55 protein-coding genes and 1 riboswitch (2 of these 56 running past the window's edge) are annotated in these 55,900 nt (G+C 66.8%); of the genes, 32 read left to right on the forward strand and 23 right to left on the reverse strand.

Going from position 1 to position 55,900, the window contains the following annotated elements; translation table 11 throughout:
• Positions 1–471, forward strand: the 3' portion of a protein-coding gene (locus tag C1922_RS00715; protein WP_108748027.1) for a tetratricopeptide repeat protein. It extends 1,608 nt beyond the left edge of the window; 471 of the gene's 2,079 nt are visible here — the last part of the coding sequence; the start codon falls outside the window, past its left edge; the stop codon is at positions 469–471.
• A 10-nt stretch (positions 472–481) separates the two neighbouring features.
• Positions 482–1,090 carry a YbhB/YbcL family Raf kinase inhibitor-like protein gene (locus tag C1922_RS00720; protein ID WP_108748028.1) on the forward strand — a complete coding sequence of 203 codons (609 nt, stop codon included), beginning with the start codon at positions 482–484 and terminating at the stop codon, positions 1,088–1,090.
• Positions 1,091–1,290: 200 nt separating this feature from the next.
• Here C1922_RS00720 and C1922_RS00725 read toward each other — a convergent pair whose 3' ends face one another.
• Together C1922_RS00725 and C1922_RS00730 are read right to left on the reverse strand one after the other, a co-directional pair.
• Positions 1,291–2,124, reverse strand: a complete 834-nt coding sequence (locus C1922_RS00725; RefSeq protein WP_108748029.1) for an META and DUF4377 domain-containing protein — start codon at positions 2,122–2,124, stop codon at positions 1,291–1,293.
• Positions 2,125–2,196: 72 nt separating this feature from the next.
• Complete coding sequence (locus tag C1922_RS00730) at positions 2,197–2,991, reverse strand: undecaprenyl-diphosphate phosphatase (RefSeq protein ID WP_108748030.1); 795 nt, start codon at positions 2,989–2,991, stop codon at positions 2,197–2,199.
• 223 nt (positions 2,992–3,214) lie between these two features.
• Here C1922_RS00730 and glnA point away from each other — a divergent pair, with 223 nt between their 5' ends.
• From glnA to C1922_RS00785, 11 genes are all read left to right on the forward strand, one after another.
• A complete protein-coding gene (gene glnA / locus C1922_RS00735; protein WP_108748031.1) occupies positions 3,215–4,624 on the forward strand; it encodes a type I glutamate--ammonia ligase in 1,410 nt (469 codons plus the stop codon).
• 344 nt (positions 4,625–4,968) lie between these two features.
• Complete coding sequence (locus C1922_RS00740) at positions 4,969–5,307, forward strand: P-II family nitrogen regulator (RefSeq protein ID WP_199912210.1); 339 nt, start codon at positions 4,969–4,971, stop codon at positions 5,305–5,307.
• Positions 5,308–5,329: 22 nt separating this feature from the next.
• On the forward strand, positions 5,330–6,757 hold the full coding sequence (gene amt / locus C1922_RS00745; protein ID WP_108748033.1) for an ammonium transporter: 1,428 nt from the start codon (positions 5,330–5,332) through the stop codon (positions 6,755–6,757).
• Positions 6,758–6,865: 108 nt separating this feature from the next.
• Entirely contained in the window at positions 6,866–7,612 is a 747-nt protein-coding gene (locus C1922_RS00750) for an N-acetylmuramoyl-L-alanine amidase (protein WP_108748034.1), read from the forward strand.
• Between the two features lie 81 nt (positions 7,613–7,693).
• A complete protein-coding gene (locus C1922_RS00755; protein WP_108748035.1) occupies positions 7,694–8,848 on the forward strand; it encodes an MltA domain-containing protein in 1,155 nt (384 codons plus the stop codon).
• 90 nt (positions 8,849–8,938) lie between these two features.
• Positions 8,939–9,232 (forward strand): hypothetical protein, encoded by a 294-nt coding sequence (locus tag C1922_RS00760; RefSeq protein ID WP_108748036.1) that lies wholly within the window; start codon positions 8,939–8,941, stop codon positions 9,230–9,232.
• 224 nt (positions 9,233–9,456) lie between these two features.
• Positions 9,457–11,502, forward strand: a complete 2,046-nt coding sequence (locus tag C1922_RS00765; RefSeq protein ID WP_108748037.1) for a TonB-dependent receptor — start codon at positions 9,457–9,459, stop codon at positions 11,500–11,502.
• 169 nt (positions 11,503–11,671) lie between these two features.
• Entirely contained in the window at positions 11,672–12,733 is a 1,062-nt protein-coding gene (locus C1922_RS00770) for an ATP-binding protein (RefSeq protein WP_108748038.1), read from the forward strand.
• On the forward strand, positions 12,726–14,180 hold the full coding sequence (gene ntrC, locus C1922_RS00775; RefSeq protein ID WP_108748039.1) for a nitrogen regulation protein NR(I): 1,455 nt from the start codon (positions 12,726–12,728) through the stop codon (positions 14,178–14,180). Before C1922_RS00770 ends, ntrC begins: the two co-directional genes overlap by 8 nt.
• A 93-nt stretch (positions 14,181–14,273) precedes the next feature.
• Positions 14,274–14,843 carry a superoxide dismutase family protein gene (locus tag C1922_RS00780; protein WP_108748040.1) on the forward strand — a complete coding sequence of 190 codons (570 nt, stop codon included), beginning with the start codon at positions 14,274–14,276 and terminating at the stop codon, positions 14,841–14,843.
• A 33-nt stretch (positions 14,844–14,876) separates the two neighbouring features.
• Positions 14,877–15,512 carry a superoxide dismutase family protein gene (locus tag C1922_RS00785; RefSeq protein ID WP_108748041.1) on the forward strand — a complete coding sequence of 212 codons (636 nt, stop codon included), beginning with the start codon at positions 14,877–14,879 and terminating at the stop codon, positions 15,510–15,512.
• Between the two features lie 81 nt (positions 15,513–15,593).
• Here C1922_RS00785 and C1922_RS00790 read toward each other — a convergent pair whose 3' ends face one another.
• Both C1922_RS00790 and C1922_RS00795 read right to left on the reverse strand, forming a co-directional pair.
• Entirely contained in the window at positions 15,594–16,034 is a 441-nt protein-coding gene (locus C1922_RS00790) for a hypothetical protein (RefSeq protein ID WP_108748042.1), read from the reverse strand.
• A gap of 84 nt (positions 16,035–16,118) precedes the next feature.
• A complete protein-coding gene (locus tag C1922_RS00795; protein ID WP_108748043.1) occupies positions 16,119–17,006 on the reverse strand; it encodes a hypothetical protein in 888 nt (295 codons plus the stop codon).
• Between the two features lie 93 nt (positions 17,007–17,099).
• On the opposite strand from C1922_RS00795, the gene C1922_RS00800 reads away from it, so the two are divergent.
• Positions 17,100–18,395: an acetyl-CoA C-acetyltransferase gene (locus C1922_RS00800; protein WP_108748044.1), complete on the forward strand. Its 1,296-nt coding sequence runs from the start codon at positions 17,100–17,102 to the stop codon at positions 18,393–18,395.
• A 278-nt stretch (positions 18,396–18,673) separates the two neighbouring features.
• On the opposite strand, the gene C1922_RS00805 is transcribed toward C1922_RS00800, so the two are convergent.
• The 3 genes from C1922_RS00805 to C1922_RS00815 form a co-directional block, all read right to left on the reverse strand.
• On the reverse strand, positions 18,674–19,969 hold the full coding sequence (locus tag C1922_RS00805) for a heme biosynthesis HemY N-terminal domain-containing protein (protein ID WP_108748045.1): 1,296 nt from the start codon (positions 19,967–19,969) through the stop codon (positions 18,674–18,676).
• Between the two features lie 6 nt (positions 19,970–19,975).
• Entirely contained in the window at positions 19,976–20,956 is a 981-nt protein-coding gene (locus C1922_RS00810) for a uroporphyrinogen-III C-methyltransferase (RefSeq protein WP_108748046.1), read from the reverse strand.
• A 103-nt stretch (positions 20,957–21,059) separates the two neighbouring features.
• Entirely contained in the window at positions 21,060–21,848 is a 789-nt protein-coding gene (locus C1922_RS00815; protein ID WP_108748047.1) for a uroporphyrinogen-III synthase, read from the reverse strand.
• Between the two features lie 35 nt (positions 21,849–21,883).
• On the opposite strand from C1922_RS00815, the gene C1922_RS00820 reads away from it, so the two are divergent.
• From C1922_RS00820 to C1922_RS00845, 6 genes are all read left to right on the forward strand, one after another.
• Positions 21,884–22,351 carry a YiiD C-terminal domain-containing protein gene (locus C1922_RS00820; protein WP_108748048.1) on the forward strand — a complete coding sequence of 156 codons (468 nt, stop codon included), beginning with the start codon at positions 21,884–21,886 and terminating at the stop codon, positions 22,349–22,351.
• A gap of 32 nt (positions 22,352–22,383) precedes the next feature.
• Positions 22,384–22,815, forward strand: a complete 432-nt coding sequence (locus C1922_RS00825; protein WP_108748049.1) for a hypothetical protein — start codon at positions 22,384–22,386, stop codon at positions 22,813–22,815.
• 56 nt (positions 22,816–22,871) lie between these two features.
• Positions 22,872–23,309 carry a rhodanese-like domain-containing protein gene (locus C1922_RS00830; protein ID WP_108748050.1) on the forward strand — a complete coding sequence of 146 codons (438 nt, stop codon included), beginning with the start codon at positions 22,872–22,874 and terminating at the stop codon, positions 23,307–23,309.
• Between the two features lie 100 nt (positions 23,310–23,409).
• Complete coding sequence (gene secB, locus C1922_RS00835) at positions 23,410–23,928, forward strand: protein-export chaperone SecB (RefSeq protein WP_004153553.1); 519 nt, start codon at positions 23,410–23,412, stop codon at positions 23,926–23,928.
• A gap of 20 nt (positions 23,929–23,948) precedes the next feature.
• The gene (locus C1922_RS00840) at positions 23,949–24,974 is read left to right on the forward strand and encodes an NAD(P)H-dependent glycerol-3-phosphate dehydrogenase (RefSeq protein WP_108748051.1); all 1,026 of its coding nucleotides are present in this window, start codon (positions 23,949–23,951) and stop codon (positions 24,972–24,974) included.
• Positions 24,975–25,352: 378 nt separating this feature from the next.
• Positions 25,353–26,006, forward strand: coding sequence for a hypothetical protein (locus tag C1922_RS00845; protein ID WP_108748052.1), 654 nt, complete (start codon positions 25,353–25,355; stop codon positions 26,004–26,006).
• A gap of 14 nt (positions 26,007–26,020) precedes the next feature.
• On the opposite strand, the gene C1922_RS00850 is transcribed toward C1922_RS00845, so the two are convergent.
• Positions 26,021–26,395, reverse strand: coding sequence for a hypothetical protein (locus C1922_RS00850; RefSeq protein WP_108748053.1), 375 nt, complete (start codon positions 26,393–26,395; stop codon positions 26,021–26,023).
• Positions 26,396–26,905: 510 nt separating this feature from the next.
• Here C1922_RS00850 and C1922_RS00855 point away from each other — a divergent pair.
• Positions 26,906–27,274, forward strand: a complete 369-nt coding sequence (locus C1922_RS00855; protein ID WP_108748054.1) for a hypothetical protein — start codon at positions 26,906–26,908, stop codon at positions 27,272–27,274.
• Positions 27,275–27,303: 29 nt separating this feature from the next.
• Here the strand turns inward: C1922_RS00855 and C1922_RS00860 are convergent, their stop codons facing one another.
• Positions 27,304–27,618 (reverse strand): hypothetical protein, encoded by a 315-nt coding sequence (locus C1922_RS00860; RefSeq protein WP_108748055.1) that lies wholly within the window; start codon positions 27,616–27,618, stop codon positions 27,304–27,306.
• 88 nt (positions 27,619–27,706) lie between these two features.
• Between C1922_RS00860 and C1922_RS00865 the strand changes: the two genes are divergently transcribed.
• Complete coding sequence (locus tag C1922_RS00865; RefSeq protein WP_159091811.1) at positions 27,707–28,456, forward strand: pentapeptide repeat-containing protein; 750 nt, start codon at positions 27,707–27,709, stop codon at positions 28,454–28,456.
• A 369-nt stretch (positions 28,457–28,825) separates the two neighbouring features.
• Here C1922_RS00865 and C1922_RS00875 read toward each other — a convergent pair whose 3' ends face one another.
• Genes C1922_RS00875 through C1922_RS00885 form a run of 3 tightly spaced genes read right to left on the reverse strand, consistent with a single transcriptional unit; the run spans position 28,826 to position 30,936 of the window.
• Entirely contained in the window at positions 28,826–29,260 is a 435-nt protein-coding gene (locus tag C1922_RS00875; RefSeq protein ID WP_108748057.1) for a hypothetical protein, read from the reverse strand.
• Positions 29,261–29,302: 42 nt separating this feature from the next.
• Positions 29,303–30,676, reverse strand: coding sequence for a HipA domain-containing protein (locus C1922_RS00880; protein ID WP_108748058.1), 1,374 nt, complete (start codon positions 30,674–30,676; stop codon positions 29,303–29,305).
• Positions 30,673–30,936 (reverse strand): helix-turn-helix domain-containing protein, encoded by a 264-nt coding sequence (locus C1922_RS00885; protein WP_108748059.1) that lies wholly within the window; start codon positions 30,934–30,936, stop codon positions 30,673–30,675. The genes C1922_RS00880 and C1922_RS00885 overlap by 4 nt, the downstream gene beginning before the upstream one ends.
• 323 nt (positions 30,937–31,259) lie before the next feature.
• On the opposite strand from C1922_RS00885, the gene C1922_RS00890 reads away from it, so the two are divergent.
• Entirely contained in the window at positions 31,260–31,832 is a 573-nt protein-coding gene (locus C1922_RS00890; protein ID WP_199912246.1) for an Ax21 family protein, read from the forward strand.
• A 134-nt stretch (positions 31,833–31,966) separates the two neighbouring features.
• Here C1922_RS00890 and C1922_RS00895 read toward each other — a convergent pair whose 3' ends face one another.
• Positions 31,967–32,968: a DUF6624 domain-containing protein gene (locus tag C1922_RS00895; protein WP_234413422.1), complete on the reverse strand. Its 1,002-nt coding sequence runs from the start codon at positions 32,966–32,968 to the stop codon at positions 31,967–31,969.
• A 77-nt stretch (positions 32,969–33,045) separates the two neighbouring features.
• Here C1922_RS00895 and C1922_RS00900 point away from each other — a divergent pair, with 77 nt between their 5' ends.
• A complete protein-coding gene (locus C1922_RS00900) occupies positions 33,046–34,020 on the forward strand; it encodes a Dyp-type peroxidase (protein WP_108748061.1) in 975 nt (324 codons plus the stop codon).
• Here the strand turns inward: C1922_RS00900 and C1922_RS00905 are convergent.
• Positions 34,017–35,795, reverse strand: a complete 1,779-nt coding sequence (locus C1922_RS00905; RefSeq protein ID WP_108748062.1) for an ABC transporter transmembrane domain-containing protein — start codon at positions 35,793–35,795, stop codon at positions 34,017–34,019. The genes C1922_RS00900 and C1922_RS00905 overlap by 4 nt on opposite strands.
• 107 nt (positions 35,796–35,902) lie before the next feature.
• On the opposite strand from C1922_RS00905, the gene C1922_RS00910 reads away from it, so the two are divergent.
• From C1922_RS00910 to C1922_RS00925, 5 genes are all read left to right on the forward strand, one after another.
• Complete coding sequence (locus tag C1922_RS00910; protein WP_108748063.1) at positions 35,903–36,997, forward strand: TraB/GumN family protein; 1,095 nt, start codon at positions 35,903–35,905, stop codon at positions 36,995–36,997.
• Between the two features lie 66 nt (positions 36,998–37,063).
• Positions 37,064–37,237, forward strand: coding sequence for a hypothetical protein (locus C1922_RS00915; RefSeq protein ID WP_159091813.1), 174 nt, complete (start codon positions 37,064–37,066; stop codon positions 37,235–37,237).
• 109 nt (positions 37,238–37,346) lie between these two features.
• Positions 37,347–38,015: a hypothetical protein gene (locus tag C1922_RS20295; protein WP_159091815.1), complete on the forward strand. Its 669-nt coding sequence runs from the start codon at positions 37,347–37,349 to the stop codon at positions 38,013–38,015.
• A gap of 1 nt (position 38,016) precedes the next feature.
• The gene (locus tag C1922_RS00920) at positions 38,017–39,036 is read left to right on the forward strand and encodes a hypothetical protein (RefSeq protein ID WP_159091817.1); all 1,020 of its coding nucleotides are present in this window, start codon (positions 38,017–38,019) and stop codon (positions 39,034–39,036) included.
• Between the two features lie 17 nt (positions 39,037–39,053).
• The gene (locus tag C1922_RS00925) at positions 39,054–39,650 is read left to right on the forward strand and encodes a thioredoxin domain-containing protein (RefSeq protein WP_159091819.1); all 597 of its coding nucleotides are present in this window, start codon (positions 39,054–39,056) and stop codon (positions 39,648–39,650) included.
• Between the two features lie 16 nt (positions 39,651–39,666).
• On the opposite strand, the gene pnuC is transcribed toward C1922_RS00925, so the two are convergent.
• The 3 genes from pnuC to C1922_RS00940 all read right to left on the reverse strand — a co-directional run bounded on the left by pnuC (position 39,667) and on the right by C1922_RS00940 (position 43,869).
• The gene (gene pnuC, locus C1922_RS00930; RefSeq protein WP_108751440.1) at positions 39,667–40,251 is read right to left on the reverse strand and encodes a nicotinamide riboside transporter PnuC; all 585 of its coding nucleotides are present in this window, start codon (positions 40,249–40,251) and stop codon (positions 39,667–39,669) included.
• 8 nt (positions 40,252–40,259) lie between these two features.
• On the reverse strand, positions 40,260–42,440 hold the full coding sequence (locus tag C1922_RS00935; protein ID WP_108748067.1) for a TonB-dependent siderophore receptor: 2,181 nt from the start codon (positions 42,438–42,440) through the stop codon (positions 40,260–40,262).
• Between the two features lie 72 nt (positions 42,441–42,512).
• A riboswitch (TPP riboswitch) is annotated at positions 42,513–42,608 on the reverse strand.
• 133 nt (positions 42,609–42,741) lie between these two features.
• Positions 42,742–43,869 (reverse strand): phosphotransferase, encoded by a 1,128-nt coding sequence (locus C1922_RS00940; RefSeq protein ID WP_108748068.1) that lies wholly within the window; start codon positions 43,867–43,869, stop codon positions 42,742–42,744.
• A gap of 157 nt (positions 43,870–44,026) precedes the next feature.
• Between C1922_RS00940 and C1922_RS00945 the strand changes: the two genes are divergently transcribed.
• On the forward strand, positions 44,027–45,127 hold the full coding sequence (locus tag C1922_RS00945) for a hypothetical protein (protein ID WP_234413424.1): 1,101 nt from the start codon (positions 44,027–44,029) through the stop codon (positions 45,125–45,127).
• A 62-nt stretch (positions 45,128–45,189) separates the two neighbouring features.
• Positions 45,190–47,163 carry a choline BCCT transporter BetT gene (gene betT / locus C1922_RS00950; protein ID WP_108748069.1) on the forward strand — a complete coding sequence of 658 codons (1,974 nt, stop codon included), beginning with the start codon at positions 45,190–45,192 and terminating at the stop codon, positions 47,161–47,163.
• 55 nt (positions 47,164–47,218) lie between these two features.
• On the opposite strand, the gene C1922_RS00955 is transcribed toward betT, so the two are convergent.
• From C1922_RS00955 to C1922_RS00970, 4 genes are all read right to left on the reverse strand, one after another.
• Positions 47,219–47,581: a glycine zipper 2TM domain-containing protein gene (locus C1922_RS00955; protein WP_108748070.1), complete on the reverse strand. Its 363-nt coding sequence runs from the start codon at positions 47,579–47,581 to the stop codon at positions 47,219–47,221.
• Between the two features lie 279 nt (positions 47,582–47,860).
• Complete coding sequence (locus C1922_RS00960; protein ID WP_108748071.1) at positions 47,861–49,858, reverse strand: XVIPCD domain-containing protein; 1,998 nt, start codon at positions 49,856–49,858, stop codon at positions 47,861–47,863.
• Positions 49,859–49,962: 104 nt separating this feature from the next.
• On the reverse strand, positions 49,963–50,745 hold the full coding sequence (locus C1922_RS00965; RefSeq protein ID WP_108748072.1) for a hypothetical protein: 783 nt from the start codon (positions 50,743–50,745) through the stop codon (positions 49,963–49,965).
• Positions 50,746–51,104: 359 nt separating this feature from the next.
• Positions 51,105–51,743, reverse strand: a complete 639-nt coding sequence (locus C1922_RS00970; protein WP_108748073.1) for a response regulator transcription factor — start codon at positions 51,741–51,743, stop codon at positions 51,105–51,107.
• Between the two features lie 75 nt (positions 51,744–51,818).
• Between C1922_RS00970 and C1922_RS00975 the strand changes: the two genes are divergently transcribed.
• Positions 51,819–55,430 (forward strand): transporter substrate-binding domain-containing protein, encoded by a 3,612-nt coding sequence (locus tag C1922_RS00975; protein ID WP_108748074.1) that lies wholly within the window; start codon positions 51,819–51,821, stop codon positions 55,428–55,430.
• Here the strand turns inward: C1922_RS00975 and C1922_RS00980 are convergent.
• On the reverse strand, positions 55,424–55,825 hold the full coding sequence (locus C1922_RS00980) for a c-type cytochrome (RefSeq protein ID WP_108748075.1): 402 nt from the start codon (positions 55,823–55,825) through the stop codon (positions 55,424–55,426). The genes C1922_RS00975 and C1922_RS00980 overlap by 7 nt on opposite strands.
• 64 nt (positions 55,826–55,889) lie before the next feature.
• Positions 55,890–55,900 carry the end of an electron transfer flavoprotein-ubiquinone oxidoreductase gene (locus C1922_RS00985; protein ID WP_108748076.1) on the reverse strand. It continues 1,666 nt past the right edge of the window, so 11 of the gene's 1,677 nt are visible here — the last part of the coding sequence; the start codon falls outside the window, past its right edge; its stop codon occupies positions 55,890–55,892.

Raw genomic sequence — 55,900 nt, forward strand, 5'->3', positions numbered from 1 at the left:
CCGGCACGTGGCGTGGAAGATGACACCATCATCGACTGGCTGCTGTGGTGGGACAACGCGCTGCTGTGGTCGCTGCGCCCGCAGTTGCCGCAGGGCCGCCTGCTGGTGGTATTGCGCGACCCGCGCGACATGCTGCTGGACTGGGTGGCCTACGGCTCGGCCGCGCCGCTGGCGATGACCTCGCTGGCCGAGGCCGCCGAGTGGCTGGCACGCGCGCTGGCCCAGGTGGCCAGCCTGCACGAGGACGATCTGTACCCGCACGTGCTGCTGCGCATCGATGCCATCGGCAATGATCCGCGCGCGATGGCGGCGATGCTGGAACAGTTGTTCGAGCGGCCGATGCCGGTGGCCCCGCAGCTGGGTGCACCGCGCTTCCCGCCGGGCCACTGGCGCGCCTACAGCGACGTGATGAGCGCCGCCTTCGCCCAGCTCACCCCGGTCGCGGTGCGCCTGGGTTACCCGGAAGAATAAGGAGAGCCTGATGCAACTGAGCAGCCACAGCCTGGTCAACGGCGCCCCGGTGCCGCGCGAATTCGCCGCCGGCGATGCGAATGGTTTTGCGCCGGACCGTAACCCGCACCTGGCCTGGAGCGAGGTGCCGGCCGGCACCCGTTCGTTCCTGCTGGTGTGCGTGGATCCGGATGTTCCTACCGTGCCGGAAACCGTCGGCCGCAGCGACATGACCGTGCCGCGCGACCAGCCGCGCTGCGATTTCGTGCATTGGGTGATGGCCGATATTCCGGCCGACGTGCACGAGATCGCCGCCGGCAGCTGCAGCGATGGCTTCGTGGTGAAGGGCAAGACCGCGCCCACCGGCCCGGTCGGCAGCCGCCAGGGCGTGAACGATTTCACCGGCTGGTTTGCCGGCAATCCGGACATGGCCGGCGATTACCTGGGGTATGACGGCCCGTACCCGCCGTTCAACGACGAGCGCGTGCATCGCTACTTCTTCCGTGTGTTCGCCCTGGACGTGGCCAGCCTGGACCTGCCGCAGCGCTTCACCGCAGCCGACGCCTACCGCGCCATGCACGGCCACGTGCTGGCCGAAGCCGCGCTGCACGGCACCTACACGCTGAACCCCGCGCTGTAAGCCCGACCGCGCCCTCGTAGAGTCGAGCCATGCTCGACTATGCCCCCTGTAGAGTCGAGCCATGCTCGACTACGCCCCCTGTAGAGTCGAGCCATGCTCGACTACGCCCCCTGTAGAGTCGAGCCATGCTCGACTACGCCCCCTGTAGAGTCGAGCCATGCTCGACTGTATGAGAAGCAGTCGAGCAAGCTCGACGCTACTTACTTCTTCTCGATGGCAGACTCGACCACCATGTCCAGCACGTACGCCTGCGACGGTGCATCGGCCGGCGGGTTCTTCACTGCGTAGCGCTTCACCCGCACCACGTTGCGCACGCCGTCTTCGTGGGTGTAACCCTCGATGTTGCCGTAGAAGTTCTCGAACGCGCCCGGGGTGCCCTGCTTCAGGCCCTTGTCGTCGAACTTCACTTCACGCACCTGCAGGCACTGGTAGTCCGGAATCAGCGGGTGCGAGCACTTGGCGGTCTTCGCTGCCACTTCCAGGAACACCGTTTCGCCCGGCCCGCCGTAGCGCGTCTCCGCGGTGGGTTCGGCCGCGAACACCAGTACCTCGCCCTTGGCGGTGGTCAGGGTCAGGCTGCCGTCGGCACCCTGGGCGGTCTTCAGTTCACCCTGCAGGCGGCTGGATATCGCTTCATCCAGCGCCATCACCGCAGCGTCGGTGCAGGCCATCTGGGTCGATGCCATCGGGCTGATCGTCAGCGTGCCATCGGCCAGGGTGTAGCTGCCGCCCATGCGGTTGCAGGTGTTGCTGATCGACACGCGGCCGTCGGCGAAATCCAGCGTGACCGGCGCGTCGCTGCGGGCGAACAACGCGTCGATGCGTGCGCCGTCGGCGCCGGTGGCCTGCTGCAGGCGCCAGTGCTGGCCCTGCAGGCGCTGCGCGTCCAGATGGGCCACGGCCTTCTGGTCGCCGGCCTTGGCGGCCGCCGGGGCCAGGTCATCGCCGCCGGTGCCGGCCGGTGCGGTGGTCGGGGCCTGGCTGCAGGCGGCCAGCAGGGCCAGCGGCAGGAGCAGGGTAACGGTGCGCTTCATGGTGGATCTCCTTGGGAACCCGGATGCAAACGGATCACGGCCGGGCAGGGGGTTGGCCTGCCCCGGCGTGGTTCAGCTGCCGGACGGCAACCACAGCAGCAGCGCCGCGCCCAGCGCGATGCGATAGAAAGCGAACGCGGTGAAGCGGTGCGACTTGATATAGCCCAGCAGCCACTTCACTACGACGAAGCCGGTGATGACCGCGGCAACGAAGGCCACGCCCACGTCGGTCCAGTTCTCGCTGGCCAGCTTGCCTTCCTTGGCCAGTTCCAGGAACGCGTAGGCGCTGGCGGCGAACATGGTGGGAATGCCCACCAGGAAGACGAATTCAGCGGCGGCCGCGCGTCGGCTCAGGCCCAGCAGCATGGCCAGGAAGATCGCCGATGCCGAACGCGAGGTGCCGGGGAACACGCCGGCCACCACCTGCGCCAGGCCCACCCCGATGGCCACGGTCCAGGTCACCTGGTCGCGGTCGGGCAGGCGCGTGGTGTAGGCCTCCACCAGCAGCATCCAGATGCCACCGATGATCAGCGCCCAGGCCACCGGGCTGACCGTTTCCGGCAGCTCCCAGCCCAGCATGCGCACCGGCAGGCCCACCACGGCGGTCACCAGGAACGCGGCGCCCAGCTTGAACACGTAGTCGCGGTTCTCGCGCTGGCCCAGCCCGGTGGCCAGTTGCCACAGGCGCTGGCGGAACACCAGCACCACCGCCACGATAGCGCCGGCCTGGATGATGATGTTGAAGAAATCCGAACGCGGACCCAGCCAGTGCTGGGCGATCAGCAGGTGGCCGGTGCTGGAGATCGGCAGGAATTCGGTCAGGCCTTCGAGAATGCCCAGCAGCAGGGCGGAGAGCAGGTCGTACATGGGCAGGGCAGGCACGTTCGGTGGCGGGAACAAGCCCGAGAGAATAGACCATCCCTGCCGCACCAAACGGGTGCGCGCGGGTCGCTGTGCACCCCTTTGGTGCACGCGGTCGTGCACCCCGCTGGGGCGTGCCATTGCAAATCAAGCAGTTGCGTACACGAAAAAGTTGGCACGGTCATTGCTCTACCTCAGCAGGCATTCATTCCCACCCGAGGTCGTACCGATGTCCGTGGAAAACGTTGAGAAGCTGATCAAGGACAACCAGATCGAATTCGTCGATCTGCGTTTCGTGGATATGCGTGGCGTCGAACAGCACGTCACCTTCCCGGTCAGCATCGTCGAGCCGTCGCTGTTCGAAGAGGGCAAGATGTTCGACGGCAGCTCCATCGCTGGCTGGAAGGGCATCAACGAATCGGACATGGTCCTGCTGCCGGATCCGGCCAGCGCCTATGTCGATCCGTTCTACGCCGATCCGACCATCGTGATCAGCTGCGACATCCTCGACCCGGCCACCATGCAGCCGTACGGCCGCTGCCCGCGCGGCATCGCCAAGCGCGCCGAGGCCTACCTGAAGTCGTCGGGCATCGCCGAAACCGCGTTCTTCGGCCCGGAGCCGGAATTCTTCATCTTCGACGCCGTGCGTTTTGCCAATGAAATGGGCAACACCTTCTTCAAGGTGGATTCGGAAGAAGCGGCCTGGAACAGCGGCGCCAAGATGGACGGCACCAACAGCGGCTACCGCCCCGGCGTGAAGGGTGGCTACTTCCCCGTGCCGCCGACCGATTCGCTGCACGACCTGCGCGCCGAAATGTGCAAGACGCTGGAACAGGTCGGCATTGAAGTGGAAGTGCAGCACCACGAAGTGGCGACCGCTGGCCAGTGCGAAATCGGCACCAAGTTCAGCACCCTGGTGCAGAAGGCCGACGAACTGCTGCGCATGAAGTACGTCATCAAGAACGTGGCGCACCGTAACGGCAAGACCGTCACCTTCATGCCCAAGCCGATCGTCGGCGACAACGGCAGCGGCATGCACGTGCACCAGTCGCTGTCCAAGGGCGGCACCAACCTGTTCTCCGGCGACGGCTACGGCGGCCTGAGCCAGCTGGCGCTGTGGTACATCGGCGGCATCTTCAAGCACGCCAAGGCCATCAACGCCTTCGCCAACTCGGGCACCAACAGCTACAAGCGCCTGGTGCCGGGCTTCGAAGCCCCGGTCATGCTGGCCTACTCGGCCCGCAACCGTTCGGCCTCGTGCCGCATTCCGTGGGTGTCCAACCCGAAGGCGCGCCGCATTGAAATGCGCTTCCCCGATCCGATCCAGTCGGGCTACCTGACCTTCACCGCGCTGATGATGGCCGGCCTGGACGGCATCAAGAACCAGATCGACCCGGGCGCACCGAGCGACAAGGATCTGTACGACCTGCCGCCGGAAGAAGAGAAGCTGATCCCGCAGGTCTGCTCCTCGCTGGACCAGGCCCTGGAAGCGCTGGACAAGGACCGCGAGTTCCTGAAGGCCGGCGGCGTGATGAGCGATGACTTCATCGACGGCTACATCGCGCTGAAGATGCAGGAAGTGACCAAGTTCCGCGCGGCCACCCACCCGCTGGAATACCAGATGTACTACGCCAACTGATTGGGCGGCGATGGCGGCGGGTACCCCTCCCACCCGTCGCCATCGCCTCCGATCTTTGCGGCTGGGGAGCCGCATGGCGGGCCCTGTGCCCGCCTTGGTAGAGCGGACTGTTGGTCCGTTCTGGTAGAGCGGACTGTCAGTCCGCTGATCCAGGGGCAAGAGAGACCGGACACGCGACATGGGCCGCCCTCCCTCCCGCGTCGGCCGTGCAAGGAGAGAGGCACGGCCGTCCCGGCCCCGTTCGTGTCCGGTGCAACAGCCACGGCCATCGCATCGATGGCCCGTGGTTGCCTGATGCCACCGCGCAACCGCGCCGTGGCCCCATCCACCATCGGGACATGCGCATGAAACTGATCTCCGCCATCATCCGACCGTTCAAGCTCGACGAGGTCCGCGAGGCCCTTTCCGACGCTGGCGTGTCGGGCATCACCGTGACCGAAGTGAAAGGCTTCGGCCGCCAGAAGGGCCATACCGAGCTGTACCGTGGCGCCGAGTACGTCGTCGATTTCCTGCCCAAGATCAAGATCGAAACCGTGGTCACCGACGAGCGTGCCGAAGCGGTGATCGAAGCGATCCAGAATTCGGCAGGCACCGGCAAGATCGGCGACGGCAAGATCTTCGTCACCGCCGTCGAGCAGGTCATCCGTATCCGCACCGGCGAAATCGGCGCCGACGCGCTGTAAGCCCCCTTCCGGAGATTCCCCCATGAAGATGCGCCTTCTCGCCGGGTGGCAAGCCCGGTTCCATCTGGTGTGCCTGTTGATGCTGCTCAGCGCACTGGCCGCTGGCGTCTGGCCGGGCGCTGCCCATGCCCAGGCCCAGGTTACCCCGCTGGCCAATGAAACCGTGGCCGTTGAACCGCTGCAGGCCCCGGCTGCGGCCGCACCGGTGGCCGTTGAAGCGGCTGCGCCGACGTTCGACCACGGCGATGTGGCCTGGATGCTCACTTCCACCCTGCTGGTGCTGCTGATGGTGGTGCCGGGCCTGGCCCTGTTCTACGGCGGCCTGGTGCGTTCGAAGAACGTGCTGTCGGTGCTCAGCCAGATCCTGGTGGTGTTTTCGCTGGTGCTGCTGCTGTGGGTGGCTTACGGCTACAGCGCGGTGTTCAGCGCCGGCAATCCGTTCTTCGGTTCGTTCACCGAATTTGCCTTCCTGAAGGGCTTCACCCCCGATTCGGTCGGCAACACGCCCATCAAGGGCCTGCCCGATTACCTGTTCGTTGCCTTCCAGTCCACCTTTGCCGGCATCACCACCGCACTGATCGTCGGCGCCTTCGCCGAACGCATCAAGTTCCGCGCGGTGCTGCTGTTCTCGGCACTGTGGTTCACCCTCAGCTACATCCCGATGGCGCACATCGTCTGGGGTGGCGGCTACCTGGGTGAGATGGGCGCGATCGATTTCGCCGGTGGCACCGTGGTTCACATCAACGCCGGTGTAGCTGGCCTGGTCGGCGCGTGGTTCCTGGGCAAGCGCCTGGGCTACGGTCAGACCACACTGAAGCCGCACAACGTGCCGTTCACCTATATCGGCGCGATGCTGCTGTGGGTGGGTTGGTTCGGCTTCAACGCCGGTTCCGCTGCGGCCGCCGACACCGTCGCCTCGCTGGCCTTCCTCAACACCGTGCTGGCCACCGCCGCTGCGGTGCTGGGCTGGACCCTGGTGGAAGCCATCACCAAGGGCAAGCCGTCGGCACTGGGTGCAGCGTCGGGTGCGGTAGCCGGTCTGGTCGGCATCACCCCGGCGTGCGGCACCGTTGGCCCGCTGGGCGCGATCGTGATTGGTTTCGTCGCGGGCGTGGTCTGCGTGTGGGGCGTCACCGGCCTGAAGCGCCTGCTGAAGGTGGACGACACCGCCGATGTGTTCGGTGTGCATGGCGTGGGCGGCATCGTCGGCGCCATCCTCACCGGTGTGTTCAGCGCGCAGTCGCTGGGCGGCACCAAGGCCGATCTGGATATCGGCCACCAGGTCTGGGTGCAGGTGGTCAGCGTTGGCCTCACCGTGGTCTGGTCGGCGGTGGTGACCGCGCTCATCCTGCTGCTGGTGAAGGTGGTGGTGGGCCTGCGCGTGACCGAAGAGGCCGAGCGTACCGGCCTGGATGTCACCTCGCATGGTGAATCGGCCTACGAGGCCTGATGCAACGGCGGGCGGCCTGCGAAGGTCGCCCGCCACAGCACATCCATCCATGGCGTGGATCTCCTCCATGGGCATGCATCGTCGCGCCTGATCGCGCACAATCAGGGCATGCACCCGATCCGCACGTCCCTCCTGCTTTCGGCCTGCCTGCTGCTGGCCGCCTGCGCGTCCACGCCGCAGGATGTCCGCAACCCGCTGGCCACGTGGGTGCCATCACCCAACCAGAATGCGCGTGGCCCGGTGGCCATCGTCATCCACCACACCGACCAGGAATCGGTGCAGCAGAGCCTGCACACGCTGCGCACCGGCAACAGCGGCGGCCCGGTCAGTGCGCACTACCTGATCGGCGCCGATGGCCATCGCTACCAGCTGGTGGCCGATGCACGCCGTGCCTGGCATGCCGGCGCCGGCCGCTGGGGCACGCTCACCGATCTGAATTCCACGTCGATCGGCATCGAGCTGGACAACAACGGGCATACGCCATTCACCGCGGCGCAGATCGACGCGCTCATCGTCCTGCTGCGTGATCTCACCACGCGCCTGAATATTCCGCCGCGGCAGGTGATCGGCCACGCCGATCTGGCACCCACGCGCAAGGCCGATCCCAGCCGTTTCTTCCCGTGGCAGCAGCTGGCCGCCGCCGGTTTCGGCGTGTGGCCGCGCGCCAGCGATGGCCCCGCACCGGAAGGTTTCGATGCGTGGAATGCCATGGCGCGGTTTGGTTACCCGCTGGATGATCGCGAGGCCGCCGTTGCCGCGTTCCATCGCCGTTTCCGCGGCAGTGACGATCTGCCGAAGACGCTGGACGCCGAAGACGCGCGCATCCTGCATTCGCTGCTGCTGCAGACACCGTAGCCTGATCACCCGCCGGGCGTGGCCCGGCGCTACCCCTGCGCAAGGTTGCCGGGCCACCGTCGGCCCCACTACATTGCGACGATGATCACTGTCACGTCGTCACCGCGCGCGCTCCTCACCTTCCTGGCCGTTGCCCTGCTTGCTGGCTGTGCCACCACCGGCACCGGCCCGGGCGCACCGGCCGCCCCTCCGGCTGCCGCCACCTACGCCAAGGCCGACTGGAATGCATTGCCGGTCGTTTCCGATGCCGACCTGCTGGCTGGCTTCAGCGCCTGGCGCAGCAGCTGCAGCCGCCTGAAGAACGATGCGGTCTGGGCCCAGCCCTGCACGACCGCAGCCACGGTGTCCGACAAGGACCCGGCCGCCATCCGCGCCTTCCTGCAGCGCGATCTGCAGGTCTATGCACTGCGCGCCGGCGGGCATCGCGAACAGGGCCTGATCACCGGCTACTACGAACCCATCTACTCCGGCAGCCTGACCCGCACGGCCAGCGCCACGGTGCCGGTGTATGGCACGCCCGACGATCTGATCGTGGTGCAGCTGGACAGCCTGTACCCGGAACTGAAGGGCAAGCGTCTGCGCGGCCGGCTGGACGGCAAGGTGCTCAAGCCCTACGACGATGCCGGCACCATCGCGGCCAAGGGCGCCAAGGCCCCGGTGCTGGCCTGGCTGACCGACCCGATGGACCTGCAACTACTGCAGATCCAGGGCTCGGGCCGGGTGCGCCTGGCCGATGGCAGCCAGGTGCGGCTGGCCTATGCCGAACAGAACGGCCACCCCTACCGCGCCATCGGCCGCTGGCTGGTGGACCAGGGCGAGCTGAAGAAGGAAGACGTCACCATGGACGCGATCCGCGCCTGGGCGAAGTTGCACCCGGCGCGCGTGCCGGAGCTGTTGCGCAGCAACCCCAGCTACGTGTTCTTCGTGCGCAACCCCGACAGCGCGGAAGGCCCGCGCGGCTCGCTCAACGTACCGCTCACCGCCGGCTACAGCGTGGCGGTCGACCGCAGCGTGGTGCCGCTGGGCAGCCTGCTGTGGCTGTCCACCACGCGTCCGGATGGCAGCCCGGTGGTGCGGCCGGTGGCCGCTCAGGACACCGGAGGCGCGATTGCCGGCGAAGTGCGTGCCGACCTGTACTGGGGCAGCGGCGACGCCGCCGGCAAGCTGGCCGGCGACATGAAGCAGCAGGGCCGCATCTGGCTGCTGTGGCCGAAGGGCGCCGCCCTGCCGAACTGACCCGGCCGGGGTCGGATCCCTTGGCGCCGGCAAGGGCTCTGACCCCGGATGCCTGATAATGGCGCCATTCCGAACTATCCGGCCGCAGCAATGAAGAACATCAAGAACAGCACCGCCAAGAAGTACTACAAGCACTGGGCCGAATCGGGCCTGGGCAAGGGCAACGTGCTGATGGAAGCCCGCGGCGAGAAGATCGTGCGCCAGGTGGAAATCTACGGCACCAAGCTGGTCTGGGCCGACGAGCACGGCCACAGCGACGACCGCTTCGTGCTGGCCGACCAGCCCGTCTCGTTCCTGGATTTCGACGAAGACGACGAAATCAGCGCCCGCGAATTCGAAAGCGCCTGGAAAAAGGCCCGCGAAGCCACCGGCTACCCGGTGTAAGCCACCCGCCCTTGTAGAGTCGAGCCATGCTCGACTGGCATCTCCGTAGAGTCGAGCCATGCTCGACTGGCATCTCCGTAGAGTCGAGCCATGCTCGACTGGCATCTCCGTAGAGTCGAGCCAAGCTCGACTGGCATCCCCGTAGAGTCGAGCCATGCTCGACTCCACAAAGAGTGTGGACGAAATGTTATAGAATTACATTTTGCCCGCACCCTTCCACCCCCATGAAGACCCCCACCCTGGTCGCTGCCCTCGCGGCCGCCCCCTTCGCCCCGGATGCCTTCGCGCAATCGGCCGACGCCGCGCTCACCTTGGGCAAGGTCGACGTGCACCAGCACAGCGAAGGACAGCTCAGCGCCCACCAGGTGCTGACCTCGGTGGACGTGCTGGGCGCAGACCAGATCGAAGACCGCAACGTCTCGCACAGCTGGGAACTGCTGGGGCAGATGCCCGGCATCCAGCTCACCGAAACCCGGCAGGGCGCCGAATCGGGCAAGGTCAGCTTCCGCGCCTTCAACGGCGAGGGCTACCTCAATGCCATCAAGACCCTGATCGACGGCATTCCCAGCAACGTCAACAGCGGCAACCAGCGCTTCATCGACATGCTGTTCCCGCTGGAAATCAGCTACATCGAAGTGGTGCGCGGAACCAACGACCCGCGCTACGGCCTGCACAACATCGGCGGCAACGTGAACTTCGGTACGCGCCAGGGCGGTAACTACACCGATGCGCGGCTGGCCTACGGCAGTTACAACACCCGCGATGCGCAGCTGGCGGTGGGCCGTGAAGCGAACGGCTTCGCGCAGAACTACTTCGTCGGCACTCAGGCCAGCGATGGCTACCGCGACCACGACACCTCGAAGAAGTATTCGCTGGGCGGCAAATGGTTCTACGGCTCACTGGACGACGGCCTGCGCGTGGGCCTGACCGCGCGCACCTACCACCACGAAGCGGACGAACCCGGCTTCATGACGGCCGACGAACTGCGCACACACCGTCGTGGCAGCGACCTGCGCAACGGCAACGATGGCGATGACCGTGACATGCGGCAGATCGCCGCGCACTTGGACCTGGCGCTCAGCGATGCGCTCAGCTTTGGCACCCGCCTGTACTACAACCGCTACGAAGACGACCGCCGCGTCACCTTCAGCGACCTGCCCACCGGCAACCTGCCGCGCCAGCGCCGGGTGTGGGATGAGCGCCAGGCCGGCCTGATCAGCACGCTCACCTGGCAGGCCGCGCCCGTCCTCACCGTCGAAGGTGGCCTGAACTACGAACAGCAGGACAACGGCTACATCCGCGAGCGCTACAGCTACGCCGAACCCACCGACTTCAGCGTGGCGCCGGCGCGGGTGCAGAACAACGATCGCCACAGCTTCGACAACTGGGGCGCCTACGTGCAGGCCATCTACCAGCCCGCCGAGGCGTGGAAGATCGTGCCGGCCTACCGTATCGACCGTTTCAGTGGCAGCACGCACCTGATGAACGGCGTCAGCGGGCGCCTGCAGGATTACGGCACGATCGGCCAGCCCAAGCTGAGCGTGATCCACAGCCTGAGTGCCAACACGCACGTGTACGCCAACTGGGGCCGCACCTTCCAGGTGCTCACCGGGTCCACCGCACCGGCCTATCTCACCCCCGGCCAGGCGCCGATGCAGCCGTCCACCAACACTGGCATGGAGCTGGGCCTGAAGTTCGAGCCGTTCGCCGGCAGCCAGGCGCGTCTGGCAGTGTGGCAGCAGGATGCGGAAAACGAGGTGTCCAACATGCCGGCCACCGGCACCACGGTCACTCTGGGCAAGACCCGCCGCCGCGGCGTGGATGCGCAGCTGAGCCTGCAGCTGGGCGATGACTGGACGGTGTGGGCCTCGCACGCCTATCAGGAAGCGAAGATCACCCGCGACGACCGCGATGCCGGCATTTCGCTGCAGGGCAGGGAAGTGGCGGCCACTCCGCGCCATATCAGCAACCTGGGCGTGGACTACCGCGCCAGCAACGCGCTGCGCCTCGGCCTGCAGGCCCGCGCGCAGGGCGACTACTACCTGGAAGAGCGCAACGAGGCCGGCAAGTTCGGGAGCTTCGCCGTGCTCGACCTCAGCGCCGCGTACCAGATCAACCCGCGCTGGAGCGTGGACCTGCAGCTGAAGAACGTCACTGGCCGCGACTATGCCTACGCCTGGTACGACAGCTTCTTCTGGGACAGCGCCCGCCCGATGTTCTCGCCCGCACCTGGCCGCAGCGTCTTCGTTGGCCTGAACATGAAGCTGTAACCCGGCCACGCACCCGGTAGTGGTCGAGCTTGCTCGACCTGCGGCAGGGGTCAGATCCCTTTCCTGCGGAAAGGGGTCCGACCCCGGACCTCACCGCGCATGGGGTCAGATCCCTTTTCGCAGAAAAGGGCTCTGACCCCCACACCTCGTTTTGCACTACATTGGTGCAATGTCCGACCCCTCGCCCCCGCCGTCCCTTGATGCCCTCGGCACGCCGCTGGCCTGGGCCGGGGCCGATGGCCGCATCATCGGCTGCAACCCCGCCTTCGCCCGCTGGCTGGGCGTCAGCGTGCGCCGCCTGCTGGGCCAGCCGCTGGCCGCGCTGGAAGTGCAGGGCGAGGCACTGGCCCATTTCCTGGCCCGCGACGAGCGCGACAGCCTGCGCCTGAACCGGCTGGCACTGGCGGTGCCGGGGGAAGGCGCACGCTTCGCCGAAGGCTGGATGAGCCGCCGCGACGATGGTGGCTGGCTGCTCGAAGCGCACCCGGTGGATGAATTCCCCGGCCTGGACCCGACCCAGGCCCTGCCCAGCGCGCTCAGCGCCGCCTTGAAAGGCCTGGCCCACGAACTGCGCAATCCGCTGGCCGGGTTGAAGGGCGCCGCCCAGCTGCTGGCGCGCCGCGCGTCCCAGCGCGACGCCAGCGAGCGCGAACTGATCGAACTGATCGGCTCGGAAATCGAACGCCTCAACGGCCTGCTCGACCAGCTGCTGTCGCCGGCACCGGCCGCGCCGCACGCCCCGCTGAACATCCACGCTTCGCTTGAGCGCGTGCTGCGCCTGGCAGAAAGCGAAGCCGGCTGGGCGGTGCGCCTGCAGCGCGACTACGACCCCAGCATTCCCGAATTCGCCGGCGACGCCGACCGCCTCACCCAGGCCGTGTGGAACCTGGTGCGCAACGCCATCCAGGCCGGCGCCGGGGTCATTACCCTGCGCACGCGCGTTGAACACGGCGTGCGCATTGCCGAACAGCTGCACACGCTGGCGCTGCGCCTGGAAATTGCCGACGACGGTCGCGGCGTGCCCGAAGAACTGGCCGAGCACCTGTTCCTGCCGCTGGTCAGCGGCCGCGCCGAAGGCACCGGCCTGGGCCTGGCGCTGGCGCAGCAGGTCACGCGCGAGCATCGCGGCACGCTGACCTACCGCTCGCGCCCCGGCCATACCGTGTTTACTCTGCTGCTGCCGATCGGCAACGGCACCGCCCCGGCCGAGGAGGCCCCGCGCGATGTCTGACGTCTCTCTCTCTGCGCAGCGCATCTGGGTGGTCGACGATGACCGCGCCGTGCGCTTCGTGCTGTGTACCGCGCTGCGCGAAGCCGGCTACCAGGTCGATGATTTCGACAGCGCGGCACCGGCACTGAAGGCACTGGCCGAGAACCCGCCACCGGCGCTGCTGTTCACCGATGTACGCATGCCCGGCGACGATGGCCTGGTGTTGCTGGACAAGCTGAAGGCCGCGTTGCCGCAGCTGCCGGTGGTGGTGATGTCGGCCTACACCGATGTGGCCAGCACCGCCGGTGCGTTCCGCGGCGGCGCCCACGAATTCCTGTCCAAGCCCTTTGACCTGGACGATGCGGTGGCGCTGGCCCAGCGTGTGCTGCCGGCGGTGGCCCCGGCCCTGGCCGCGCCAACGCCGGTGGCTGAAACGACCAGCGACCAGCCGCCGCAGCTGGTGGGTGACACCCCGCCCATGCGCGCGCTGTTCCGTGCCATCGGCCGCCTGGCGCAGGCGCCGCTGGCGGTGCTGATCACCGGCGAAACCGGCACCGGCAAGGAACTGGTGGCCAACGCGCTGCACCGTGAATCGCCGCGCGCGCAGGGTCCGTTCGTGGCCCTCAACACCGCTGCCATCCCGGCCGAGCTGCTGGAAAGCGAATTGTTCGGCCACGAAGCCGGCGCCTTTACCGGCGCGCAGCGCCGCCATATCGGCCGCTTCGAACAGGCCAATGGCGGCACCCTGTTCCTGGACGAAATCGGCGACATGCCACTGCCACTGCAGACTCGCTTGCTGCGTGTGCTGGCCCAGGGCGAGTTCTTCCGGGTCGGTGGTCGTGAGCTGATCCATGTCGACGTTCGCGTGGTCGCCGCCACCCACCAGGATCTGGAAGGGCTGGTCGTGCAGGGCAAGTTCCGCGCCGATCTGCTGCACCGTTTGGATGTGGTGCGCCTGCAGCTGCCGCCGCTGCGCGAGCGCCGCGAAGACATCGCGCAGCTGGCCAGCACCTTCCTGGCCGCTGCCGCCTACAAGCTGGACACGCCGCCGAAGCGGCTGACCGCCGCCGCCCTGCAGGCGCTGCGCGAACACGACTGGCCGGGCAACGTGCGTGAACTGGAGAACGTCTGTTGGCGCATGGCCGCACTCGCCGCCGCCGAGACCATCGGCGTGGCCGACGTGGACACCGCGTTGAACCGCACCCGCCAGCGACGCGGCAGTGGCCACGCGGCGGGTGCCGATCCGGGCCAGTGGGAAACCCTGCTGTCCGAATGGGCGCGCCGGCAGTTGCTGGAAGGGGCCGAAGGCCTGCATGCGCAGGTGCGCGATCGGGTGGACCACGCCCTGCTGGAGGCCGCCCTGCAGATCACCCACGGGCGCCGTGCCGAGGCCGCCGCACGCCTGGGGCTGGGCCGCAATACGCTCACCCGCAAGCTGGGTGCCGGCCGCCGCCGCGGCAGCCATTGAACGGAATCTGCACACCCTGCTCGCGCCCGCTTGCCGAACCGTTGATCGTTCATGGACGATGCAATGCTTAGTGTTACCTGCAAGGAGTCTTCGATGCGTCTCTCACATGCCGTTCTGCCGCTGTCCGCCGCCGTGCTGCTGTCTGCCTGTGGCAGCGCGCCGAAGAAGCCGCAGCCCACACCGCCGCCGCCGAACGTGATCAGCACCGCGCAGCAGGCTGAAGCGAACCTGGCGCCGGCCTCGGCCAGCATCGTCAGCGGTCGCCTGGTGTTGAAGCCGGAAAGTGGCGGCGTGCACCTGACCGGGCTGATCGGTGGGTTGCAGCCGATGCAGCAGGCCGGCTTCCATATCCATGAACGCGGCGACTGCAGTGCGGTCGATGCCAGCAGCGCGGGCAATCACTTCAACCCCGGTGGCACCGCGCATGGTCGCGCCGGCAGTGGCAAGCATCATCTGGGCGACATCGACAACCTGCAGGCCGATGCACAGGGCCGCGCCAACATCGATGTGCACCTGAAGGGCGTTACCCTGGGCGGAGGTGCCGCCACCGATATCGCCGGTCGTGCACTGGTCGTGCATGCCAACGCCGATGACTATCGCAGCCAGCCCGCCGGCAATGCCGGTGTCCGCATTGCCTGCGGCGTGATCCGGGTTACCCGCTGATCGCCCGCCGGCACCCTCACCAAGGAGATTCACATGCGTCTGATCCACACTTCGCTGTTCGCGGCCATCGCCGCCCTGGGCCTGGCGGCCTGCAGCCAGCCGGCCACGCCGGAAGCCGAAGCACCGGCCACCACCCCGGCCGAAGGTTCGGCGGCACCGGCCGATCCGGCCAGTGCCCCGGCTGCCGACGCGGCCGCTGCCGCCACCACCGATGCCACGGCCAGCGCAGAACTGGCACCGACCCAGGGCAATGAAACCAAGGGCAGCGTCACCTTCAAGGTGGTCGATGGCAAGGTGCACGTCAGCGGCCAGATCAGCGGTCTGAAGCCGGGCAGCGAGCACGGCTTCCACATCCATGAAAAGGGTGACTGCAGCGCGCCGGATGGCATGAGCGCCGGCGGCCACTTCAACCCGGGCAAGCAGGACCACGGCAGCGTGGCGGCCGATCCGCACCACGGCGGCGACATGCCCAACATCAAGGCCGACGACAAGGGCGTGGCCACCATCGATGGCCCGGTGTCCAGCAACGTCAACATCGGCAAGGGTGATGACTTCGACATCATCGGCCGCGGCCTGATCGTCCACGCCGACGCCGACGACTACAAGACCCAGCCGACCGGCAACGCCGGCGCGCGCCTGGCCTGCGCGGTCATCCAGAAGGCCCCGTAAGAAAGCACAAACGCCGGCGAAAGCCGGCGTTTCTCATTGCGGTGTCGCCAGGCCAGGCCAGGCGGATTGCATCCGGTCGCCTTACAACGGCGCCGCGGCCAACTTCCTGGCCTGCACCGCCACTGCATCGCAGGCGGCCGTGCTGCCCTCGCAGAGCGTGGCTATCTTCCGGGTGCGACGAAACGGATGTTCGCGATCCCAGCCGATCGCCGTGCGCATGCGCACCACCGAGGGCGCCAACGGATGTGGCGCGGTGAACAACACCCAGGTAGTGGCGGTGTAGTCGGGGTCGTTCTCCACCGTTTCCCTGCTCGTCTGCAGCACGACCATGCCGGCCGGCGTCTGCGCCTGCAGCCGTTCGATGTCCTTGCGCTGCGGCAGCTTCTCAGCGAACGCTGCCACGCTGGTGTACTCCAGCGGTAGATTGTCATCACCCGTGCGCACCGGGGCGCTGGCCTGGACCAGCCCGGTCAGGGCCAGTCCGAGCAGGCAAACGGCACGTCGGCACGCAGAAACGGTCATCGCACGAACTCCTGTATGTTGCGCCCGGCCGCGCCCGCGCACGGTTGCGCCGGTCCACACCCGGCGGGAGGTATCCCACGAAGATCAGCGCGCCAGCAGCGCGCGCGCGTCCTGGCCGGCCTCGCAGTGCACGAACAGCACCGGCACGCCGTGCGCTTCCAGCACCGCGGCCATCTGCCGCTGGCGCATCAGGAACTGCTCGTAGATGCCCTGCAGGCGATCACAATCGCCCTTGGCATGGTTGTAGTACGCGCACCAGCCGGCCGGGTCGAACAGCGCCATGCGGGCCTCGCCCTGCACATAGCGCAGCAGCGGTTCCGGCGTGGCGTCCAGCCACTCTTCTTCGCCCGGGGCCAGGATCGCCGTTTCGATCAGCGGCCACAGTGCAGCCAGGCCCTGGTTGTCGTACTGCATCGACATCATCGCGGCCAGGTCGTTCACCGTGAAATAGCGCGCGTGCTCAACCCGGGCACCGAAGCCCTTCTGCGCCATCAGCGCGGTATCGGCGTGGGCCATGCCATTGGCCAGCAGCGTTTCTTCCAGTGCATCGGCCACTGCGGCAATGGTGGCCGCATCGGTACCGGTCAGCAGGAACGGCACCACGCGCAGGCCACCGCCCACCAGGGTGGCATCGGCCTGGAACGGCAGCGGCACATCGCCCTGCGCATCGGCGCCGAAGGCCAGCAGGCGCGGGCCCTGGTTGCGGCCGGGCGCACGCATCTGCAGTTCTTCCAGGCGGCGGTGGATCGGCCAGCCCGGGCGCAGTACTTCGGCCGGATCGAAATGGGCGGCGGCGAAGACCAGGTCCAGCTCGGCCACCTGCGGCACCAGCTTGGAAAGATCGCGGCCGACACGTTCGGCCAGTTCGCCTGCCTGTTCGGCACTGAGGACCGCCTGGCCAGGAATTTCTCCGCCGGCCAGTTCCAGGGCCAGCACGCCAAGGGCGTTCATCGCGGGGTCGGGTTTGCTCATGGTTCCACGGTTGGCCCATCACAGGGCGGCAGCTACACTTGGCCCCATTATGCCTGCTCTGCCGTGCAGGCCATGTTGCAGACACCCTCATCCATGCCAGGTATCTCCATGCCCAACGCTCGTCCCGTCGCCATCCTCGGTGGCGTCCGCATTCCGTTCTGCCGCCAGAACACCGCGTATTCGGATGTCGGCAACCTCGGCATGTCGGTACGTACGCTGGGCGCGTTGGTCGAACGGTTCGGCCTGCATGGCCAGCAGCTGGGTGAAGTGGCCATGGGTGCGGTCATCAAGCACTCCAGCGACTGGAACCTGGGCCGCGAGGCGACCCTGTCCTCGGGTCTGTCGCCTTTGACCCCGGGGATCACCCTGCAGCGCGCCTGCGGCACCTCGCTGGACAGCATCATCACCGTCGCCAACAAGATCGCCCTGGGGCAGATCGAATCGGGCATCGGTGGCGGTTCCGATACCACCTCCGACGTGCCGATCGTCTACGGCAAGAAGCTGCGCGCGCGCCTGCTGGCCGCCAACCGGGCCAAGACCACCGGCGACAAGATCCGTGCCCTCACCTCGGGGTTCAAGTTCTCCGAGCTGAAGCCCGAGTTCCCCGGCGTGGCCGAGCCGCGCACCGGCAAGAGCATGGGCGACCACTGCGAGGACATGGCCAAGGAATGGAACATCTCGCGCGATTCGCAGGACGAGTGGGCCGTCTCGTCGCACAAGAAGCTCGCCGCCGCCTATGAGCGCGGCTTCTTCAATGACCTGATCGCACCGTTCCGCGGCGTGGAGCGCGACAACATCCTGCGCGCCGATACCTCGCTGGAAAAGCTGGCCACGCTGAAGCCGGCATTCGACAAGGTGTCCGGCCGTGGCACGCTCACGGCGGCCAATTCCACCCCGCTCACCGACGGCGCCGCGGCCGTGCTGCTGGCCAGCGAAGAGTGGGCACGCGCGCACGGCCACGAGCCGCAGGCCTACCTGCGCGATGCGCACGTGTCGGCGGTGGATTTCGTGCACGGCGAAGGCCTGCTGATGGCGCCGACCGTGGCCGTGCCGGAAATGCTGAAGCGCAATGGCCTGACCCTGCAGGATTTCGACATCTACGAAATCCATGAAGCCTTCGCCGCCCAGGTGCTGTGCACCCTGCGCGCCTGGGAGAGCGAGGATTACTGCCGCAACCGCCTGGGCCTGGATGCACCGATGGGCCGCATCGACCCGGACAAGATCAACCTGCTGGGTTCGTCGCTGGCCACCGGCCACCCGTTCGCCGCCACCGGCGCCCGCGTGATCGCCACCGCAGCCAAGCAGCTGGCCGAACGTGGCGGCGGCCGCGCGCTGGTGTCGATCTGCACCGCCGGCGGCATGGGCGTGGTGGCGATCGTCGAACGCTGATCAGAAAGGTAGTGCCGGCCGCTGGCCGGCAATCCCGAGCGCCAACCAAGGTTGGCGACTACCAGAAATGATTCGGTTCGGCCGTGCAGCGTCATCGCCGGGAGTGCTTTGGTAGATGCCGACCTTGGTCGGCCGTGCAGTGTCACCGCTCGGATGAGGTCCGAGCGCCGACCAAGGTTGGCGACTACCAGATCAACAAAAAAACGCCGCCCATCGGGCGGCGTTTTCGTTGCTGCTCCGGTGGGTGCCGACCGTTGGTCGGCACACCTCGGCCATGCTCACGGCACCCGCGGGTTGCCGAACTCGTCGCGCACCTCATTGGCGTCATACACCGGCGGCTGCGCGGCAGTAGGCAGGTCTTCCACCGTGCTGCGCGGCACGGCATCGGCCGCATGCACCAGCGCCACGCTGTCCTCGCCACGCTGCAGGCGCAGCGCATTGGCCAGGCACTGCGCGGCCAGTGCAGGTTCGCCACGCTGGGCAAAGGCTTCACCCAGTGCTTCCCACGCCGGCGCACCCGCGCCGGCGGCAACGGCCTCGTGCAGGAAGGTTTCCGCCGCCGCCCAATCCTGCTGCGCCAGTGCCACCCGGCCCTGGGCCAGACGCAGCGCCGCTGAATCGGCATGCACGTTGCGCCAGCGCTGCAGGTTGGCCTGGCGGGTGGCCAGGCGGTCTACCGGCAGGCGGCCGTACAACGCCACCAGTTCGTCGTCCCAGCGCTGGTCCAGTGCCTGTTCCAGCGCCAGCAGGGCTGGTTCGTCCCATTCCAGCGCCACCGCGCGGGTGGCATAGGCACCCACCACATCGGGCGTCGGCCGCAGCGCCTTGGGCGTGGCTTCCCACTGCGCGGCCAGCGCGTTCACATCGCCCGCTTCCAGCAGCGCCTGCGCGGCAAGCCGGGCTTCCAGTTCGCTGGCGGCCTCGCTGGGCAGCACCTTGCTCTGGCGCAGCGCGCCCAGCTGGCCATAAGCCTCGTGGGCACGGCCGGCGCGGGCCAGCGCTTCGGTGCGCAGCCACAGGCCGCGCGGCGGCAGCGGCTGGATGGCCGCCACGTCCAGCGCGTTGATCGCATCCACCGGCAGATCGCGGGCCAGCAGCTGCTCGGCGCGCAGCAACGCATGCAGCGTGGCATCACGCTCGCCCAGCCGCTGCAGCAGCGTTTCACCGCCCGCGCCGTCGGCCCGCGCCTGCGCGCTGCGCACCGCGTTGGCCAGCGCGATCGCCGTCACTTCCGAATCCTGCGCGGCACCGTCCAGCAGTTTTTCCGCACGCTGCCACTGGCCGTGCTCATAGGCCTGCAGGCCATCGATCAGGCGCACCCGGCCCTGCTTGCGGCGGTAGCGGCCCCAGGCACGGAACGGTGCGGCAATCAGGCTCCACAGCAGCCACAGCACCAGCACGGCGATGACGGCCAGCAGCGCCACCTTGGGCAGGTTGCTGTGGTAGTCGTAGCCACCATGGCGCAGGATCACCTCGCCATAGCGGTTCAGGTCTTCGGCGCCCAGCCATTGCGCGGCGACGATGCCGATGGCCACGGCCAGCAACAGCACGACCAGGGATTGCACGGGCTTCATACGGTCTTACCTCCGGTCGGTCTGGGTGCGCAGCTGCCGCAGCGTGCTGCCAAGTACGTTGCCATCGGCCTGTAGCGGCAGTTGGCGCAGGGCCTGCAGTTCAGCACGTTGCGCGCGCAGGGCTGGTGAATCCGGCCAGCGGCGCTGCGCCCACTGGTCCACACGGGCCAGCGCGGCATCGCGGCCGCGGCCATCACCGCGTTCAATGGCAGCACGGGCCAGGGTCAGTTCCAGTTCCAGTGCCTGTTCGGCGCTGGCACGTTCGCCGGCGGTCAGCGGCCCCTGCAGGCGGCTGGGGGTGATATCCACGAAGGCCGCGATAGCCGCCTGCCACCAGGGCCGCGCGACCGGCACCACGGGCGATGTGGTCTGCACCTGCGAAGGCAGGCGCTGCAACGCCTGCGAGACGGCATCCAAGCGCTGCAGGGCCAGCACGCGCGGGCCATCGCCCAGTGCATCCAGCGCTTCGCGTTCCTGCACCAGCGCCTGGCGCAGGTTCAGGCCATCGCTGTCGGGCAGTTCTGCCAGTGCGGTGGCGGCCAGGCCGTACAGGCGGCGCGCACCATCCACATCGTCGGCGAAGGCCAGGCGCTGGGCGGCCTGGGTCAGCAGCAGTTCGGCCTCGTCGCGCTGCACCGCCTGGCGGCCCAGGTTGGCGCTCTCGGTCAGCTTGGCCAGGTTTTCTTCCAGCAGCGCGCTGCGCTGGGACAGGCCCAGCATCTCGTCGCGCAGCACGCGGTTGGTGGCCGCCGCATCCTGCAGGCGCTGGCTGCTGGCGCGCTGGTCGCGGCGCAGGGCCTCCACCGCTGCTTCCAGGCCCTGCAGCTGCACGGCGGCCGTCTGCGCCTGCGCCTGCTGTTCGTGCTGCTGGTGCTGCCAGAAGTACCAGGCGCCGTAGCCGGCAGCCGCCAGGCCCACCACCACGGCGCTGGCCAGCAGCCATCGGGCAGGGGAACGGGGGGCGGCGGGGGGCGAAGTATCGTTCATCAGGCTTCCTTGTCGGCGGCGCGCCCGGGTGGGCCCGGCCGGCGGCGTTGCACACAGCATCACCGTTGGCGATCAGCGCATCAAGCGTGCGCCCGGCGCCTGTTCAGTTCGCTGCCGGGGCGGTGAGTGCAGCGTGTGCGGCAGCGGTCATCTGCGCGACAGTAGGGCCCTCGCTGCGCACCACGCGCTGCAGGCCCAGCGCCTGCGCCTGCGCGGCCAGTCGTTCGCTGGCGGCCAGCACGATCGCCTGCTGGCGCAGTCGTTGCTGCCAGGGCGGCGACAACTGCTGCCAGAAGCGCTGCAACGCCTCGCCACTGCTGACGGCCAGCAGCCAGGGTGTCGCCGATTGGGCCAGGCGCGACAAGGTACGGCGTGGCAGGCGCACCGGCACGCGTTCGTATACATCCGAACGCAGGATCTGCGCGCCGGCCCGCTGCAACTGGGCGGCAATCAGCCCGCGTCCGCCGGGGGCGGTCACCAGGCCGATCTGCAGCCCCTGCACGTTGTCCAGGGCGGGCAGGCCCAGCAGGCCTTCGCTGTCCATCCGCTGCGGTGCCTGCACGTCGGCCACGCCCACGGCCTGCAGTGCGCGTGCGGTGCCCTCGCCGACGGTCAGCCACGGGCCGCGCTGCGCGGCGGGCAGATCCACCCACGCCGCTGCAGCCGCCACCGCCGCCGGGCTGGTGAACACCACCCGCGGGCAGGCCAGCGCCTGGTTCAGCCGCTGTTCCACCGCTGCGCCCTGCAAGCGCCGCAGCCGCCACGGCGGAAACGCCAGGGTGGTCCCCCCGTAGCGGGCTGCGGCGCGGCGCAACCCGGCATGCTGCCCCTGCGGGCGCAGCGATATCAGGGTCCAGCCAGTGGGTATCGTATGGTTGGGCATTGACGTCATTATGCGGGCCCTTCGTTGTCGTGGTTGCTGCTCCGATGTCCGTTGATGCCCTGACTTCCTCGCTGGCCTCCCTGCAGGACGTGCTCGACTGCATGCCGGCCGTGCGCGCCATGCAGATCCGTCTGGATGGCTACGCCGACGGCGTGCTGCGCATCACCGCGCCGCTGGCCGCCAACGTCAACGACAAGGGCAACGCCTTCGGCGGCAGCCTGGCCTCGGTGCTCACCCTGTCCGGCTGGGCGCTGGTCAGCCTGCGCCTGCGCCTGGCCGGGCATGACGCCGAGGTCTACGTGGCCGACAGCAACCTGCGTTACCTGGCGCCGGTCTACGAGGACCTGCACGCCCATGCGGCCGCCGCCGAAAGCAGCGCCTGGGACACCTTCCTGTCCACCTTCCGCCAGCGCGGCAAGGCACGCATCAGCATCGTCGCCACCCAGCCCGGCGCCGATGGCCGCCCGGCGGCTGAATTCAGCGGTCGCTTCGTTGCCTTCGCCAAAGGGTAGGATGTCAGGCTGACGTCCTGGGGAACCCACCGATGCGCCGCCTGATCCAGATCCTGTTGTGCTCACTGTTGCTGGTCAGCGCCGTTGCCGGCGCGGCCGCCGACGACCTGACCCGCAAGCAGCGCAAGCTGCTGGAAGAAACCCAGATCGCCTACGGGGCCACCATCCGCTGGGGCACGATGGACGACGCCATCGCCTACCTGGACCCGCAGCTGCGCAAGGACAAGCCGCCCACCCAGTTCGAGTTGAACCGCTACGCCCAGCTGCGGGTGTCGTCCTACCGCGAGCGCAGCTCGGCCGCGCTGGACGGGGGCCAGGTCGAGCGCCGGGTGGAAATCGGGGTGATCAACCAGAACACCCAGGCCGAACGCACCGTGGTGGTGACCGAGCGCTGGCGCTGGGACCCGGAAGCCAAGCGCTGGTGGCAGGCGGCCGGCCTGCCGGACCTCTGGCAGGGGCAGTGACGGCCAGCCTGCGGCTTGTGCGACAATCGGCCCCCGCTTATAGACCCGTGATCTGAGTGAATTACGAAGAGCTGCTGGCCTTTGCCGGCCGAAACCCGATGCTGTCCGCAGCCCTGGTGGGCCTGACCGTGGCCATCATCGTCACCGAGGTCCGCCGCCTGTTCCGGGGCTTCAAGGGCATCAAGCCGGCTGAGCTGACCCAGCTGATGAATGCCGGTGGCGCCGTGGTGGTCGACCTGTCGGCCAGTGGCGACTTCGAAAAGGGCCACATCGCCGGCAGTCGCCAGGCACAGGCCAGCGCGTTCGGTCCGGAACACAAGCTGGTGGCCAACGCCAAGCAGAGCCCAGTGGTGCTGGTGTGCCGCAGCGGCAACGCCTCGGAAACCGCCGCCAAGGCGCTGAAGAAGGCCGGTTTCGAAAAAGTGTTCGTGCTCGATGGCGGCATTCCCGCCTGGCAGCAGGCCGAACTGCCGCTGGTCAAGGGTCGCAACTGATCGACCGCGGTGGCGGCATTGGCCTTGTGTGGGCCACCTGCCGCCCCCATCGCTGTAGTCCGACCTACGTTTTCATTGCATTCATCTGGAGTTACAGGAAATGTCCGAAGAGATCACCAACGGCGCCGCTGCGCCGGTCGATGCCGCTACCGGCCCCGCTTTCACCGTCGAGAAGATCTACGTCAAGGACGTTTCCTTCGAGTCGCCGAACGCGCCGACCATCTTCAATGACCAGGTGCAGCCGGAGCTGCAGCTGAACCTGAACCAGCAGGTGCAGCGCCTGGGCGAAAATGCCTTCGAAGTCGTGCTGGCCGTGACCCTGACCTGCCAGGCCGGTGAGCGCACCGCCTACGTGGCCGAAGTCAAGCAGGCCGGCGTGTTCGGCCTGGTCGGCCTGGACCCGCAGTCGATCGACGTGCTGCTGGGCACCCAGTGCCCGAACATCCTGTTCCCGTACGTGCGCCAGCTGGTCAGCGACCTGATCCAGGCCGGCGGCTTCCCGCCGTTCTTCCTGCAGCCGATCAACTTCGAAGGCCTGTACGCCGAAACCCTGCGCCAGCGCCAGGAACAGGGCGACGCGCCGTCGCTGGCTGATTCCGAGCCGGCCGGCAACGCCTGAGCTTGGCTACGACGTCACGGATGAGCGATACCGCTGACAAAGTCGCCGTGCTTGGCGCCGGTTCCTGGGGAACCGCGCTGGCCACGCTGCTCGCCCGGCACGGTCACCCGACCGTGCTGTGGGGGCGCGATGCCGCCGTGGTCGAAGCCATCGACCAGCGCCATGAAAACCCCCGCTACCTGCCGGGCATCCCGCTGCCGGACAGCCTGCGCGCGACCACCGACATGGCGGCCGCCTTGCAGGATGCCGCCTGGATCCTGGTGGTGACCCCGTCGCACGCGTTCAATGAAACCGTGCGCGCGCTGGCGCCGCTGCGACCGGCTGGTGCCGGCGTGGCCTGGGCCACCAAGGGCTTCGAACCGGGTTCGGGCCGCTTCCTGCACGAAGTAGCGCGCGAGATCCTGGGTGACGACGTGCCGCTGGCCGTGGTCACCGGGCCGTCGTTCGCCAAGGAAGTGACCCAGGGCCTGCCGACGGCGATCACCGTGCACGGCGACGTGCCCGAGTTCGCGCAGACGGTGGCCGAAGCCATGCATGGTCCGGCGTTCCGCGCCTATACCGGCGATGACATGGTGGGTGCCGAACTGGGTGGCGCCATGAAGAACGTGCTGGCCGTGGCCACCGGCGTGGCCGATGGCATGCAGCTGGGCCTGAACGCCCGTGCCGGCCTGATCACCCGCGGCCTGAACGAAATGCTGCGGCTGGCCGCGGCCATCGGTGCCAAGCCGGAAACCCTGATGGGTCTGGCCGGGCTGGGCGATCTGGTGCTGACCTGCACCGGCGATCTGTCGCGCAACCGCCGCCTGGGCCTGGCCCTGGGCCGTGGGCAGACGCTGCAGGACGCCGTGCGCGAGATCGGCCAGGTGGTTGAGTCGGTGCAGACCGCCGACGAAGTAATGCGACAGGCGCGCCGTCATGGCATCGACCTGCCCATTTCCGACCGCGTGCGTGCCGTGCTGCACGGCGAGCAGACGCCCGAAGAAGGCCTGCGCGCATTGCTGGCGCGGGAACAGAAACCGGAATACCCGGATACCCTGTTCAAGTGATCTGAAGAACCCCCGACCAGCGTCGGGGTTTTTTTTGGTCGCGCGCGCGGCCCATCCACGCATGGCGTGGATCTACAACGGCGGGAACCCGCTCTTGGTAGGTGCCAAGCTTGCTTGGCACAGCGCATCACCGCGCGCGGCGATCCACGCATGGCGTGGATCTACAACGGCGGGAACCCGCTCTTGGTAGGTGCCAAGCTTGCTTGGCACAGCGCATCACCGCGCGCGGCCCATCCACGCATGGCGTGGATCTACAGCGGCGGGAACCCGCTCTTGGTAGGTGCCAAGCTTGCTTGGCACAGCGCATCACCGCGCGCGGCCTATCCACGCATGGCGTGGATCTACAATCATGCCCCCACATCACGGCAAGGACAGGGAATGAAGTCCAGGAATCTCGCCATCTCATGGCTCATCGCGCTGTTGGCCGCGTGTTCGCAGGCGCCGGCACCGGCACCGCAGGCAGAGGCTACGCCTGCACCCACGACGACGCCCACGGCACCCGAGCCCGAACCGTCCATCGAAGACGGCGTTGACCCGTCAGTGTGGGACAACGAAGGCGAGCCCGAAGGCGAAACCGCCAGCGGCGACCTGAGCTGCCAGGACAACCCGCTGGCCACCTACTTCTTCACCCTGGTGGGCGGCAACACGGTGGACGACTGCGGGCGCAAGGACGCCCGGCTGCTGGCCGCGTTCGATGCGCTGATGCAGGACACCGCCGATGCTGAATCCAGCGAGCCGGGCATCGCGCCGCTGCGCGAACGGCTGCTCAGTGGGCCCAGCGCACCGGGCCAGCCTATGCAGCTGCAGGACGGCGCCTGGTGGATCTACACGGCCTGCCAGGCCCACCAGTGCCCCGGCACCGCGCTGGCGGTGCTGTACTCGCCCGAGCAGGGGCGCATGGTGGGCCGGCTCGCCGCGCGCTGCAAAGTGCGCTGGCTGGGCGGGCCCAACGACGAACAGCGCCAGCGCATCGCCCACCTGCGGCCGCTGGACCCGGCAAGCCTGGCCGGCGAGGACGAGGACTGCCGGTAAGCGGGCGGCCCGGGCTATGCGTCCGGGCGCAGGCGCGTGCTGATCTGCGCAGTCATCGCCAGGCAGGCCATCATCAGCCCTTCCACCACGCGGTCGCCGGGGTGATCGCTGGGCGGGCCGTTCTGGCGGATACGCTCGGCGGCCAACAGCATTTCCAGGCCCACACGCAGGCCGGACAGCGCGCATTCGGCGTCGGCCAGTGCCTGCTGCCGGCCGGGCATCAACTGGCGTTCGGGCCAGGGCTGGCCATCGGCGGCCGCGCCCTGGCCGATACGGCGCAGGGCGGCAACGAAGGCGCTGGGCAGTTCAGCGGTGTCGGCCGTGGCCGGTTGATCGGCGCTGGGGGCAGCGCGGTGCGGGTGCAGGCGGGGGAATTCCGGGGTGGTCATGGCTGGGGCTCCGTGCGGGACGAACGGTGGCCGCCACACAAAGGTGGCGGGCGGAGACGTGGCTCGAAAACCGGTGACAGTGAACCGGCAGGCACATGGCCTCCACGCTCCGCCCGCCATGGCCGGCAGACGGATTGCCGACCGACGCCCCGAACGCTGACGTCGGTCGGCAAGCGCAAACACTTCACTGTCAATCGGACGGGTTTTCGAGGCCCGGCCACCGGTGCGCTGGCGGCCCACCCTGTCTACCCGCGCAGCCGCGCTGCGCCCATCAGACAAGTTGCAATCGCACCACGGTGTGACGCGCCTGCGTAGTCTTCCATGCCGCCCAAACCCCTGCGGCAACAAGTGACGCAGGCGAACGCCGCCCCGTGCCGATATGCGACAACGGTCTTGATCGCGCCCCCGTACTGCGCGCCATCCAGTGCCAGTTGCGACAGCTCTGCAGTGCTACGCTGGGCCCCAACCGCCGCACCGTTCCTCCACGTTGTTCCGATAAGGGCCCGACCCATGACGGATGCCACAACGCCTGTCGACCTGTTCGCCGCACTGCGCGGCCTGCTGCGCGACGCCGCCGGTTCACTGCAGGTGGTGCACGACAGCCCCGAGCACTTCTACGCCAACGGCCCGCACCCCGACGCCAAGGGCAAGCCGCAGTTCTTCGGCGCAGTGAAGGTGTCCGGGCGCAAGCACGCCTTCCACTTCATGCCGGTCTATGAATTCCCCGAGCTGCTGGCCGGTATCAGCCCGGCGTTGAAGAAGCGCATGCAGGGCAAGTCCTGCTTCAACTTCGACACATGGGATCCGGTGCTGATGGACGAACTGGCACAGCTGGTCACGCAGGGAACAGCCCGCTACCGCGCGCTGGGCCGGCTGTAAGCGGCGCGGTTCGAACGGCAGGGCCGCTCTCAGCCTTCGTGAACGTAGCGGTCCTCGACAATCTCGGTTACCTCGTCATCCTCGTCCAGGCGGAACTCGAAATACCCATCGTGTTCGCTGAAGACGGCCACGCCCTTCGTTTCATCGATCACGCAGAATGACAGCGGCACGGCCATGAAGAAGCCGCTGCGACTTCGCAGTTCAACACGGCGCGCATGGCTGAAATCGCGCGCGCCCAGGCCTCTCTCGCACAGCTCCTGCACCGACCGCCCGCGCTTTATCGACAGTTCCTCTGCCCAGTCGCGCACGACGTCCATGGGGCTGCGGAGGGGCTTGATCTGCATGATGCTGCGGTTCCATCTGCGTGGCTGCCGAGCTTAACCTGCCGGGCCTGCCTGCTAGACTGCCGGGCCCTGCCTCATGGATGAACGCATGGCCGCACAGCGCCTGAAACTGCTGCCGAAGAACGACATCGCCGCACTGCGCGCGCGTTGGACGCCAGAGCAGGTGCCGCAGATGGCCAACCCGCGACGCAAGGATGACTGGCGTGACAAGACCATCACCAACCGGCACTGGCAGCCTTCGCCGTTCGGGCTGACCGCGGATGGCCGGTTGGACTACCGTGGGTTTCCGTATGCGGTGCCGCAGTACCAGAACCTGCAATCGGTGGATCTCTCGTATGTCTCCCCTTCGCACGGGGCCACGTTCCTGGTCCATGCCGTGATGGAAGACTGTGATTTCACCGGCGCCGCGATGGGGACTCTCGAAGAATCCTTCCTGCGTTGCCGCTTCGATCTGACGACCTTCGACAACAACGAACTGAGCGGCGTGTTCAATGGCTGCAGCTTCGTGCAGGCCAAGCTGCTTCGATGCCATTCCAACGCGCACTTCATCGACTGTGATTTCCGCGATGCCAGCTTTGCCGATGCGGACTTCTCGCGCGCGCGCTTCGTGCGCTGCAATTTCGAAGGCGCCCGCTTCAAGCGCGCCGACCTGCACAAGGCGATCTTCGTCGGCTGCCGGCCCAGTGACACACAGCTGGCAGACTGCTATTGCAGCGATGACATCCGCTTCGAGAGCGACGAGGGTGAGGTTGTTGAGGTGACGATGCCGGCGCCGGCGGAACACCCGTTGCTGGCATGGAGCGACCGCTATCTGAAGCGGGTGGAAGGTGAGGGGTGAAGCGCGAGCGCCCCAGCGCCGGGAACCCGCCGCGCGCGTCGATGCCCTGGCGATGATCACCACATAGGTGGCAAGCATGCCGACGGCCAGGCGCATCACTTCGACCTCCCAGTTGTCACGGTACCGGGAAGGGCCGGCAATGGCCCAGTCCAGCAGCAGCGCCGCCATCAGCGCCATCATGCGGTGGGCTGAGGTGATCAGTGCATCTTCGCTGGCGTGGCCCAGATTCGGATCCCAGCGGCCGATCAGCCAGCCGAAGCCACGCCCGTAGTCCCGCGCCACCAGGTAATGGAGGAACACCACCCCGGCCATTGCGCTCAGCAGGAACTGCAACAGGGGATGCATGGGCGCCAGCGGGAGACAACGTTCCTATCTCAGCCAAAGCCCTGAAAGCATCAGGGCGCTGGCAAAGGACAGCAGACAGCGGATGACGATCATCACGCCGGGCTGCGCGCCGCTCACCGCAGGTGCCACCTTCTTCCAGTTGTCGGCGTTGTAGGTTTCATGAAAGAACTTGATGGAAGTACCGATGACGTTGATCAGTGCGATCAACACCGCCATTCCCCACAGACACAGCAGCGACATCGAGACCGCAATGGCGTACTGCTTGGCCGTGGCGACAGTGAACAACGCCAGCGATTGGGCCATCCACTTGAGCAGAACGCTGACGGCCACGGTCCCCGCAAAGACCAGCAGCAACAGCACACCGACCTTGAGCCATTGCGTCTTCGCGTCTGACTTCTGCCCGGTCCAGACAAGCCACAGGGCAAGTGCCTGGAAGACGGCGTAGAGCACTGCGTGCATCACTTGTTCACTGTGATCTTGAGGGCAGCTTTGCCGGGCGCTTCACCGGCGCGCAAGTTGCCGGACCATTTCGTCTATCACTACGTGTATCAGTGTTCGCAGCAGGTGTGCCTCTCCCTCAAGCGTTGCACCCATATCGAAGCGTTGCAGCCATGCGGCATTGTCCTGCTGAACCTGTGCGTACAACGCTCGTGCTTCGGTGCCGATGCGCTCGACCTGATCGCTCAGTCTGCGGGTGGCCAGCTGTGGAGGAAGGCCCAATGCAACACCCGCCGCCACAAGGTCATCAAACCGAAGAGTGTGGAAATGTTGCATGCCTAAAATGGGCCATGCCATTTCAGAGTGCGTCGGCCAGCGTGCATCGGGTCCCTCGAATGCGGCGGTTTCGTAGCACGCAGTTGACAGAAGATCGTAGTGCGGCGCCAGCTCGATGCCCTCGCTGTCGACCAGAAAGCTGAGGTTCTTCAGATGGGCGTCGTTGTTGCCGGTCAGCACGTTGAACACCAGCCAGTCGAACAGGCGCAGGCGCGTGGCCAGCTTGCTTCGGCAGTGCTGCACGATCGCAGCCAAGGTATCGATGCTGCCCAACGAGTACTTGAAACTGGCAGCCAGGTTCAGCAGTTGGCAGGCATCAATGGCGTGACGACGGTGTACGGCGTTGGCTGTCACCACACGATCAAAGCGTTCGATGATGAACACCGGTTCTGGCACGTAGCGCCGCTCTACCCGTGGAACCTGCAGGCCCATGCGCCCCGCCAGCCGCATCACGAACCATTCGTTGGCCACACTATGCGGATAGCCATCGCTGGTGCTGTCCGGCTTGAGGATATGGGTCGAAGGTTCCGCGCCCAGTGGTTGGTACAGTTGTCCATCCTGTTCGATCACGGCCAGCTTGTGCTGGGCCCCCGCCAGCAACATGCGCTTGGCTGCTCCCGCCGCCAATGACGTGCGCGGCAAACCGCGGATGCGTTGCGAAAGCTCGGCATCGGCAAGCACCTCGCGACTGCCCGGCGACAGAGACTGCCCGGGCGGAAGCAGTGTGAGTGAACCCGCAGATTCTGCGCCGTAGTGCGCCAGCAGCGCGAACGCGTTGGCACTGTCCAATCGGGCGTCACTGGCCATCAACGTGCGTTGCTGCTCTTCGGGCAGCAGGTTGTCGAAGTACCACTGGACCGGGCGATCGCTGCCGCCATCGACGATGTCACCCTCCTGCAGGGGCAGCGCCGGCGCGAGCGCGAAGCGGGCGGCGTCGGACAGCCATTGCGGCGCATAGTTGAAGCGCCACAGGTCTCCTGCTTCGGCCAGGGTGCCTACCAGCGTGTCGTCGATGCTGACCTGCAGTTGCGCCGGCACGTGCAGCCCGGACAGCGCGCACACCTTCGGTACGTCCTGCACATGGATCGGCGGGTGGCTCATCGCGGGTTGCCCTTTCGCCGCGTGCCCGCAGGCGTCATCGCCGCATCTGGTACGTCGATCTCCACATGCAGGCCCAACTCCTTCAGCACGGTAAACAGCTTGTCCCACTGCACGGTGGTGCCGCCGCGCTCGATCTTGGCCAGAAAATTCTCGCTCACCCCGATCCCTTCCGCGGTGGCGTCCTGGCGCAACCCCTGGTACTTGCGCACCGCTTTGACCAACGGGCCGAGTGCTGCTGCGTTGTCCAATCGGATCTTCAATGTCGAATCCTCATGAGTGCGAGGTTTTCTGTGCTGAGGACAGTCTATCGCGTTGAATCCTTACTCTGATGAGGATTTAACGTTAAATCGCTTCGGACCGCATGGAATCCGCAAGTTCATGAGGATTTTTGGGCGGTCCGTGCGAGTCCGACCAAACCGCTACAAGTTCCCTGAACGGGAACCTCATTCATGTACTGGTCAGTACAATATTCAGGGGCGATTTCACCAGCAAACGGATAATTCACACCTGTCGACCGCCTCCTCTCTCCCTCTCCCGGGAGGCGGCCGACGAAACCAAAAATAATTAAAGGTGTGTCCCGATGATCAAGAATTCGCTGCTTGCCCTGGGTCTGCTGGCTGCCCTGCCGTTCGCTGCATCGGCTGCCGATGGCCTGTCGTACAACTACGTTGAAGGCGGTTACGTGAACACCGATGCCAAGGGCGGCGACGCCGATGGCTGGGGCGTGAAGGGCTCGGTTGCAGTGCACCCGAACTTCTCGGTCTTCGGTGACTACAGCAAGCAGGAAACCGACACCTTCAAGAACGATGTCGCCCAGTGGCGCATCGGTGCCGGCTACAACTATGTCATCGCACCGAACACCGACCTGGTGGCTCGAGTTGCGTACCAGAAGTTCGACCTGAAGCACGGCCTGGACTTCAACGGCTACTCCACCGAAGTGGGTCTGCGTACCGCGTTCAACCCGTACCTGGAAGGCTATGCGCTGGCCGGTTACGAGGATTACAGCAAGAAGCACGGCATCAATCCGGAAGGCGAGTTCTACGGCCGCGTCGGCGCCACCGCCAAGTTCAACCAGAACTGGGGCCTGAGCGGCGAAGTGAAGCTGGCCAAGGCGGGCGACCGCGAGTGGTTCGTGGGTCCGCGCTTCAGCTGGTAAGACATCGCTCTGTCGTTAGTGCGTGTAAGTGGCATGTGACTCTCTCTCTCTCCCGCATGCCATCCGAAGCCCGGCCTTGTGCCGGGCTTCTTTTTTTCCAGTGCTCGCGGCGGTGCGTAGGCCCGCCCACGCGATCAACGCACTGGCGCGCCGTAACTGTCGGCCAGGATGGCTTTGTACTCGGCCAGCGTGGGCAGCCCCATGGCGCTGCGCCGTGCATCCAGGCCGGGCATGTCTTCGGTGGGGCGCAGCCGCATCGCGCCGTCCTCGCCCCGCACGAACTGGCTGCCGTAGCGTTGCGGTTTGCCCTGCGCCACCAACACGCGGTCGGTCAGCAGGGCAACGTCAGCCCGATCGGCCTCGCCCGCCATGGCGGCCTGTTCGATCAGCGGCAGTACGTCTGCCTGGAAGGCAGGATCCTGGTCAGCGTGCTGCACCAGCAGCCATGCTGCCTTGGCGCCATCGCGGCCCACCTTTGATCGTGTCGGCCATCCCTTCTCGGCGATCACCGATTTCAGCCACTCCGCATTGGCCTTGGCCAACGGGCCGATGCGCTTGAAGGCCTCCTCGCCCCCGGTCGCAATGGCGGCGTGCTGCTCGGCCTGGTCGCGGGCCTCGCGCTCCAGCAGTTCGTTGCGCAACGCTACGTCCAACTGCGCGTCCCGCTGCGTCTGCGTCGCTTCCACGCGTGCCAACACACGCTCCCAACCCGGATCAGCGCGCAACGCGTTCAGGCCAGGACGATCCTTGTGCAGGAGATCATCGACGGGCAGCCGGTCCTGCTCAACCAGCGAAACGACGTAGGCCATCGCAGCGGCGCGGTCGCCAGCGGCCGCGGTGCACTCGACCAGCAGCAGCTCGCCCGCATCAGGAAAGCGGGTGCCCTGCTGATACATCGCGCCGAGCGTAGCGGCGCAGCCCTTGAAATTGTCGTCCTGGTACTGCTGCAGGGCGCTGAAGAACGTACCGGTCTCTGCCGCATGGCCGGTGCAGGCCGCGCCGAGCAGCAGTGCGAGCAGTACCGGAGCGTCTCTGCGTGTACGGATGGATGCCATCGTGCTGTCCTCCCTGAAGCGTGGTACAGACATCTTGCCAGATGAAATCGGGGCCGCAACGCGCGAACGGCAGTCGAGCAAGCTCGACGCTACCCGGGCTGGCATCCTGGCGGTGTTGGTTCGGCTATGATCGCCGCCTCAAGCCAGCAGGATGTTCCATGAATTCCCAGCCCGCCCCGATCACCGCCCTGAACCACACGCTGGACAACGAGCCGCAGCAGATCACCGCGCCGTTGACCCATTGCGCGGCCTTCCTGGTGCTGAAGGTGAAGGACGATGCCGATTCCATCGCCACGGTGCGGCAGGTGCTGGGCAGTACCGATGATCTGATCAAGAACACCGCCATCCGCGAGATCGAGCGGACCTTCACCTGCAATGTGGCCATCGGCCATCGCGTGTGGGCGCCGGTGGTGGGCAGTACGCCGCCGCGCGAGCTGAAGCCGTTCCGCCAGATCCAGGGCGCCACCCACACGGCGGTGTCCACCCCCGGCGACCTGCTGTACCACATCCGTGCGCGCACCCAGGACCTGATCGTGGCCTTCGAGCGCAGCCTGCTGCTGGCCTTCGGCGACGCGGTGGAAACGGTGGATGAAGTGGCCGGCTTCCGCTACTTCGATGGCCGCGACCTGCTCGACTTCGTCGATGGCACGGCCAACCCGGAAGGGCTGTCGTTGCCGGAGGCCACCATCGTGGGCGACGAAGACCCCGAACACGCCGGTGGCAGCTACGTGGTGGTGCAGAAGTACCTGCACAACCTGCAGGCCTGGCGCGCGCAGAAGACCGAAGCACAGGAAGCCATCATCGGCCGCACCAAGCATGACAACATGGAACTGGACGATGCACCGGCCGATGCGCAGAAGTCGCACAAGACGCTGTGCACCATCGAAGATGCCGACGGCGAACACGAGATCCTGCGCGACAACATGCCGTTCGCGCGCCCGGGCCACAACGAGTACGGCACCTACTTCATCGGCTACACGCGCCGGCTGTGGGTGATCGAGCAGATGCTGGAGCGCATGTTCATCGGCAATCCGGCGCCGCTGCACGACCGCATCCTGGATTTCTCCACGGCGGTCACCGGCGTCACCTTCTTCGCGCCCTCGCGCAAGGTGCTGGCCGACCTGGGCGACTAAGCATGGCGGGCGGACGTCGTTTGCAGGCCGGCGCGCAGGGCGTGCTGGTAAGCCGGAACCGATAACAGCGCGGCGGGCGCTCCCTCGGCAACCACTCTTCCGCCTTCGATCAGGACGACATGATCCGCTGCGGCCATGACGGAGGGACGATGCGTCACGACCAGCACTGTCCGCTGGCCCGCAAGACGGCGCAGGATTGCCAGCAGATCACGCTCGGCCTGCGCGTCGAGGGCCGAGGTTGGTTCATCCATCAGTACGATGGGACATGCGGAAAGCAGCGCTCTGGCAATGCCGATGCGCTGCGCTTCGCCGCCTGACACTGGATGGCCGCCCGCACCCAATGGGGTGTCATATCCCAGGGGCAATGTATCGGCCAACGGGTCCAGCCCCGCGCATCGTGCTGCGTAAAGCACCGCGTCCGGGCTGACAGCGATATTGCCGTAGGCGATGTTCTCGCGCAGCGACATCCTGAGGACCGTTGGGAACTGGGGGACAACCGAGATCTGTGCCCGAGTGGCTTCGATGGGCGTTTCGGAAAGCGGCAAACCGCCGACCAGAATCTGTCCGGCACAAGGCGAATAGAAGCGCTGTAAGAGTGACAACGTTGTGGATTTTCCGGAGCCCGATGCCCCCACCAGAGCAGTGATTCTTCCCGAACCTGCGCGAAAGCTGATATCGGCAAGCACGCGGTGGTCCAGACGTCCGGGATAGGCGAATGCCACTTTGGAAAAAACCACCTCATTGCCCTCAGCGACGCGGTCCATCCCCGCGCGTACGTCGACGACCGGTTCACGCAGAACGGCGTCAATGCGCTCAAGCGCCGCCCTTGCCGACACCAGCATGCTGTGTGCGTGTGATGCTTCGACTGCAGAAAGCACGAGCACGCCCGAATACAGTCCGAACTGGATCAGTTCGCCGTTGCTCATGACACCTTGTTCGCGCAGCAGTGCACCCTCGAGCAATGCAAGCGCAATACTGCCGCCGATAGCCAGCAACGTGCCGGACTGGACCAGTGCCGTGGCGATGGCAAGCCGGCGGGCCGCGCTTCCACCTCGGGCAAGTCCCTGTGCGAATGTGGCGGCTTCCTGCGTCTCCCGGCAGAACGACTGCACCACCCTGTAAGCGGCAAGGCGTTCGCTGGCCATGGCAGTGGACGCGACAATCGCCTGCTGAAGCTGGGTAGACCTGCGTTTCAGCCACACAGAGCCGGCAAGCATCAGTAGCAGCAGGCAAGGAAGTGCAGCCAGCAACCACAGCGCCAGGTGCGCGTTGCTCACCCACAGCATGACCATGCTACCGACCCCAGTCACCAGGCACCGTGCCGCGACCGAGCAGGCACCGCCCAGGGCGAACCGGACCAACCCAACGTCCGTGGTCATGCGCGCCATCAGTACTGACGGACCGGTACGGTCGTAGAACTCGCCACCCATCCTGAGCAGGTGGGCCAGCAGCGTGCGCTTGAAGTGGGCTGCGGCGAACTCACCGAAAAGCGTGATGCAGTAGAAACGCAGTGCCGTACTGCAAGCCAGTGCGGCAGCGACGGCGCACAGCACGGATAATGCCAATGCATCCATCCGCCAGCGGTCGATCGACAGAGATAGCAGATAGGGAAACAGCAGGGTGCATGTGCAGGAAACCGCGATCCCCATCGCCCAGCCCAGCAGCAGCCACGGGTGCCGCCGAACGGCCTCCTGCAGGACCGCCCATGCCCCGGCGCGGAATGGCGTCGACGCCGCACGCGTATGCCCGTCTTCGGCCTGCGCGGGACCTTCCATGGTTCCCCGATTCCCTGATGATCGACCTGCAGCCTAGCATGTAGCGCACCGACCGCGTATCCAGTAGTCTCGCCGGCACGGACAACACATGGAAAGGGTTTGTGCCGATGAAACTGCTTCAGTTCGCAACGTGCGCATTGGTGCTGGTGTCCACGACAACGGTAGCACCGGCGCGCGCCGGCGATCAGGTTGCCGTACCGGCCGCCACGGTCGACATGGCACCTGTCCAGGTCGGGGTCAAGTCGCCGCCGATGTGGCTTTTCAGCAAGGACGGCAAGAGACTTATCGTTCTCGGTACCCAACTGCCGCTTCCCGAATCGGGGATTCTGGTCACCGGCTCCGTTCGCGATTACATCCGGCAGTCCGAGGTCGTCCTTACCGGCCCCGGACTGCGTACAGGTGATGGCGTAGGAATGCTGAAAGGGTTGACGCTCGTTTCCAGCATGCGCAACGCACAGAAGAACCCAGGTGGGCGCACGCTGTCCGAGGTGGTGCCCGCGCAGACCTACGACAAATGGGTAGCACTCAAGGCGAAGTACATCGGCAAGGACGCCAGCGTGGAGAAACAGCGACCGATGTACGCGGCCTATGCGTTGTACAGCGCTGCACTCAAGCAGCATGGATTGACCGACGTCCCTTCGCTGGGCGCAGTCATCGCCAAGGCGACGCGGGATTCGGGACTGGAGCGTCTGGATGCCCGCTACAGTCTACCCAATGACAATCTGCGCCGGACACTCAAAGAGTTTGATGTCGCAGCCGATGCCGATGCGCAGTGTCTGGATCGTACACTGGATGTACTGCAGGCGTATCTGGAATTTGCTCCGGTTGCAGCCGAGGCTTGGGCTGCCGGGGACATCCAGCGCTATCGCGACGCTGAGCAGCGCTATGTTCCCATCGAAGGCTGCTGGGCACGCTTGACCAACGAGGCCATGGCGCGCAGCTCCGGTGTTGATGACCCTTACGCCAATGTGGACGCAACGTGGCTGGCTGCTGTGCGCAACGCGCTGCGGAACAATGCGACCGTTTTCTCGACGCTGCCGGCACGCGACCTGATCAACGCTACCGGGCTTGCCAAGGCCCTGCGCGACGATGGCTTTGCGGTCATGCCGCTGTTTACCGACGCCCCCACCCAGAGCGGGACTTCCACGCCTGAACTGCGGACGGCGGCGGAACTGGCCAGGGATCTTGCGCAGCGTCACTAAACACTCTAGATTCGGCAGGCCTGAACGGACGTTCAGGTTTATGCTGACTATATGGAGATGAATTGCATGAATATCGCAGCGATGCAGCAGGCAACTGCTCTGGAACAGGCGTTGGAAGCCAGTGCGGAGCTTGTGGAGAAAATCACCACGACGTTCAACTTTGTGGGGCCGCGCGGTAAGCGCATCGACTTCTGCAGCGATTGCTGCGGGTCGAACGGCAACGATTGCGTTCCCCAGTAACTGCTGTATCGGCATTGCCTCGTAACGAGGCAATGCTGTAGCTGATCGTCGGGTGCATCGACATCTCGTCGCATGCCCCTTCGCAAAGGGAATATCGACAAGGAGTGTCATGGTCCTGCAACGAGACAGCAGCGCTGGTCGCTTGCTGCTGGATATGGTCGGTGCTGCTTGCTCGGCGCCTGGGTCGCACAAGGTGGCCTATCTGCTGCCATCCACACGGGTGAACTTCAGCGCCGTTGCCGCGGTCGTCCGCAATCATCCCGGCGTTCCCTTCGTTGGCACCTTGGTCGATGGTGCCAGGCAGCCTTTGCAGGTACTGGCCGCGCTGCGGCGCGGAGAGGCCTGCCCAGTGCTGATCATCTTCTCGGACCAGTTGTTCGGCCCTGAGATCGCGAATATTCCGTGCAAGCACGACGGCGGCAGCACGTTCTACTCCGGCTTTGAATCCATCCTGTTCGCAAAATATGGCTACACCTTGAACCTGCCGATGGGCGCGTCGGAAGTGTCGCTGCCTCCTCCCGGTTCGGTGGACGATGCGCTTGCACTGCTTCGGCGATACTTCGAGCACGCAGCTTCGCTGGGCCCGGACTGGTTACTGGCCGAACGGCAGGTCGAACGTACGCTGCCGGGGCGTATCCGCGAGGCGCGCATGCGCTCGGGGTTCCTGCGGTCGGCTGTCTACCACCGTTACGCGGAGCGACCCTTGGACACCGCAGGCCGGGCAACCCTCGGCTGCGTTGATGATGTGGAGCAGCGCATGCTTGAGGCGGGACGCTGAGATGTTCCTTCCCTCCTATCTGGTTGCCCTGTTGGCGCCGCTGCAATGGCTGGACAGGCGTGTTCTGTGGCTTGAACGGTATCTGGAAACGCCATTGAGCGACCAGGACCAACGTGCACTGCAGGTCGCATGCGCGCGTTCGGGGTGTCGCTTCGGCAAGTTCTATCATTGGTACCTTCAGAAGAAGGTGATCAGCAAGATCTGGCGCACCATCTCCCGTGAAGGTGTGCTGCGCATGACCTCGTCGCTGGACAGAACCGACTACGCCGCGTTGGATGAAGCGCTGGCGAGTCCGAATGGCCTGTTGCTGGCGCTTCCTCACCATGGCCTGTACATCAATACCATCGTCTCGCTCGTGGAACGTGTGCGCCAGCACCGGGACATCCACATTTTCTATGGCGACCCTGCCACCCATCCGGGGAACGATGTCTTTGATGGCCTGTGTCGTCGAATCTGGCTGGATGATCCCCAGTCGCGGGTGAGCATTCTGTACGACAACCGGCAGGGTCTGGCACGGGCGCTGCGAAGCCTCCAGCAGGGGGCTGCGGTCATCATCATGCCCGACGTGTTCAAAGATGAACTCGAGACGCTGCAGATTCCGTTCTGTGGCCGGGCGATGAACATCATGATGGGTACGGCCGTGTTGGCGCGTAAGACCGGGGCGACCATCCTGCCCGTCGTCTGCCGCCCACAGGGCAAGGGCATGGGGTTCAGGACCGAGATCGGGCCGCAGATTGCGTGTTGTGAGCCCTTTGACGGCGAAGGAGTTGTGGAGACTGGTCTGCTGAATTACCGCACCATGCTGAAGGTCTTCAAGTTCTACGAGAGCATCATGGACAAGGAAATCGTCTATTGGCAGTTTGCCCGACAGATGTATGCACATGATGTCGAGCTGGCGCGACTGGACCAGGCTGGCATGCTCGATGCGGCCGCAGCGCTGGTTGACGATGCGAGACTGCATGTGCCGTCGGCATTCGCGCTTGACGAGCCTGTGCCGGCCATGAGCCGGGGGGCTATATGACGCGATCTGCAGCGTCGATGGCCTGCCTGCTGCTTGCGCTCAGCGTTGGTGGCTGTACGCCAGGCACGGACGTGGTGGGCGGAAGGGGCGTGGAGGGTCGCTACAGTGCGCTGGTAGATCTTCGACCGGGCACCTTGAATCAGGTCGCGCTGGATGTCTATGAAGACTTCACCTGTCCGGCCTGCCAGACCTTCAGCCTGGAGGTGGTGCCCGCGTTGCAGCGCAGGTACGGCACTGCGCTGGTCATCAGGACCCACTACGTGGCCGCGCCTTCGACCGATCCGGCGGCGGTGATCCTGCACGACCTTGCGGTGTTGCAGGGCAAGGAAAGCGACGTCGCGGCCGCACTGTGGGCGTCGCGACTGGAACATCGCACCAGCCTGCAGAACACTGAGCGGGTGCGCGATGTGGCCATTCGGTTTGGCTTGGACGAGCAACTTGAAAGCGCGTTGGCTGATCCCCGCAGTGCCGCGCAGGCAAGCGCCGAATGGCAGCGTGTCGCGCACAAGGTCTCACATTTTCCGTATGTGCAGATCGAGGGCGAGATTGTGACCAACGGAGAGCCGCAGAATCTGCAGCGGATCATCGACAGTCTGCTGCGCACGCCGCATTGAGCGGCGGTTGGGCGCATTACGTGGATGTGGTCGGCGTGTTCGCCACCTGCGGTGCGCGCGCGGCGGCCTGCCACGCGCGCAGGCCGAACACGGCCAGGCCCAGGAAGAACACGTACAGCGCCGCGGTCACGTGCAGCGACTTGAACAGGTACGTGCCCACGTACACCACGTCCACGCCGATCCATACCCACCAGCACGCCGCATGGCGGCGCGCCTGCCACCACTGGCCGACCAGGCTGAGCCCGGTCAGCAGGGCATCCAGCCACGGCAGTGCGGCATCGGTGAAGCTGTGCATGACCGCACCCAGCGCCACGCCGCCACACACGCCGATGGCCAGGTCGCGCAGCAGCTTTCCGCGCGCCAACGGCACGATGCGGATGCTGCCTTCATCGGCGGCATGCTGGCGCCAGTTCAACCAGCCGTAGACCAGGAAACCGCCGAAGATCACCTGCAGCAGGGTGTCCGAATACAGCTTGGCTTCGGCGAACACCAGTCCGTACAGGGCCACCGACAGCAGCCCCACCGGCCAGGCCGACAGCCGGCGCCGGGCCATCAGCCAGACGCCCAGCACGCTGCACAGCGCGGCGGTCCACTCGAGCAGGGGCCCGTTCACAGCGCGAACGTCACCGACAGGCGCGCCTGCCGCGGCGCACCGGGGAACAGGTAATAGTCACCGGCGCTGCTGCCAGTGTCGCGCCAGTAGAAGCGGTTGAACACGTTGTCGACCGACAGGTTCCAGGTGACCGCACGTTCGTGCAGGCGATGCTGGAAGCGCAGGCCGGCATCGAACACCGAATAGTCCGGCGCACGCACCGCGCCATCGGCACGCGCCACGTTGGCCGATGCGTAGCGCCAGCCGCCGGTCACCTGCAGGCCCTGCACGAACGGCAGCGCGTACGCCAGGTGCACGCTGGCGCGCACCTTCGGCACGTTCACCAGCTGGTGGCCTTCATAGGCCGGCGTACCGGCATCGCGTGCGCGTGCGCGCAGCACGCTGGCGCTGGCCACCACGTGCAGTGCATCGGTCAGCTGGCCGTTGGCGGTCAGCTCCAGGCCGGTGTGGGTCTGCTGGCCTTGCTGCACGAAGGTGAAGCCCACGTCGCTGTCGTCCGGTTTGGCGTACTGGTAGGGCTGGCTGATGCGGAACACCGCCGCGCCCACGCTCAGCGCCTCGTTCGGCGCGTACTTCACGCCCGCTTCCAGCTGGCGCGATTCCACCGCCGGCAGGAAGGTGTCGGCGTTGCTGGTCCAGAACGGCGCTTCCTGCCCCAGCGAAATGCCGCGCACGTAACTGGCGTAGGCGTTCAGCTGATCGGTCGCCTTCCACACCAGTGCGGTCTGCGGCAGGAAGCGCGACAGGCGGCTGTGCCGCTGCGGGTTGCCGCGCTTGTCGTAGGCGCGCTCGTCCAGGCGCACGTAGCGGCCACCGGCCAGCCACTGCCAGTCGTCGCCGAAGCTGAGCCGGTCCAGTGCGAAGAAGGCGTGCTGGCGGCTGTCCAGGCGCCCTGCGGACGGGCCCGGCTGCAGTGGCGAGGGGTCGAACACCGGCACCTGGCCGTCGTGGTAGTTGGTGGTGCCCACGTACTCGTTCACGCTGGGGCGACGGTCCACGGTGCGGCGGTAGGTCTCGCCGCCCAGGGTCAGCTCATGGCCCACACTGCCGGTGCTGAAGCGCCCGCGCAGCTCGGCACGTGCCTGCTGGTTGCGGCGGGTGTCGTCGGGGCTGCGGTAATCGTAGACATCGTAATCGCCATTGGGCGCGAAGTAGTTGCCCGGCACGCTGCCGTCGGCGCACTGCGCGGCGTAGTAGCAGCCGTAGGCGAAGGCCACGTTGTCATCGATCACCGTGCGGCTGTGGCCCAACGCCACGCGCGACTGCCAGCTGCTGCTGAAATCGTAAGTGTGCTGCACGGTGATGTTGGTGCTGGCGATGCCCACCGGCATCTGCCACGGCTGGTAGCCCAGCAGGTGGTCACGGTCCACGCCGCGCGGCAGTTCGCTGGCACCCAGCAGCTGGTAGCCCGATGCCGAGCGCTGCGAACTGGTCTGGTAGTTGGCATCCACTTCCAGCTTGCCGCGTTCGCCGATCAGCCAGTCGGCGGCCAGCGAGTAGAAGTTGCGGCGGCCATCGAGGTGTTCGATATACGAATCGCTGGCATCCCAGGCGGCATTGAAGCGCACGCCGAAGCGCGGGGTCAGCCAGTGGCCCACGTCCACGGCGGCGTAGCGCGAGCCTTCCGAATCGGTGCCCAGGGTGACCGTGCGCACTTCGGCCGGGCGCTTGCCCACGTAGTTGATGATGCCGCCCGGGGCCATCACGCCGGCAGCCAGGCCGGCTTCGCCCTTCAGGATTTCCACCGATTCCACGTTCTCCAGCGCCAGCCGCTGTTCGCCGGCCATCGACAGACCGTTGAAGCGGTAGCCGGTGGCGGCGTCCAGCGCGAAGCCGCGAATGGCCACGTTCTGGTAGTAGCCGACCGGCGCGTAGGCATCACCCAGCGAAGCGTCGTTGCTGGCCAGTTCGGACAGCGAACGCACCTGGCGCTGTTCCAGGTAGCTGCGGTCGAGCACGTTCACCGATGCCGGGGTGTCCTTCCAGCTGCCGCCGCCGAAGGCATTGGCGCGCGAACTGGCAGAGGCGGGCTTGCCGGCCTGCACGCGCACGGCGGCCAGATCAGTGGGCGAACGATCGGAGGTGTCGGCGGCATCGGTGGCGGCCTCGCTGGCATGCAGCGGCAGGGCGGCACACAGGGCCAGGGCGAGCAGGGTGGGGCGCAGGCAGCGGTTCATTCGGTTCGTCTTCTGACAGCAAGGGAGACGAAGCGACGGCGCACGGACGCACGGGCCCAGGGAACGGGGGTGCGACAGCTGCTCAAAGCTCCCTACGCCGGTGCAAACCGGATCAGGTTCCAAGGGACTCTCTCAGCCTGGCAGATCCAGGCACCCCCGCTTCAGGTGACCATTTCACTACAAACCGTACGGATTTGCGAGTCCGGGAACGGGGCAGGGGGGGCCGGGGCTGGGGGGCAGAGTATGGAGGGGTCAGATCCCTTTCCGCAGGAAAGGGCTCTGACCCCAGGCTTGTAGGCCGCTATGCCGCAGCGTGCAGCGCCTGCAGCAGGCCTTGCCCGGCCTCGGTATGGAACCAGGCCGGGTGGCCCAGCATGAACGGCTGCCAGGCCACGTCGGCATTGGCGGTGGAGCCGGTGATGCCTTCGAAGTACTCCACTTCGGACAGTGCGAAGTCGAAATGCACCATCGGCAGCAGGTCGGCCAGCAGGTGCACGCGCTCGGCCGACAGCGTCAGTATCTGCCGGTAGCCGGCCAGCAGGGCCAAGGCGATATCGGGGCGCACCGCGTCGGCGCCGCGCTGCAGCTCCAGCCAGGCCACCGCATTGCGCTCGATGGCCGTGGCCAGGTCGAACAGCGCGCTGGTGGGCGAGGCCAGGCCGAAATCCAGCACGGTGGCGATCTGCCCGTCGCTGGCCCACAGCAGGTTGGAGACGTGCCAGTCGTTGTGCGCCCACAGCGGCGGTTCGTGCTGCAGCTTCTCGGCCAGGCCGGCATGCCAGGGCAGCACGTGCTCGCGCAGCTGCGCCTGCCAGGGAATGCGCGCCAGGTAGCGGGCCAGGCCCGGGCGATCAGGCAGGCTGGCCTGCAGCGCCGCGATGGGATCGTGTGCGCGGATCAGATCGTCGCGTGCCACCAGGATATGGGTATCGCGCTGCGGCGCCTGGTAATCGGCCGCGGCACGGTGCAGCCGGGCCAGCATGCGGCCGGCTTCCTGCGCCTGTGCGATGTCGGTCAGCAGGGACCACGAAGGTGCATCGCGATAGAGGTCCACGCCGGCGCCCACTGCGTGCAGTTCGTAGGTCCAGGGGCCCTGCTCCAGGGCGGTCTGCCCGTTGTCTGCAGCAAGCACCTGCACCACCGGTACATCACGCGCCGCCAGATGGGCGATGAAACGGTGTTCTTCCTGCAGCACGGCGGCACTGCGCACGCTGTGGTGGTGGCGTTTGATGAAAACGGCGCCGTGTTCGCCGCGCGCGATCGCTGCGGCCGAGAGCGGGCGCGGGCTGTGCCATTGCAACGTGGCAGTAGGGCCGAGCTGCGTGTAGCGCTGCCCCAACCAGGCCATGTCCTGCGCGGAAATCGCCGGCCAGTCGGCCGCGACCTCGTCGTTGTTCAGGCCCTGCACGCGGTGGGAGGTATCGGTCATGGTGGCGCGTTCGCAGATCGGTTGGGCAGCAGCACAGCACGCTCATGGTACCGCCCGTGCTGCATTCCTGCGCTGGCCCGGTGAACGGGGCGAACACCCGCGCTGGTTACACTGGCAGGCTTCGATTCTGAAAACAGGGAGGCACCGGGACGCAATCGTGCGATGTTTTTTCTCTATTTTTCTTGGCGCACTGGCGTGTGCATCGGCCGGCCAGGCGCTGGCACAGCCCCATGGCGCAGACGCGGAACCGTGGTTCGACGCAGGCGGCGCCGTCCGCTTCAACCATGGGTGGCTGGACTACGGCCCCACCAGCGGGCTGCAGCTGGAGTTGCTGCGTGCCGACATCGATGCCGGTGCCGGGCCGTGGTTCTTCTCGGCGCAGTACCGCTGGTATGACGGCTTCGATGCGGTCCACCACGCCTATGCAGGCTGGCAGTTCAACGAAGACACCGATCTGCGTGCGGGTATCCAGCAGGTGCCGTTCGGCCTGCTGCCTACGGCTTCGCAGAGTTTCTGGTTCGGCGCTGGCTACTACCTGGGCATCGAGGATGACTACGATCCCGGCCTGGTGCTGCAGCATCGCAGCGGCCACCACCTGTGGCACGTCGGCTGGTTTGCCGGCGATGAGTACGGCGACGCGGCGCGCTACGACCGCTACTCGTTCGATGTGGCACGCACGCCGGAGCTGCCCTATCGCGAGCGCGACCGGGTAAACCTGCGTTACGAGCATGACCGTGACTGGCACGGTGGAACCCTGCTGCTGGGTGCCTCGGCATTCAGCGGTTCGGTGCAGAACGTGGAAACGCGCCGCCATCATGATCACCACGGCATGGCCGTGCATGCGCAATGGGCGCGCGATGGCTGGACCACGCAGCTGCAGTGGGCGCGCTATCACTACGGTGTACCGGGCTCGACCATTGCGTTGTCGGCTTTCCAGGCACCGTTCAAAATTGCACGCAAGGCCGATGTGCCCAGCGTCAACGTGGCCTATTCGTTCGGCGAACAGCGTTGGCTGGATGACATCACCTGCTACAACAACCTGAGCATGACCCGCCCGCTGCAGGTGCCGCGCGGCGTGCGCGACTCGTGGCAGAACGTCACCGGCTGCAGCCTGGGCAAGGGCATGATGCTGACCTACATCGACTGGATCGCCGGAAAGAACATGTGGTTCGCTGGCGGCGATGGCATCGGTCTGGACCCGCAAGGGCCCTCACGCTGGCACTCACGCCTGAACCTCAATATCGGTTTCTACTTCTAGGACGCCCCTCCTCGCGGTCCGCCGCGTATTCCCTTCACGCATTTCCGTTCACGGAGGACGACATGCCGAGCTCCGCTCCGCACCCCACCCCCGTCAGGCAGCGCATCCTGCCGCAGGTATTCATTCCCACCGCGGCGATCGTCATCGCCCTGCTGGCCCTGGCCATCTTCGCGCCGGAACTGGCCACGCACTGGTTCACCGCCGCCAAGAACTGGACCGCCAACGATGCGGGCTGGTTCACCATCCTGGCCGTCGCCGGCTTCCTGGTGTTCGTGGTGGGCGTGGCCGTCAGTGGCTACGGCCGCATCAAGCTGGGCCCCGACCACAGTCGCCCCGACTACAGCTACGCCTCATGGTTCGCGATGCTGTTTGCCGCGGGCATGGGCATCGGCCTGATGTTCTTCGGCGTGGCTGAACCGATCATGCACTACGCCACCCCGCCCACCGGCACGCCCGAATCGGCCGCGGCGGCGCGCCAGGCCATGCGCATCACCTTCTTCCACTGGGGCGTGCATGCGTGGGCGATTTACGCGGTGGTGGCGCTGGCACTGGCGTACTTCGGCTTCCGCCACAACCTGCCGCTGCGCGTGCGCTCGGCGCTGTACCCGCTCATCGGTGAACGCATCCACGGGCCGATCGGCCACACCGTGGATACCTTCGCCGCGCTGGGCACCATCTTCGGCCTGGCCACCTCGCTGGGGCTGGGCGTGATGCAGATCAACTCGGGCCTGAACTACCTGTTCGGGCTGGAAGTGAGCACGCTGGTACAGGTGGTGCTGATCGCCGTCATCACCCTGGTGGCCACCGGTTCGGTGGTGGCGGGCCTGGACAGCGGCGTGCGCAGGTTGTCGGAATTGAACATGATCCTGGCAGCGGCACTGCTGGCCTTCGTGCTGGTCTGCGGGCCCACCGTGCACCTGTTGCAGGTGCTGGTGCAGAACACCGGCATGTACGTGTCGCAGCTGTTCTCGATGACCTTCAACCTGTACGCCTACGAGCCCACCGGCTGGCTGGGCGGCTGGACGCTGTTCTATTGGGGCTGGTGGATCGCCTGGTCGCCGTTCGTGGGCATGTTCATCGCGCGCATCTCGCGTGGTCGCACCGTGCGCGAATTCGTGGTGGGCGTGCTGCTGGTGCCGCTGGGCTTCACGTTCCTGTGGATGACCATCTATGGCAACACCGCGTTGTTCATGGTGCGCGCCGAGGGCGTACAGGAACTGGTGCAGGCAGTGTCCACGGACAGTTCCGTTGCGCTGTTCGAATTCCTGCGCCACCTGCCGTGGACGCTGGCCAGTTCGTGCCTGGCGGTGCTGCTGGTGGGCCTGTTCTTTGTCACCTCGGCCGATTCGGGAGCACTGGTGATCGACATGCTCACCTCCAAGGGCGAGGAGGAATCTCCGCTGTGGCAGCGCATTTTCTGGGCGTTGCTGGTGGGCGCGCTGGCGGTGGCGCTGTTGTTTGCCGGTGGCCTGGAATCACTGCAGGCGGCCACGATCGCCAGCGCGTTCCCCTTCACCCTGGTAATGATTCTGATGTGCTGGGGCCTGCTGAAGGCGATGCACCTGGATGCCACCAAGCGCTCGATCATCCGTGACGCGCGCATCCTGCTGGGCACCAGTGATGACTGGCGCGCGCGCCTGCGGCTGCTGGCGCACAACCCGGTGCAGGCCGAGGTGCTGCGCTTCATCGACCAGCAGGTGATGCCGGCCCTGCAGGACGTGGCCGGTGAGCTGCGGCGGCAGGAGCTGGAGGTCGACGTGACCCTGGGCGAGGACGGCCGCGCCTGGCTGCAGGTCGGCCATGGCCAGGAGATGGACTTCTTCTATTCGGTGCGGCCGCAGCCGTACGAGCCGCCCAGCTTCACCCTGCAGGACCCGCGCCGCGCCGCCAAGGCCGGGCGCTACTTCCGCGCCGAGGTCTACCTGCGCGAGGGCGGGCAGGACTATGACGTGATGGGCTGGACCCGCGTGCAGCTGATCCACGATGTGCTGGACCAGTACGCCCGCCACCGGCAGTTCCTGGACCACGTGCGCTGAACAGCAGAACGCCGGCCGTTACTGCGGCCGGCGTTCCGGGTGTTGCCAGGTGTACTTACCAGCCGCGGTGGCGACCGCGGTCGTGACGGTAGCGGCGATCGTCGTGGCGGTAGTAGCGGCGGTCGTGGCCGCGGTCATGGCCGTAGCGACGGTCATAGCGGCGATCGTAACGACGATCATCGTGGCGGTCCTTGGTGGTCAGGTTGCCGATGGCACCACCGGCCACGGCACCGCCCACGGTGGCGGTCGGGTCGCCGTTGGAGATCAGGTGACCGGCCACGCCGCCCACTACGGCACCCACCACGGTGCGCTTGTCCTTGCGTGACAGGGCGCTGGCATCGCCGACCACGGCCAAGCCGGCCAGCAGCGCCAGGGCGAGGCCGAGGCTGCGGAAGCTGAGTGAGGACGTATTGAACATGTTCGGGTCTCCAGTTGGGGGCATGCCACGCGGGGCAGGGAAGGCGCCAGGGCGCCGTGGCTGCCGCAGGTACCACGCTGGGCTTCGGACATTGCCGGAACATTGCGTGGGCCACCCGGTCGGCGTGCGCATTCATCTAGCGTCATGCGCCATGAAGCCCGCCTGAAAGCAGAAAGCTGAACAGCAGGGTCGGAGCCCGTCCGGCGGACGGGATCCGACCCCAGTGTCAGATCCCTTTCCGCAGGAAAGGGCTCTGACCCACCGTCGGCAACACCGGCCTCAGTGCCCCATCGCGCGCTGGTTCTGGCGCACCTGTTCCTGCTGCTGATCGTCCTGCTGCTGCAGCACGTTCGGTGCGCCCTGCACTGCACCGCTGCTCAGGGCCACGCTCTGTTCGCTGGCGGCCTTGGCATCGACCGAGGCGCGCACGGCGGCCGGGTCGCCCATCGCGCCCTGCACGGCAAACAGGCGCTCACCGTTCATGCTGGGCACCACCGAATCGATGCGCTGCAGACCGGCGGCATGGGCGTCGCGGGTGAGCGTGGCAGCGGTGGCTTCCAGTGCGTGGCGGTCCTTGAACGTACCCGGCGGCAACTGCTCCAGACCGTGCACGGCCTGGTTGTACATCGGGTTGCGCGGGTGGCGTTCGTCGTTCAGAAGCGGGCGTTCGCGCGCATCGTTGATGGCATCGAGCGTCTTCGGGCCGATGATGCCGTCCACGGCCAGGCCATTGTCCTTCTGGAACTCACGCACGGCCGCTTCGGTGTTGCGGCCGAACTTGCCATCCTCGAACAGCGGCTTGCCGTCGGCGCCCACGTAGCCCAGGTGACCCAGCTGTTCCTGCGCCTTGCGCACGCCTTCGCTGTGGTCGCCATTGCGGTGGATCTCGCTGCGCGGCGCGCTGGCGGCGGCCTGCGCAGGTGCTTCCTTGCCCTGTTCGTGCTGCTGGGTCTGGCTGCGGTTTTCCAGCAGGTCGCGCGCCTTGTGCAGCGGGTCGGAGGCGAACAGCTTCCAGTTCGGGTGGTTTTCCACCTGCTTCAGGTAGTCCTCCACCGGCATGGTGTGCACGCCCAGCTTGCCGGTGGACTGGCTGATCAGCAGCTTGTCGGTGTTGGGGTCGCGCACCACCATCACGATGTGGTCGATGCCGTTCCAGTGCTCGTGCTTGGTCTTGGCCGTGTCCAGGCCGATCACCATGCCTTCCTGCAGCGCGCCCGGCTTCAGGATGTCGTCGCGCTGCAGCAGCACGCCCGAATCCTTGTAGGCCTGCTGCACGATGCCGCCGGAACCGGCGAAGCCCAGCTTGATCTTGTCGGCATCGCCATAGACGGCGTGGCCGGCCTTCTGGTTGATCTCGTCCTGGGTCTTGTTCAGCATCGTGCCGACCCAGCCGGAGCAGTCCACGTAGCCCTGGTCCACGTTCTTGCCGGTGATGCCGTTGCCACGGTAGTACTGGCTGGAGGCGATGTTGATCGCGTACTTCACATCGTCGTACTTCACGCCGGCCTCGTAGGCGGCGGTCAGGGCGATGCCCGGCTTGTCCTGGTTGGCCGCCGCTGCTGCCGACACGGTGGCGGCGGTGGGCGCCGGCACGGTCTGGGTCGGGCCCGCGGCGGCCTGCACCGGTGTGCTGCGCGCCGGCGCATCGGCGCTGATGGCGGCGATGTTCTTTTCCGGAATGCTGATGCCGTCGTACTTGCGGTCGTAGTACTGGGCGAAGGTGCTGGCCAGGTCCTTGTCGTTCATCGTGCGCATTTCCGCACGGGTGTGGCCGGTCAGCGCTTCGATGTCGCTGCCGATCTGGCCCATGATGCGCGGGCGCATGTCGATCGGGTTGCCGTGGCCATCACGCACCACGCCGAAGGTGCCGGTGGCGATGGCGGTCTGGATGGAGCCGTAACCGGCCGCACCCTGCTGGTGGGCCAGGTAGAGGTCCAGGCCGGTGGGCGATGCTTCGCCGGACAGGTAGGGGTGGCCGGTGCGCGCGTGGCGCTTTTCCATGTCGGCCAGGTTGCGCTGGAACATGTCCGCGGCCGCTTCGGTGTTGCGGGTCGGGTCGTACTCGTGGCCACTCAGGCCGTACTGGCGCGCCGACGACGGCAGGAACTGGAACAGCCCCTTGGCGTCGGTGCGGCTGTTGTGCGCGCGCTCGTCGAACTGGCCGCCGGTCTCGATATGGGCAAAGCGCAGGAAGTCTTCGCTGGGAATGCCCTTGCGCTGGGCCACCTGTTCGATGATGTCGAGAACTTCCTGTCTGCTGTAGTCACGTTGTGCCATGACGTTTTCCTCTGGGGTTGATGGAGCGGCCTGTGCCGCGTTACGCCAACCGGACTCATCCATGAGTCATCAACATGTCGGTCAACAGGTACTGCGTGTAAGGGTTACTGCGCGACGTAGGCCTTGCGGGCGGCGTCGTAGTGGTAGCGGCGTGCATCGCCGGCACCCAGCGCACGGGTCTGCCCCGGTTCATCGATGGTGGTGCCGGTGGCGGCCACGGTGATGGCCGGCAGATCGCTGCCTGGCACGGCGCTGAAGCTGAGCGTGCCCTGGTTGCTGATGCACGGCATCACCGCGCCGTCGTCGCAGGCGGCCGAATTGTCTTCGCCGGTGTTCACCGTGCCGGCACTGGCCCAGACCTGGCCATCTTCGGACGTCTCGTAGTCCGGGTTGAACACCAGGATCTCGTAGCCTTCCACGCTGGTGCCGTTGCTGAAGCTGCGGGTGGGCACGGCCAGCACCAGCTTGCCGGCGGCGGTACGGTGTTCGACCGGCTTGCGCTTGCCGTCCACGTCCGGGGCGGTGCCATAGGCGCCGATCGCACCGATCCACGGCTCCACGCCCTTCAACACCCAGGGGCGGTCGGGCTTGTCACCGCTCAGGGTGAAGGTGGCTTCGGACAGGGTGACGCGGCTTTCCGGGCCCACGTCGTCTTCGCCGGGCTTGCCGAACTTCTGCGGCGTGTTCCAGGCAAAGCCGGTGTAGTAACGGGTGCCGGCCACTTCGTAGCTGTGGCCGAACCAGAAGGTCGCCACGGCGCCATTGGCCACTTCATAGGAGACGGCGCCGTCGCCGTCCACCTGGTAGATGAAGTACAGCACGCTGCCGGCATCGGGCGGGGTAGCAACGGCGGCGGGGGCCGCAGCGGCGGTGGCGGAGTTCTGCATGGGGGCAACTTCCTGTCGTGGCGCGGCGGCGCCCTGGGGTGACGCGGTCGAGGTCGAAGGAGTGCAGGCGCTGGCCAGCAGCGAAACGGCCAGGCCAGCCAACGCCATGCGCAATCGCGGGCGGGCGGAAGCCGGGACGTATCGGGGGGAATGGGTCATGCGCCTCTCCATGGTGTGCGGGCGTCGGGCCGGATGGCCAACGCAGAATGCGCGCCGCCCGCATTCGGGCAGCGTGGTGAGGGGCCGGTCGATTCCTTCGACCTCGCATGGGAGAGCCCATCGGCGCGGATCATGGCACAGCTGTGGCGTCGATCACAGTGTCAGCACGGGGTGGTCACCGTGAAACCGTGAAGCAGTTCTCAGATTTTGCCGTCGCGCAGGTAGTCGAACAGTTCGGCGTCGCCCTTCAGCCCGAGCTTCAGCATGGCATCGCCTTTCTGCCGGCTGATGGTGCTGACGCTCTTGTGCAGCTGCAGCGAGATCTCCTTCACGGTCATGCCGGTGCCGAGCAGGCGCAGCACTTCCACTTCCCGCGGCGACAGCGGCTTGCCGTCGCCTTCGCGCATGCGCCAGCTGCCGGCCTCTTCCACACGCTCGCGCAGGCTGCGGCTGATGTAGGACTGGCCGCGGTAGACCGCCTGGATCGCCTGCGGCAGCTCTTCCATGGACGAGCTCTTGTCCACCAGGCCGAGCACGCCGCTGTCCAGCACCATGCGCAGGATGGCCAGGTTGTTGGACACGCTGAGCAGCAGCACCGGCAGATCGGGATAGCGGCGGCGGATCATGCCGATCATCGCGAACCCATCGGCCTGGGCGCTGCCGGGCATGGAATAGTCGGTGACCAGCAGGTCGCAGGGCTGGCTGGCCAGCAGTGCGATCAGGGCCTGGGCATTGTCGGCTTCGCCAACCACCCGGCCCACGCCGCTGGATTCGATGACCGCGCGGGTTCCGATGCGGACCACGGGGTGATCGTCTGCGATGATGATGCGCAAGGTCATGCTCTAGTATGGCCTTCGGGCAGTGCCGGCCGCGAGCAGCGCGGTACCCGGCGGGTTCAAGGGAGATCGTCGCAGATGCGGAACGGCGCTGTTCGTGGATGGGTCCTGTTGCTGGGCTTGCTGGGTCTGTCGCTGCTGGCCCAGGCCGAGCCCGGACCCTTGCCGCTCACCCCGTTGCAGCGCCAGTTCCTGGCCGCGCATCCGGTGGTGGTGGTTGTCGGCCAGTATGACAGCGGCTGGCCGCCCTACGAGTTCCTGCAGGACGACCGGCCGGCCGGGCTGGGACCAGATTACCTGTCGCTTCTGACCCGTCAACTGGGCAGCAAACTGGAGTTCCGTCGCTACCCGGACTGGAACGCGGTGCTGGACGCGGCGTGCCGAGGCGAGATCGATGTTGTGATGAACATCGCCCTGAGCGCCGAGCGCACCCGTTGCATGGTCTATACCCGCGCCTACACCGAAGCGCCGCTGGCGATGGTGGGCCGACCGGGTGACCTGCGCGCGTCCGAGGCGCCGGATCTGGACGGGCTGCGGGTGGTGATCGAGCAGGATTTCATGACCGCGCCGCAGGTGCGTGTCCGCTTCCCGCGTGCCCGACAGCTTGTCGCAAACAACACGCAAGCCGCGTTGGAAATGGTCAGAGACGACAAAGCCGACGTGTTCATCGGCAATGCGTATGTCGCCACCGAGCTGATTGCCCAGGAAAAACTGCAGGGCGTGGTGCTGCTGCGGCCCAGCGATCTACCGCCCGAGCGGCTGCACTTCGGTGTGCCCAACGGCAAGCAGCCGCTGGCCGAAGCGCTGGACCTGGCGATGGCGGCCAGCAGTGCCTCGCAGCAGGAGGCGCTGGTGCAGCGCTGGCTGCCGCCGCTGCAATGGTCGGCATCGGCCCAGCTGGCCCTCAGCCAGGCCGAAAAACGCGTGCTGCAGGAACCGCTGAAGATCGGCTTCCCGCCCAATGCGCCGCCCCTGTCCTTCGCCGACAAGGGCGGCCAGCCCACAGGCCTGGCCGCCGAATACCTGCGCCTGCTGGTGAAGGCCGGCGCCAACCTGCAGATCGAACCCAGCCATGACTGGTTCGAGGTGCGGGCCAAGGCCAAGCGCGGCGATGTGCAGGCGGTGATGGGCATTCCGCTGGATTCGCAGTACCTGGGGCCCGACTGGGTGTTCAGCCAGCCCTTCATCAGCGTGCCCAACGTGATTGTCACCGCGCAGGGCAGCCCGGTGCTGCTGGGGCTGGCCGACCTGCAGGGCAAGCGCGTGCTGCTGTCCGACCCCGAGCGCGTGCGTGGCTATGTGCTGCAGCAGGCGCCGCAGGCCCGCATCATTCCGGCGCGCAGTGCCGAACAGGCGCTGCAGCGGCTGTCGGACGGTGATGCCGACGCTTACGTGGGCAACTTGGCGCTGGTCGACCACATGCTGCGCGACCGCTTCCCCGGCCGCCTGCAGATTGCCGCACCGGCCGGCTTCAACGACCAGTTGGCGCTGGCCGTGAACCACCACCATGCCGCCTTGGCCACCACCTTCGACCGCCTGCTGTTGCAGATGACCCCGCGCGAACGCGAATCGCTGCGTGGCGACTGGCTGGCCGTGGAATACCGCCAGGGCGTGCACTGGAGAGGGCTGCTGCGCTGGATCATTCCGCTGCTGCTGGTGCTGCTGACCGCCGCCACCGTGCATGGCCTGGGCCACTGGCGCCTGCGCCGTGAAGTGGCCGGGCGCCGCCACGTGGAACAGCGCCTGGCCGAGGTGACCGACAACCTGCCGGCGATCGTCTACCAAGCCCGCCGCGCGGCCGACGGTACGCTCACCTTCCCGTTCATTGCCGGCGATGTGCAGGCGCTGTTCGGCATTCCGCGGCAGCAGGCGATGGACGAGACCGGGGCGTTGCTGGGCCGTATCGACCCGGAAGATCGCGCCGCGATCCTGCAGGCCACCGCGCAGGCCGCGCGTCACTTCGCCGCACTGTCGTTCGAATTCCGCGTGCTGACCGACGATGACAGTCAGCGCTGGGTGCGCAGCCAGGCCCATCCGTATGCCGCCGAGGCCGGTGCGGTGACCTGGAGCGGCTACTGGGTGGATGTGAGCGAGGCGCGCGCGCAGGCCGATGCGCTGGCCGCGGCCAAGGTGGAAGCCGAGCAGGCGGCCGACGCCAAGTCGCGCTTCCTGGCCACGATGAGCCACGAGATCCGCACGCCCATGAGCGGCGTGCTGGGCATGCTGGAAGTGCTGTCCCACTCGCCGCTGGACCAGGAGCAGCAGCGCATCATCACGGTGATCGAGGATTCGGCGCAGATGCTGCGGCAGATCCTGGACGACATCCTGGATTACTCGCGCATGGAAGCGGGCGCCCTGCGTCTGGCACCGGTGCCGCTGCCGCTGCGCCCGCTGCTGGACAGCGTGTGCCGGTTGCTTTCGCCGCAGGCCACGGCACGCGGCCTGGAGCTGCAGGTGGAGATCGACCCGCGCTTGGCCCAGGCACACGAAGTCGATGGCGTGCGCCTGCGGCAGATCGTCTTCAACCTGCTCAGCAACGCGATCAAGTTCACCAGCGAGGGCTATGTGCGGCTGCAGGTGGATGTGCTGGGTGCCACCGCCCAGGATGGCAGCCAGCCGCTGCGACTGACCGTGTCCGATACCGGCATCGGCATTGCCGAAGACCAGATTCCGCACCTGTTCGCCCCCTTCACCCAGGCCGGCGCCTACATCCAGCGCGAGCACGGTGGCACCGGGCTGGGGCTGAGCATCTGCCGGCGCCTGGTGCACAAGATGGGCGGTGAGCTGAGCCTGCACAGCGTGCTGGGCGAAGGCACGCGGGTGGACGTGGAGGTGGCGCTGGTGGAGGCGCGCGCCGAAGACGTGGCCGCGCTGCTGGCCGAGCAGGAACAGACCGCGCTGCTGCCGCCGGCACTGCAGGCGGCGCGCGTGCTGGTGGTGGAAGACCACCCGACCAACCAGGCGATGATGGCCTGGCGCCTGCAGCAGCTGGGCGTGCCGCATGTGCTGGTCGATGACGGTCAGCAGGCCCTGGATCGCCTGGCGAAGGAACCGTTCGATCTGGTGATCACCGACTGCCGCATGCCGGTGATGGATGGCTTCGCCTTCGCCCGCCTGCTGCGCGAGCGTGAGAGCCGCAACGGCCAGCCGCGGCTGCCGGTGCTGGCGCTGACCGCCAGCGTGCTGGACGACGACGCACGACGTTGCCGCGAGGCGGGCATGGACGATGTGCTGGCCAAGCCGTTGTCACTGGCCACGCTGCGCCAGGCCTTGCTGCGCTGGCTGCCACAGGCGGCCGGGCTGGACGCGGCCGAGCGGGCCGCCGTCGATGTGCAGGAGGAGGCGGTGGATGCCACCCTGACGCTACCGGATCTGGCTGCCCTGCAGCAGCGCTTTGGTTCGCTGCAGGTGGCCACCCAGTTGCGCGACAGCCTGCTGGCCGCCACGACCAGCGACATGGCCGATCTGCGCGCGGCGTTGCGCGACGGCGACCGCGGCCAGATGGTGCAGCACCTGCACCGCATGGCTGGTGCGCTGGGCGCGGTGGGCGCGCAGGGCCTGGCCGCGCGCGCCAGCGCCCTGGAAGAGCAACTCCAGCAGGGTGACGAGGCGGCGATGGGGCCGTTGCTGCAGCAGGTGAGCGGGTTCATGGACCATCTGCAACAGCAGCTGCAGCGGCTGGCTCAGTGAACGCTGTGCTCCTGCAGGTAGGCAATCACCAGGGCGCGCCGTTCGGGGCTGGGGAACGCGTTGTACATGCGCGTGCCGGGCACCATGTGGCTGGGTGACTGCAGGAAGGTGTCCAGGGTCTGCGCGCTCCACACGAAATCGGCGCGGCGCATGGCGTCGGAATAGCCGTAGTCGGGCAGGCTGCCGGCACGCCGGCCGAGCACCCCATGCAGGTTGGGACCGAACCGATGGATGCCGCCGGCCTTCACCGTGTGGCAGCCGGCGCACAGTTCAAACGCGCGCTGCATGGCCTGCTGGCGCGCCTGTTCGGGGCTGGCCGGTGCGGCCGGCGGGCGCTGGCAGGCGGTGGCCGCCAGGGCCACGGCGAATACAGCAGCTAGAACGAGCGCGCGCATGGGCCGGCAGCATACCGGCCCCTGCGTGGACGCGGGCTGCGACACGCCGTCGCAGCCCGGTGACTTACATGCCCG

Origin of the sequence: Stenotrophomonas sp. ZAC14D2_NAIMI4_7, assembly GCF_003086675.1 — a bacterium.
Classification (GTDB): Bacteria; Pseudomonadota; Gammaproteobacteria; order Xanthomonadales; family Xanthomonadaceae; genus Stenotrophomonas.

Bases quoted from the DNA above. Each gene is read 5' to 3' on its own strand.
- C1922_RS00860 (WP_108748055.1), bottom strand. From the start codon at position 27,618: ATGCAGATCAAGCCCCTCCGCAGCCCCATGGACGTCGTGCGCGACTGG.
- C1922_RS00785 (WP_108748041.1), top strand. From the start codon at position 14,877: ATGCGTCTGATCCACACTTCGCTGTTCGCGGCCATCGCCGCCCTGGGC.
- C1922_RS00925 (WP_159091819.1), top strand. From the start codon at position 39,054: ATGGCCTGCCTGCTGCTTGCGCTCAGCGTTGGTGGCTGTACGCCAGGC.
- C1922_RS00970 (WP_108748073.1), bottom strand. From the start codon at position 51,743: ATGACCTTGCGCATCATCATCGCAGACGATCACCCCGTGGTCCGCATC.
- C1922_RS00810 (WP_108748046.1), bottom strand. From the start codon at position 20,956: ATGAACGATACTTCGCCCCCCGCCGCCCCCCGTTCCCCTGCCCGATGG.
- C1922_RS00910 (WP_108748063.1), top strand. From the start codon at position 35,903: ATGAAACTGCTTCAGTTCGCAACGTGCGCATTGGTGCTGGTGTCCACG.
- C1922_RS00795 (WP_108748043.1), bottom strand. From the start codon at position 17,006: ATGAGCAAACCCGACCCCGCGATGAACGCCCTTGGCGTGCTGGCCCTG.
- C1922_RS00965 (WP_108748072.1), bottom strand. From the start codon at position 50,745: ATGCAGAACTCCGCCACCGCCGCTGCGGCCCCCGCCGCCGTTGCTACC.
- C1922_RS00815 (WP_108748047.1), bottom strand. From the start codon at position 21,848: ATGACGTCAATGCCCAACCATACGATACCCACTGGCTGGACCCTGATA.
- C1922_RS00900 (WP_108748061.1), top strand. From the start codon at position 33,046: ATGAATTCCCAGCCCGCCCCGATCACCGCCCTGAACCACACGCTGGAC.
- C1922_RS00820 (WP_108748048.1), top strand. From the start codon at position 21,884: ATGTCCGTTGATGCCCTGACTTCCTCGCTGGCCTCCCTGCAGGACGTG.
- C1922_RS00880 (WP_108748058.1), bottom strand. From the start codon at position 30,676: ATGAGCCACCCGCCGATCCATGTGCAGGACGTACCGAAGGTGTGCGCG.
- C1922_RS00940 (WP_108748068.1), bottom strand. From the start codon at position 43,869: ATGACCGATACCTCCCACCGCGTGCAGGGCCTGAACAACGACGAGGTC.
- C1922_RS00740 (WP_199912210.1), top strand. From the start codon at position 4,969: ATGAAACTGATCTCCGCCATCATCCGACCGTTCAAGCTCGACGAGGTC.
- C1922_RS00825 (WP_108748049.1), top strand. From the start codon at position 22,384: ATGCGCCGCCTGATCCAGATCCTGTTGTGCTCACTGTTGCTGGTCAGC.
- C1922_RS00720 (WP_108748028.1), top strand. From the start codon at position 482: ATGCAACTGAGCAGCCACAGCCTGGTCAACGGCGCCCCGGTGCCGCGC.
- C1922_RS00750 (WP_108748034.1), top strand. From the start codon at position 6,866: ATGCACCCGATCCGCACGTCCCTCCTGCTTTCGGCCTGCCTGCTGCTG.
- C1922_RS00840 (WP_108748051.1), top strand. From the start codon at position 23,949: ATGAGCGATACCGCTGACAAAGTCGCCGTGCTTGGCGCCGGTTCCTGG.
- C1922_RS00730 (WP_108748030.1), bottom strand. From the start codon at position 2,991: ATGTACGACCTGCTCTCCGCCCTGCTGCTGGGCATTCTCGAAGGCCTG.
- C1922_RS00980 (WP_108748075.1), bottom strand. From the start codon at position 55,825: ATGCGCGCGCTCGTTCTAGCTGCTGTATTCGCCGTGGCCCTGGCGGCC.
- C1922_RS00955 (WP_108748070.1), bottom strand. From the start codon at position 47,581: ATGTTCAATACGTCCTCACTCAGCTTCCGCAGCCTCGGCCTCGCCCTG.
- C1922_RS00935 (WP_108748067.1), bottom strand. From the start codon at position 42,440: ATGAACCGCTGCCTGCGCCCCACCCTGCTCGCCCTGGCCCTGTGTGCC.
- C1922_RS00850 (WP_108748053.1), bottom strand. From the start codon at position 26,395: ATGACCACCCCGGAATTCCCCCGCCTGCACCCGCACCGCGCTGCCCCC.
- C1922_RS00915 (WP_159091813.1), top strand. From the start codon at position 37,064: ATGAATATCGCAGCGATGCAGCAGGCAACTGCTCTGGAACAGGCGTTG.
- C1922_RS00780 (WP_108748040.1), top strand. From the start codon at position 14,274: ATGCGTCTCTCACATGCCGTTCTGCCGCTGTCCGCCGCCGTGCTGCTG.
- C1922_RS00725 (WP_108748029.1), bottom strand. From the start codon at position 2,124: ATGAAGCGCACCGTTACCCTGCTCCTGCCGCTGGCCCTGCTGGCCGCC.
- C1922_RS00905 (WP_108748062.1), bottom strand. From the start codon at position 35,795: ATGGAAGGTCCCGCGCAGGCCGAAGACGGGCATACGCGTGCGGCGTCG.
- C1922_RS00755 (WP_108748035.1), top strand. From the start codon at position 7,694: ATGATCACTGTCACGTCGTCACCGCGCGCGCTCCTCACCTTCCTGGCC.
- amt (WP_108748033.1), top strand. From the start codon at position 5,330: ATGAAGATGCGCCTTCTCGCCGGGTGGCAAGCCCGGTTCCATCTGGTG.
- betT (WP_108748069.1), top strand. From the start codon at position 45,190: ATGCCGAGCTCCGCTCCGCACCCCACCCCCGTCAGGCAGCGCATCCTG.
- secB (WP_004153553.1), top strand. From the start codon at position 23,410: ATGTCCGAAGAGATCACCAACGGCGCCGCTGCGCCGGTCGATGCCGCT.
- C1922_RS00865 (WP_159091811.1), top strand. From the start codon at position 27,707: ATGGCCGCACAGCGCCTGAAACTGCTGCCGAAGAACGACATCGCCGCA.
- C1922_RS00960 (WP_108748071.1), bottom strand. From the start codon at position 49,858: ATGGCACAACGTGACTACAGCAGACAGGAAGTTCTCGACATCATCGAA.
- C1922_RS00920 (WP_159091817.1), top strand. From the start codon at position 38,017: ATGTTCCTTCCCTCCTATCTGGTTGCCCTGTTGGCGCCGCTGCAATGG.
- C1922_RS20295 (WP_159091815.1), top strand. From the start codon at position 37,347: ATGGTCCTGCAACGAGACAGCAGCGCTGGTCGCTTGCTGCTGGATATG.
- C1922_RS00765 (WP_108748037.1), top strand. From the start codon at position 9,457: ATGAAGACCCCCACCCTGGTCGCTGCCCTCGCGGCCGCCCCCTTCGCC.
- C1922_RS00845 (WP_108748052.1), top strand. From the start codon at position 25,353: ATGAAGTCCAGGAATCTCGCCATCTCATGGCTCATCGCGCTGTTGGCC.
- C1922_RS00805 (WP_108748045.1), bottom strand. From the start codon at position 19,969: ATGAAGCCCGTGCAATCCCTGGTCGTGCTGTTGCTGGCCGTGGCCATC.
- C1922_RS00760 (WP_108748036.1), top strand. From the start codon at position 8,939: ATGAAGAACATCAAGAACAGCACCGCCAAGAAGTACTACAAGCACTGG.
- C1922_RS00855 (WP_108748054.1), top strand. From the start codon at position 26,906: ATGACGGATGCCACAACGCCTGTCGACCTGTTCGCCGCACTGCGCGGC.
- C1922_RS00975 (WP_108748074.1), top strand. From the start codon at position 51,819: ATGCGGAACGGCGCTGTTCGTGGATGGGTCCTGTTGCTGGGCTTGCTG.
- C1922_RS00800 (WP_108748044.1), top strand. From the start codon at position 17,100: ATGCCAGGTATCTCCATGCCCAACGCTCGTCCCGTCGCCATCCTCGGT.
- C1922_RS00875 (WP_108748057.1), bottom strand. From the start codon at position 29,260: ATGCACGCAGTGCTCTACGCCGTCTTCCAGGCACTTGCCCTGTGGCTT.
- ntrC (WP_108748039.1), top strand. From the start codon at position 12,726: ATGTCTGACGTCTCTCTCTCTGCGCAGCGCATCTGGGTGGTCGACGAT.
- glnA (WP_108748031.1), top strand. From the start codon at position 3,215: ATGTCCGTGGAAAACGTTGAGAAGCTGATCAAGGACAACCAGATCGAA.
- C1922_RS00770 (WP_108748038.1), top strand. From the start codon at position 11,672: ATGTCCGACCCCTCGCCCCCGCCGTCCCTTGATGCCCTCGGCACGCCG.
- C1922_RS00790 (WP_108748042.1), bottom strand. From the start codon at position 16,034: ATGACCGTTTCTGCGTGCCGACGTGCCGTTTGCCTGCTCGGACTGGCC.